The organism is Burkholderia sp. ZZQ-2, from assembly GCF_050768715.1.
GTDB lineage: Bacteria > Pseudomonadota > Gammaproteobacteria > Burkholderiales > Burkholderiaceae > Burkholderia > Burkholderia cepacia.
The window spans coordinates 1-56,089 of the sequence record NZ_LDVA01000173.1; the positions used below are offsets into that span (position 1 = coordinate 1).

General features: G+C 66.3%; 56 protein-coding genes and 1 pseudogene (1 of these 57 cut by a window edge). 28 read left to right on the forward strand and 29 right to left on the reverse strand.

Annotated elements, in window-relative coordinates; genetic code table 11:
- Positions 1–75 precede the first annotated feature (75 nt).
- From ABY44_RS10940 to ABY44_RS10965, 6 genes and pseudogenes are all read left to right on the forward strand, one after another.
- Positions 76–840, forward strand: coding sequence for a DUF899 domain-containing protein (locus tag ABY44_RS10940; protein ID WP_060170421.1), 765 nt, complete (start codon positions 76–78; stop codon positions 838–840).
- 37 nt (positions 841–877) lie between these two features.
- On the forward strand, positions 878–1,684 hold the full coding sequence (locus ABY44_RS10945; RefSeq protein WP_176097897.1) for a DUF2182 domain-containing protein: 807 nt from the start codon (positions 878–880) through the stop codon (positions 1,682–1,684).
- Positions 1,685–1,962: 278 nt separating this feature from the next.
- Positions 1,963–3,423, forward strand: a complete 1,461-nt coding sequence (gene guaB, locus ABY44_RS10950) for an IMP dehydrogenase (protein WP_027787106.1) — start codon at positions 1,963–1,965, stop codon at positions 3,421–3,423.
- A gap of 6 nt (positions 3,424–3,429) precedes the next feature.
- Positions 3,430–4,041, forward strand: coding sequence for a hypothetical protein (locus ABY44_RS10955; protein ID WP_060170419.1), 612 nt, complete (start codon positions 3,430–3,432; stop codon positions 4,039–4,041).
- A 116-nt stretch (positions 4,042–4,157) separates the two neighbouring features.
- Complete coding sequence (gene guaA, locus ABY44_RS10960; RefSeq protein ID WP_060170417.1) at positions 4,158–5,777, forward strand: glutamine-hydrolyzing GMP synthase; 1,620 nt, start codon at positions 4,158–4,160, stop codon at positions 5,775–5,777.
- A gap of 305 nt (positions 5,778–6,082) precedes the next feature.
- Positions 6,083–7,041 (forward strand): annotated as a pseudogene (locus ABY44_RS10965) (tyrosine-type recombinase/integrase); the annotation flags it as partial.
- Between the two features lie 8 nt (positions 7,042–7,049).
- Here ABY44_RS10965 and ABY44_RS10970 read toward each other — a convergent pair.
- Both ABY44_RS10970 and ABY44_RS10975 read right to left on the reverse strand, forming a co-directional pair.
- Positions 7,050–8,048: a hypothetical protein gene (locus ABY44_RS10970; protein WP_155637837.1), complete on the reverse strand. Its 999-nt coding sequence runs from the start codon at positions 8,046–8,048 to the stop codon at positions 7,050–7,052.
- Between the two features lie 221 nt (positions 8,049–8,269).
- Positions 8,270–8,710, reverse strand: coding sequence for a hypothetical protein (locus ABY44_RS10975; RefSeq protein ID WP_196488049.1), 441 nt, complete (start codon positions 8,708–8,710; stop codon positions 8,270–8,272).
- Positions 8,711–8,915: 205 nt separating this feature from the next.
- Between ABY44_RS10975 and ABY44_RS10980 the strand changes: the two genes are divergently transcribed.
- Positions 8,916–10,271 carry a glycosyl hydrolase family 18 protein gene (locus ABY44_RS10980; protein WP_081072809.1) on the forward strand — a complete coding sequence of 452 codons (1,356 nt, stop codon included), beginning with the start codon at positions 8,916–8,918 and terminating at the stop codon, positions 10,269–10,271.
- A gap of 205 nt (positions 10,272–10,476) precedes the next feature.
- Here the strand turns inward: ABY44_RS10980 and ABY44_RS10985 are convergent, their stop codons facing one another.
- Positions 10,477–11,094: a 3'-5' exonuclease gene (locus ABY44_RS10985; RefSeq protein WP_059494117.1), complete on the reverse strand. Its 618-nt coding sequence runs from the start codon at positions 11,092–11,094 to the stop codon at positions 10,477–10,479.
- Positions 11,095–11,329: 235 nt separating this feature from the next.
- On the reverse strand, positions 11,330–11,983 hold the full coding sequence (locus ABY44_RS10990) for a DJ-1/PfpI family protein (RefSeq protein ID WP_060170412.1): 654 nt from the start codon (positions 11,981–11,983) through the stop codon (positions 11,330–11,332).
- 96 nt (positions 11,984–12,079) lie between these two features.
- Here ABY44_RS10990 and ABY44_RS10995 point away from each other — a divergent pair, with 96 nt between their 5' ends.
- Positions 12,080–12,646 carry a TetR/AcrR family transcriptional regulator gene (locus tag ABY44_RS10995; RefSeq protein ID WP_196488047.1) on the forward strand — a complete coding sequence of 189 codons (567 nt, stop codon included), beginning with the start codon at positions 12,080–12,082 and terminating at the stop codon, positions 12,644–12,646.
- 131 nt (positions 12,647–12,777) lie between these two features.
- On the opposite strand, the gene ABY44_RS11000 is transcribed toward ABY44_RS10995, so the two are convergent.
- The 5 genes from ABY44_RS11000 to ABY44_RS11020 form a co-directional block, all read right to left on the reverse strand.
- Positions 12,778–13,242 (reverse strand): acetyltransferase, encoded by a 465-nt coding sequence (locus ABY44_RS11000; RefSeq protein ID WP_060170410.1) that lies wholly within the window; start codon positions 13,240–13,242, stop codon positions 12,778–12,780.
- Between the two features lie 103 nt (positions 13,243–13,345).
- A complete protein-coding gene (locus ABY44_RS11005; RefSeq protein WP_060170408.1) occupies positions 13,346–13,837 on the reverse strand; it encodes an NUDIX hydrolase in 492 nt (163 codons plus the stop codon).
- 46 nt (positions 13,838–13,883) lie between these two features.
- Positions 13,884–14,768: an NAD(P)-dependent oxidoreductase gene (locus ABY44_RS11010; protein ID WP_027787118.1), complete on the reverse strand. Its 885-nt coding sequence runs from the start codon at positions 14,766–14,768 to the stop codon at positions 13,884–13,886.
- Positions 14,769–14,865: 97 nt separating this feature from the next.
- Positions 14,866–15,180 (reverse strand): gamma-butyrobetaine hydroxylase-like domain-containing protein, encoded by a 315-nt coding sequence (locus ABY44_RS11015; protein WP_060170406.1) that lies wholly within the window; start codon positions 15,178–15,180, stop codon positions 14,866–14,868.
- Complete coding sequence (locus ABY44_RS11020) at positions 15,177–16,172, reverse strand: HEAT repeat domain-containing protein (protein WP_060170404.1); 996 nt, start codon at positions 16,170–16,172, stop codon at positions 15,177–15,179. Before ABY44_RS11020 ends, ABY44_RS11015 begins: the two co-directional genes overlap by 4 nt.
- 18 nt (positions 16,173–16,190) lie before the next feature.
- Between ABY44_RS11020 and ABY44_RS11025 the strand changes: the two genes are divergently transcribed.
- Positions 16,191–16,361: a hypothetical protein gene (locus ABY44_RS11025; RefSeq protein WP_155637836.1), complete on the forward strand. Its 171-nt coding sequence runs from the start codon at positions 16,191–16,193 to the stop codon at positions 16,359–16,361.
- Here the strand turns inward: ABY44_RS11025 and ABY44_RS11030 are convergent.
- The 3 genes from ABY44_RS11030 to ABY44_RS11040 are packed head-to-tail and all read right to left on the reverse strand — an operon-like array spanning position 16,330 to position 19,093.
- Complete coding sequence (locus tag ABY44_RS11030; protein ID WP_060170402.1) at positions 16,330–16,575, reverse strand: 4Fe-4S dicluster domain-containing protein; 246 nt, start codon at positions 16,573–16,575, stop codon at positions 16,330–16,332. The genes ABY44_RS11025 and ABY44_RS11030 overlap by 32 nt on opposite strands.
- A gap of 11 nt (positions 16,576–16,586) precedes the next feature.
- Entirely contained in the window at positions 16,587–18,326 is a 1,740-nt protein-coding gene (locus ABY44_RS11035) for a fumarate reductase/succinate dehydrogenase flavoprotein subunit (protein ID WP_027787121.1), read from the reverse strand.
- Positions 18,323–19,093, reverse strand: coding sequence for a GntR family transcriptional regulator (locus ABY44_RS11040; protein ID WP_059694668.1), 771 nt, complete (start codon positions 19,091–19,093; stop codon positions 18,323–18,325). The genes ABY44_RS11035 and ABY44_RS11040 overlap by 4 nt, the downstream gene beginning before the upstream one ends.
- A gap of 322 nt (positions 19,094–19,415) precedes the next feature.
- On the opposite strand from ABY44_RS11040, the gene ABY44_RS11045 reads away from it, so the two are divergent.
- The 11 genes from ABY44_RS11045 (at position 19,416) to ABY44_RS11095 (ending at position 29,610) form a co-directional block, all read left to right on the forward strand.
- Entirely contained in the window at positions 19,416–20,645 is a 1,230-nt protein-coding gene (locus ABY44_RS11045) for an MFS transporter (RefSeq protein WP_060170400.1), read from the forward strand.
- A gap of 277 nt (positions 20,646–20,922) precedes the next feature.
- Positions 20,923–21,324 carry a DnaJ family domain-containing protein gene (locus tag ABY44_RS11050; RefSeq protein WP_006478536.1) on the forward strand — a complete coding sequence of 134 codons (402 nt, stop codon included), beginning with the start codon at positions 20,923–20,925 and terminating at the stop codon, positions 21,322–21,324.
- Positions 21,321–21,917 (forward strand): tRNA adenosine(34) deaminase TadA, encoded by a 597-nt coding sequence (gene tadA, locus ABY44_RS11055; protein WP_021160355.1) that lies wholly within the window; start codon positions 21,321–21,323, stop codon positions 21,915–21,917. The genes ABY44_RS11050 and tadA overlap by 4 nt, the downstream gene beginning before the upstream one ends.
- A gap of 101 nt (positions 21,918–22,018) precedes the next feature.
- Positions 22,019–22,957, forward strand: coding sequence for a muramoyltetrapeptide carboxypeptidase (ldcA, locus tag ABY44_RS11060; RefSeq protein ID WP_027787124.1), 939 nt, complete (start codon positions 22,019–22,021; stop codon positions 22,955–22,957).
- 307 nt (positions 22,958–23,264) lie between these two features.
- Positions 23,265–23,969 carry a GntR family transcriptional regulator gene (locus tag ABY44_RS11065; RefSeq protein ID WP_059694660.1) on the forward strand — a complete coding sequence of 235 codons (705 nt, stop codon included), beginning with the start codon at positions 23,265–23,267 and terminating at the stop codon, positions 23,967–23,969.
- A 149-nt stretch (positions 23,970–24,118) separates the two neighbouring features.
- Entirely contained in the window at positions 24,119–25,603 is a 1,485-nt protein-coding gene (locus tag ABY44_RS11070; RefSeq protein WP_059694659.1) for an NCS1 family nucleobase:cation symporter-1, read from the forward strand.
- Between the two features lie 10 nt (positions 25,604–25,613).
- Positions 25,614–26,405 carry an aspartate/glutamate racemase family protein gene (locus tag ABY44_RS11075; RefSeq protein WP_059624046.1) on the forward strand — a complete coding sequence of 264 codons (792 nt, stop codon included), beginning with the start codon at positions 25,614–25,616 and terminating at the stop codon, positions 26,403–26,405.
- 148 nt (positions 26,406–26,553) lie between these two features.
- Complete coding sequence (gene puuE, locus ABY44_RS11080; RefSeq protein WP_060084308.1) at positions 26,554–27,507, forward strand: allantoinase PuuE; 954 nt, start codon at positions 26,554–26,556, stop codon at positions 27,505–27,507.
- Positions 27,504–28,025 (forward strand): 2-oxo-4-hydroxy-4-carboxy-5-ureidoimidazoline decarboxylase, encoded by a 522-nt coding sequence (uraD, locus tag ABY44_RS11085; protein WP_027787129.1) that lies wholly within the window; start codon positions 27,504–27,506, stop codon positions 28,023–28,025. The genes puuE and uraD overlap by 4 nt, the downstream gene beginning before the upstream one ends.
- A 62-nt stretch (positions 28,026–28,087) precedes the next feature.
- Complete coding sequence (alc, locus tag ABY44_RS11090; protein ID WP_431641193.1) at positions 28,088–29,101, forward strand: allantoicase; 1,014 nt, start codon at positions 28,088–28,090, stop codon at positions 29,099–29,101.
- A complete protein-coding gene (locus tag ABY44_RS11095) occupies positions 29,098–29,610 on the forward strand; it encodes an ureidoglycolate lyase (RefSeq protein WP_060170396.1) in 513 nt (170 codons plus the stop codon). The genes alc and ABY44_RS11095 overlap by 4 nt, the downstream gene beginning before the upstream one ends.
- 86 nt (positions 29,611–29,696) lie before the next feature.
- Here ABY44_RS11095 and ABY44_RS11100 read toward each other — a convergent pair whose 3' ends face one another.
- Positions 29,697–30,662 (reverse strand): LysR family transcriptional regulator, encoded by a 966-nt coding sequence (locus ABY44_RS11100; RefSeq protein WP_027787132.1) that lies wholly within the window; start codon positions 30,660–30,662, stop codon positions 29,697–29,699.
- Between the two features lie 152 nt (positions 30,663–30,814).
- Between ABY44_RS11100 and ABY44_RS11105 the strand changes: the two genes are divergently transcribed.
- Positions 30,815–31,219, forward strand: coding sequence for a RidA family protein (locus ABY44_RS11105; protein WP_060084307.1), 405 nt, complete (start codon positions 30,815–30,817; stop codon positions 31,217–31,219).
- Positions 31,220–31,245: 26 nt separating this feature from the next.
- Here ABY44_RS11105 and ABY44_RS11110 read toward each other — a convergent pair whose 3' ends face one another.
- Positions 31,246–32,061: an aminotransferase class IV family protein gene (locus ABY44_RS11110; protein ID WP_060170394.1), complete on the reverse strand. Its 816-nt coding sequence runs from the start codon at positions 32,059–32,061 to the stop codon at positions 31,246–31,248.
- Between the two features lie 134 nt (positions 32,062–32,195).
- Between ABY44_RS11110 and ABY44_RS11115 the strand changes: the two genes are divergently transcribed.
- Positions 32,196–33,116 (forward strand): LysR substrate-binding domain-containing protein, encoded by a 921-nt coding sequence (locus ABY44_RS11115; RefSeq protein WP_060170392.1) that lies wholly within the window; start codon positions 32,196–32,198, stop codon positions 33,114–33,116.
- A 75-nt stretch (positions 33,117–33,191) separates the two neighbouring features.
- Positions 33,192–33,602: an ACT domain-containing protein gene (locus tag ABY44_RS11120; protein ID WP_060084304.1), complete on the forward strand. Its 411-nt coding sequence runs from the start codon at positions 33,192–33,194 to the stop codon at positions 33,600–33,602.
- A 101-nt stretch (positions 33,603–33,703) separates the two neighbouring features.
- On the opposite strand, the gene ABY44_RS11125 is transcribed toward ABY44_RS11120, so the two are convergent.
- Both ABY44_RS11125 and uraH read right to left on the reverse strand, forming a co-directional pair.
- Positions 33,704–34,897: a urate hydroxylase PuuD gene (locus ABY44_RS11125; protein ID WP_021160368.1), complete on the reverse strand. Its 1,194-nt coding sequence runs from the start codon at positions 34,895–34,897 to the stop codon at positions 33,704–33,706.
- Positions 34,898–34,949: 52 nt separating this feature from the next.
- A complete protein-coding gene (gene uraH, locus ABY44_RS11130) occupies positions 34,950–35,303 on the reverse strand; it encodes a hydroxyisourate hydrolase (protein WP_059694643.1) in 354 nt (117 codons plus the stop codon).
- A gap of 519 nt (positions 35,304–35,822) precedes the next feature.
- On the opposite strand from uraH, the gene ABY44_RS11135 reads away from it, so the two are divergent.
- Entirely contained in the window at positions 35,823–37,235 is a 1,413-nt protein-coding gene (locus tag ABY44_RS11135; protein WP_060170390.1) for an 8-oxoguanine deaminase, read from the forward strand.
- A gap of 147 nt (positions 37,236–37,382) precedes the next feature.
- Here ABY44_RS11135 and ABY44_RS11140 read toward each other — a convergent pair whose 3' ends face one another.
- Together ABY44_RS11140 and ABY44_RS11145 are read right to left on the reverse strand one after the other, a co-directional pair.
- Positions 37,383–38,312, reverse strand: coding sequence for a LysR substrate-binding domain-containing protein (locus ABY44_RS11140; protein WP_006478550.1), 930 nt, complete (start codon positions 38,310–38,312; stop codon positions 37,383–37,385).
- Between the two features lie 219 nt (positions 38,313–38,531).
- Entirely contained in the window at positions 38,532–38,741 is a 210-nt protein-coding gene (locus tag ABY44_RS11145) for a dodecin (protein ID WP_021160372.1), read from the reverse strand.
- Positions 38,742–38,876: 135 nt separating this feature from the next.
- Here ABY44_RS11145 and ABY44_RS11150 point away from each other — a divergent pair, with 135 nt between their 5' ends.
- A complete protein-coding gene (locus ABY44_RS11150) occupies positions 38,877–39,770 on the forward strand; it encodes an NAD(P)-dependent oxidoreductase (protein WP_060170388.1) in 894 nt (297 codons plus the stop codon).
- Positions 39,771–39,836: 66 nt separating this feature from the next.
- Here ABY44_RS11150 and ABY44_RS11155 read toward each other — a convergent pair whose 3' ends face one another.
- The 4 genes from ABY44_RS11155 to ABY44_RS11170 all read right to left on the reverse strand — a co-directional run bounded on the left by ABY44_RS11155 (position 39,837) and on the right by ABY44_RS11170 (position 43,211).
- Positions 39,837–40,283 carry a hypothetical protein gene (locus ABY44_RS11155; RefSeq protein WP_027784713.1) on the reverse strand — a complete coding sequence of 149 codons (447 nt, stop codon included), beginning with the start codon at positions 40,281–40,283 and terminating at the stop codon, positions 39,837–39,839.
- 333 nt (positions 40,284–40,616) lie between these two features.
- Positions 40,617–41,048 carry a large conductance mechanosensitive channel protein MscL gene (mscL, locus tag ABY44_RS11160; RefSeq protein ID WP_006487991.1) on the reverse strand — a complete coding sequence of 144 codons (432 nt, stop codon included), beginning with the start codon at positions 41,046–41,048 and terminating at the stop codon, positions 40,617–40,619.
- A 231-nt stretch (positions 41,049–41,279) separates the two neighbouring features.
- Positions 41,280–42,440 (reverse strand): tetratricopeptide repeat protein, encoded by a 1,161-nt coding sequence (locus ABY44_RS11165; RefSeq protein WP_060170386.1) that lies wholly within the window; start codon positions 42,438–42,440, stop codon positions 41,280–41,282.
- Positions 42,441–42,530: 90 nt separating this feature from the next.
- Entirely contained in the window at positions 42,531–43,211 is a 681-nt protein-coding gene (locus ABY44_RS11170) for a PspA/IM30 family protein (RefSeq protein ID WP_021160377.1), read from the reverse strand.
- Between the two features lie 443 nt (positions 43,212–43,654).
- On the opposite strand from ABY44_RS11170, the gene ABY44_RS11175 reads away from it, so the two are divergent.
- Positions 43,655–46,171: a penicillin-binding protein 1A gene (locus ABY44_RS11175; protein WP_027787140.1), complete on the forward strand. Its 2,517-nt coding sequence runs from the start codon at positions 43,655–43,657 to the stop codon at positions 46,169–46,171.
- Between the two features lie 83 nt (positions 46,172–46,254).
- Here ABY44_RS11175 and ABY44_RS11180 read toward each other — a convergent pair whose 3' ends face one another.
- The 4 genes from ABY44_RS11180 to mfd form a co-directional block, all read right to left on the reverse strand.
- Positions 46,255–46,725: a DUF3574 domain-containing protein gene (locus tag ABY44_RS11180; protein ID WP_404824316.1), complete on the reverse strand. Its 471-nt coding sequence runs from the start codon at positions 46,723–46,725 to the stop codon at positions 46,255–46,257.
- 145 nt (positions 46,726–46,870) lie between these two features.
- Entirely contained in the window at positions 46,871–47,890 is a 1,020-nt protein-coding gene (locus ABY44_RS11185; protein WP_027787142.1) for a threonine/serine dehydratase, read from the reverse strand.
- Positions 47,891–47,950: 60 nt separating this feature from the next.
- Complete coding sequence (gene argE / locus ABY44_RS11190; RefSeq protein WP_060170382.1) at positions 47,951–49,171, reverse strand: acetylornithine deacetylase; 1,221 nt, start codon at positions 49,169–49,171, stop codon at positions 47,951–47,953.
- A gap of 115 nt (positions 49,172–49,286) precedes the next feature.
- Positions 49,287–52,757, reverse strand: a complete 3,471-nt coding sequence (gene mfd, locus ABY44_RS11195; RefSeq protein WP_027787144.1) for a transcription-repair coupling factor — start codon at positions 52,755–52,757, stop codon at positions 49,287–49,289.
- A 107-nt stretch (positions 52,758–52,864) separates the two neighbouring features.
- Here mfd and ispD point away from each other — a divergent pair, with 107 nt between their 5' ends.
- Both ispD and ispF read left to right on the forward strand, forming a co-directional pair.
- Positions 52,865–53,575 carry a 2-C-methyl-D-erythritol 4-phosphate cytidylyltransferase gene (gene ispD / locus ABY44_RS11200; RefSeq protein WP_059694632.1) on the forward strand — a complete coding sequence of 237 codons (711 nt, stop codon included), beginning with the start codon at positions 52,865–52,867 and terminating at the stop codon, positions 53,573–53,575.
- Positions 53,576–53,603: 28 nt separating this feature from the next.
- The gene (gene ispF, locus ABY44_RS11205; protein ID WP_060170379.1) at positions 53,604–54,089 is read left to right on the forward strand and encodes a 2-C-methyl-D-erythritol 2,4-cyclodiphosphate synthase; all 486 of its coding nucleotides are present in this window, start codon (positions 53,604–53,606) and stop codon (positions 54,087–54,089) included.
- Between the two features lie 132 nt (positions 54,090–54,221).
- Here the strand turns inward: ispF and ABY44_RS11210 are convergent, their stop codons facing one another.
- The 3 genes from ABY44_RS11210 to ABY44_RS11220 form a co-directional block, all read right to left on the reverse strand.
- A complete protein-coding gene (locus ABY44_RS11210) occupies positions 54,222–54,749 on the reverse strand; it encodes a carboxymuconolactone decarboxylase family protein (protein ID WP_011352388.1) in 528 nt (175 codons plus the stop codon).
- Positions 54,750–54,825: 76 nt separating this feature from the next.
- The gene (locus tag ABY44_RS11215; protein ID WP_006478563.1) at positions 54,826–55,374 is read right to left on the reverse strand and encodes a peroxiredoxin; all 549 of its coding nucleotides are present in this window, start codon (positions 55,372–55,374) and stop codon (positions 54,826–54,828) included.
- A 189-nt stretch (positions 55,375–55,563) separates the two neighbouring features.
- Positions 55,564–56,089, reverse strand: the final stretch of a protein-coding gene (locus ABY44_RS11220; RefSeq protein ID WP_027787146.1) for an ATP-binding protein. Its footprint extends 836 nt past the window's final position; only the last 526 of its 1,362 coding nucleotides appear in the window; its start codon lies beyond the right edge, outside the window; its stop codon occupies positions 55,564–55,566.

Genomic DNA, 56,089 nt, shown 5'->3' on the forward strand with positions numbered 1-56,089 from the left:
CCCGCCACTAATCTAGCACCACGCACACGGCACCGGACGCCGTGCCCGGCTACCCATCGGAAGGAGGAACCCGCAATGACGACCCATCTCACCGGAACACGCGACGAATGGCTGGCCGCGCGGCGCGCGCTGCTCGACGCGGAAAAGGCGCTGACGCGGCAAAGCGACGAACTCGCGCGGCGGCGCCAGGCGCTGCCCTGGGTACGCATCGACAAGACCTACCGGTTCGACACCGAAGACGGGCAGGCCACGCTCGGCGACCTGTTTCGCGGCCGTTCGCAACTGCTCGTCTATCACTTCATGTTCGGCCCCGACTACAAGGCAGGCTGCCCGTCGTGTTCGGCGCTCGCCGACGGTTTCGACGGCTTCGCCGTGCACCTGGCGAACCACGACGTGACGCTCGCCGCCGTGTCGCGTGCGCCGCTCGCGACACTCCTCGCTTACCGGCAGCGGATGGGGTGGCGCTTCCCGTGGGCGTCGTCGGTCGGCAGCGATTTCAACTTCGACTTCAATGTGTCGTTCACCGAAACGCAGCAGCGCGCGGGCGCCGTCGAATACAACTACGCGCTGGCCGGCCATGCGATGGACATGGATCCGCCGCCGGCACCCGTCGTGCAGTTCGCTGCGACGTGCGGCACCGACGCGCTCACGTATTCGCTCGACCGGCCGGGGATGAGCGCGTTCGTGCGCGAGGACGACGCCGTTTATCACACGTACTCCACCTATGCGCGCGGGCTCGACGGGCTGTGGGGGATGTACCAGTGGCTCGATCGCGCGCCGCGCGGACGCAACGAGGCCGGCCCGTGGTGGCGCCGTCATGACGAGTACGCACGCGGCTGAGTGCGCCGGCGACGGGCGGGGGCGGGCGGTGCGGACGATGGCGCGGCCGCCGGCCGGCGACGCGGGCCCCGATCCGCGAGCCTTCGGCACGGCGCTCGTGGCCGTGTTCGCCGTTGCCGTGCTCGCGACCGTGGCGCTGCATGCGTCGATGGCCGCGATGGGGCGCGAACCGATGGCCGGCGGCTGGATGGCTTCGGCCGCATGGCTGCAGCCGTGCGGCCGGGGCGCCGGACGCGCATTCGCGGCGTTCGCCGGAATGTGGGGCGCGATGACGGTGACGATGATGCTGCCGGTGCTGGCGCCGATGCTCTGGCGATACCGGCAGCGCATCGGCCCGATGGCGACGGCGCGTTCCGCCTGGCTCGTCGCAGTTGCGGGCGCCGGGTACTTCGCGGTGTGGATGGCGCTCGGGGCGCTCGTGTTTCCGGCTGGCATCGCGCTGACGGCCGCCGCCGCACGGCTGCCGGCGCTTGCCCGCGCGCTGCCGTTTGCGGCCGGCGCGGTCGTGTCGGTTGCGGGCATGCTGCAATTTTCCGCGTGGAAGGCCCGGCGGCTGGCGTGCTGCCGGCATGCGGCAGGCGACGCACACCGGTCGTCGGCAGTTGCCGGTGCGGCATGGTGGCACGGCGTGCGGGGCGCCATGCACTGCGGCGCCTGTTGCGGGAACCTGATGGCGATCGCGCTGGCGGCCGGCATGATGGACCTGCGCGTGATGGCCGCCGTGACGATCGCGCTCACCGCCGAGCGCCTCGCGCCGCCCGGCGGGCGTGTCGAGCGGATCGCCGGTTGCGTGGCGGTCGGCGGCGGCATCGCGATGATCGCGCGCGCGGCCGGGCTGCTATAACTCAGGGTAGGCAGGCCGATTCGACGCGTTGTCTGGCCTTGCTTCGCCGTGGCTGCTTCGGCTGCGTGGCCCGTTTGCAACAGGCCGATGGGCCATATTGCCGCCCGTTGCGCGAATGGCTCGATGCGGCGGTGAAACGAAAGACGATCGAAAACGAACCGAACGGCGAACCGAACGATTCGGCCCCCGAACGGCCGAAACCGGCTAAGCCGTTGTTCGTGTTGTGAAAATTCACGGCGCTTCGCGTATAATTCGCTTTTGCGCCCATAGGATTTGCCATGCGTCTGATCCAAAAAGCACTCACTTTCGATGACGTGCTCCTCGTTCCCGCCTTCTCCGACGTTCTCCCGCGCGACACCAGCCTCAAGACCAAGCTGACCCGCAACATCTCCCTGAACATGCCGCTCGTGTCCGCCGCGATGGACACGGTCACCGAAGGTCGCCTCGCGATCGCGATGGCCCAGCAGGGTGGCGTCGGTATCGTCCACAAGAACCTCACGCCGGCCGAGCAGGCCCGCGAAGTCGCGAAGGTCAAGCGTTTCGAGTCGGGCGTCGTCCGCGATCCGATCACGGTGCCGCCGCAAATGAAGGTGCGCGACGTGATCGCGCTGTCGCGCCAGCATGGCATCTCGGGCTTCCCGGTCGTCGAAGGCCCGCAGCTCGTCGGCATCGTCACGAACCGCGACCTGCGTTTCGAAACGCGCCTCGATGAGCCGGTCAAGTCGATCATGACGCCGCGCGAGCGCCTCGTCACGGTCAAGGAAGGCACGCCGCTCGCCGAAGCGAAGGCGCTGATGCACAGCCACCGCCTCGAGCGCGTGCTGGTCGTCAACGACGCGTTCGAACTGCGCGGCCTGATGACCGTCAAGGACATCACGAAGCAGACCGAGCACCCGGATGCGTGCAAGGACGAACACGGCAAGCTGCGCGCAGGCGCGGCGGTCGGCGTCGGCCCGGACAACGAAGAGCGCGTCGAGCTGCTGGTGCAGGCCGGCGTCGACGTGATCGTGGTCGATACCGCGCACGGCCACAGCAAGGGCGTGCTCGAGCGCGTTCGCTGGGTCAAGCAGAACTTCCCGCACGTCGAAGTGATCGGCGGCAACATCGCGACGGCCGCCGCCGCGAAGGCGCTCGTCGAATACGGCGCGGACGCGGTCAAGGTCGGTATCGGCCCGGGTTCGATCTGCACGACGCGGATCGTCGCCGGTGTCGGCGTGCCGCAGATCAGCGCGATCGCGAACGTCGCGGAAGCGCTGAAGGGCACGGGCGTGCCGTGCATCGCCGACGGCGGCGTGCGCTTCTCGGGCGACGTGTCGAAGGCCCTCGCGGCCGGCGCGAACGCGGTGATGATGGGCAGCATGCTCGCGGGCACCGAAGAGGCGCCGGGCGACGTGTTCCTGTATCAGGGCCGCCAGTACAAGTCGTATCGCGGCATGGGTTCGGTCGGTGCGATGAAGGACGGCGCGGCGGACCGCTACTTCCAGGACAACTCGGCGAACATCGACAAGCTCGTGCCGGAAGGCATCGAAGGCCGTGTCGCGTACAAGGGTTCGGTCAACGCGATCCTGTTCCAGCTGGTCGGCGGTGTGCGCGCCAGCATGGGCTACTGCGGCTGCCGCACGATCGACGAGCTGCACGACAAGGCCGAATTCGTCCAGATCACCGCGGCAGGCATGCGCGAGTCGCACGTGCACGACGTGCAGATCACGAAGGAAGCGCCGAACTACCACGTGGACTGATCGCCGATGAAACCGCTGCTGCGAGCCGTGCTGATCATCGATGCCGTGCTGCTGCTGGCGTTCGGCGTGCTGTTCGTGCTGACGCCCTGGCATTCGCTCTTCAACGCGCTGCAGCTCGCGAACGTCCAGCCGGCGATGCTCGGCCAGGCGTTCGGCATCGCGTTGCTCGGGCTCGCGTGGCTCGCGTTTCATGCAGCGTTCAACGGGGATCTCACCGCGCCCGTCGCGCGCGCGGTCGGCCATGTGTACTGGCTGACCGGCGCGCTGACGATCGTCTGGTCGATCGGCACCGGCAGCGGTCCCGCGCTCGCCGCCGCCGGCAGGGTGCTGTCGGCCGTGGCGGGTGTCGCACTGATCGTGCTCGGTCTCGGCGGCGTGCGGCTCGCATCGGCCGTGCGCCGGCGCGAAAAAGCGCAGGCGCTCGAGGCGCGCGCGCCGGCGTCGCGTCCGGACGAGCCTGCGATGGCGCAAGCGTCGTCGGCCGCGCCGCAGCGTGTCGAACCCGTCGTCAGCCGTCCCGCGGCGCCGTCGCCGGCCGCCGCATCGTCATCCGCCGCATCCGGCCAATCGTCGTCAGGCACCGTCGCACTCGACGAGCGCCCGCCGATGCAGGATTGACCGGCCATGCGTCGCGCGTGCTGCCTTCCGCCCGACGCCGCTGTCCATGCTTTTGACGCAGCGCATGATGCAAACGATGCGCTGCTTTTCTTATTCTCTTCATCCCGTCCGCAGCCATGCACGACAAAATCCTGATTCTCGACTTCGGTTCGCAAGTCACCCAACTGATCGCGCGCCGCGTGCGTGAAGCGCACGTCTACTGCGAAATCCATCCGAACGACGTGTCCGACGCCTTCGTCCGCGAATTCGCGCCGAAGGCGGTGATCCTGTCGGGCAGCCACGCGAGCACGTACGAAGACCACCAGCTGCGCGCGCCGCAGGCCGTGTGGGATCTCGGCGTGCCGGTGCTCGGCATCTGCTACGGCATGCAGACGATGGCCGTGCAGCTCGGCGGCAAGGTCGAGTGGAGCGACCACCGCGAATTCGGTTACGCGGAAATGCGCGCGCATGGCCATACGCGCCTGCTCGACGGCATCGAGGATTTCAAGACCGACGAAGGCCACGGGATGCTGAAGGTCTGGATGAGCCACGGCGACAAGGTTGCCGAGCTTCCGCCGGGCTTCGCGCTGATGGCGTCGACGCCGAGCTGCCCGATCGCCGGCATGGCCGACGAGGCACGCGGGTACTACGCGGTGCAGTTCCACCCGGAAGTCACGCATACGGTGAAGGGCCGCCAGATCATCGAGCGCTTCGTGCTGCAGATCGCCGGCGCGAAGCCCGACTGGATCATGAAGAATCACATCGAGGAAGCCGTCGCGAAGATCCGCGAGCAGGTCGGTGACGAGGAAGTGATTCTCGGCCTGTCGGGCGGTGTCGATTCGAGCGTCGCAGCCGCGCTGATCCATCGCGCGATCGGCGATCAGTTGACCTGCGTGTTCGTCGACCACGGCCTGCTGCGCCTTAACGAAGGCAAGATGGTGCTCGACATGTTCGAAGGCCGCCTGCATGCGAAGGTCGTGCACGTCGACGCATCCGAGCAGTTCCTCGGCCACCTGGCCGGCGTGACCGATCCGGAAGCGAAGCGCAAGATCATCGGCCGCGAGTTCGTCGAGGTGTTCCAGGCCGAGGCGAAGAAGCTGTCGAAGGCGAAGTGGCTCGCGCAGGGCACGATCTACCCGGACGTGGTCGAATCGGGCGGCACGAAGACGAAGAAGGCGACCACGATCAAGAGCCACCACAACGTCGGCGGTCTGCCGGAAACGCTCGGCCTGAAGCTGCTCGAGCCGCTGCGCGACCTGTTCAAGGACGAAGTGCGCGAGCTGGGTGTCGCACTCGGCCTGCCGCCGGAGATGGTGTACCGCCATCCGTTCCCGGGCCCGGGCCTCGGCGTGCGGATTCTCGGCGAAGTGAAGCGCGAATACGCGGACCTGCTGCGCCGCGCGGACGCGATCTTCATCGAGGAACTGCGCAACACGACCGCGACCGCGCAGGATGCGGCTGCCGGCCTGTGCGGCGAAGCCGATGTCGGCAAGACCTGGTACGACCTGACGAGCCAGGCGTTCGCGGTGTTTCTGCCGGTCAAGTCGGTGGGCGTGATGGGCGATGGCCGCACGTACGACTACGTGACGTCGCTGCGCGCCGTGCAGACGACCGACTTCATGACTGCACACTGGGCGCACCTGCCGTACGCGCTGCTCGGCCGCGCGTCGAACCGGATCATCAACGAGGTGCGCGGGATCAACCGGGTTGTGTACGACATCTCGGGCAAGCCGCCGGCGACGATCGAGTGGGAGTGAGCCCGCGTCTGGCAGTGGCTGGCACCAACGGGCACTGAAACAACGCAAAGCCCGCGATTTTGCGGGCTTTTTTTATTTTTTGAAGCAGCGCTGACTGGCATCTTCTGGCACGTCCAAGCAGACCTTTTTTCATGGCATTCGAATGGTGCTATGTGGCATCGATGCCATGATTAAGTTCGATACCATGCCATGAGGCTGCATATTGGCATGGTATTGAGATAACGTAAGTGATTGATCTATATTGAAAATACGGCAAAACGAGGGCCGTCTGAGCATGGTATCGGCGTCCGATTGGGACCGAGAATATGCTGACTGATACCAAGCTGCGCAGCCTGAAGGCGCAGGACAAGCTCTACAAGGTGAACAACCGCGATGGCCTCTATGTGGCCGTCACCCCGGCGGGGGCGATCTCCTTTCGCTACAACTACTCGATCAGGACGGCAGGAGACCATTACCTTCGGACGCTATGGCGTCGGAGGGATCACCCTGGCCGAAGCTCGCGAGCAACTGGCAGACGCCAAGAAGATGATCGCCGACGGCAAGTCGCCGGCGAAGGAGAACGCGCGAGACAGGGCCCGCGTCAAGGATGCTGAGACTTTTGGCGCGTGGGCCGAGAAATGGCTGCGCGGCTATCAGATGGCCGACTCCACCCGTGACATGCGCCGGGCGGTCTAAGAGCGTGAGCTGAAGCCGAAATTCGGCAACCGGCAACCAGAAGCTGGTCGAAATCACTCACGAGGACCTGCGTGCGTTGACCGATGCCATCGTGGAGCGCGGCGTACCGGCTACAGCCGTTCATTCCCGCGAGGTGGTGCTGCAGGTCTACCGCTGGGCCATTGAGCGCGGCCAGAAGGTCGAGAACCCGGCAGAGCTGGTGCGCCCGACCACCATTGCCAAGTTCGAGCCGCGCGACCGCGCGCTGACGCCGGATGAGATCGCGCTGATGTACCAGTACATCGAGCGCATTGGCACTACACCATCCATTCGGGCGGCGGCCAAGCTGCTGTTGCTGACGATGGTTCGCAAGAGCGAACTGACGAACGCCACTTGGAGCGAGATCAATTTCAGCGAAGCCTTGTGGACCATTCCCAAGGAACGGATGAAACGGCGCAACCCGCACCTGGTTTTCCTATCCCGGCAGGCGCTCGACATTTTCATTGTCCTGAAAACCTTTGCCGGCGGATCGGACTATGTGCTGCCGTCGCGGTATGACTCGGATACGCCAATGAGCAGCGCCACACTCAACCAGGTGCTGACGCTGTCCGGGGTGCTTTAATAGGGTACGTCGGGCTTTCCGTATAGGGCTTCATTTATGAGGCTCTCGTATCTGCCTTCTTCGTATTGCTTTTGAATTAGTGGCCAATCTTCGACTTCCTTAGTAACCTTGTCTCGGATGCACGCATAATCATCTGGATACCAGCCGACTTGGTGGATTTTTCTTAAAACTCCCGAGGGCATGGCTTTGCAGGAACGTAGCGTTTCGATATCTTCGTCGGGAATTTCGTAGCCGGAATAAGAAATCAAACGATGGGCTTGATCACAGAAGGTGATGAGGAGTTTTAGCTGCTCGCGGCATCGCCAGTAGTTCCAGCGTTCAAATTCCCAAACTTCGTAGGTGGTAAAGCTTACCCCGTCATCTGTCGTTCGATATAGACGAACAATAACGCCAATGGGTTCTGGATCGGCTTTGCCGGAGTCGTTATCTGCTCGCGCTTTCGCGAAGTCGGCGCGCTCGCGTCGGAGAAACATGACGTGTGGCTTCCATCCCATTTCGGCATATTTGAGTAGCTTCTTCCCGGCGGTATAAACGTTTTTGTACCACCGAACATCTACGCCAAGCTCAATCACGGAATCTCGGGCGCCGCTGATCCATTCGGGGCGAATGGAAAAGGTTTGCGATAAATGCTGAATGGCTTTTTGATCAAGCAAGTCGAGAAGGCGTGATGGATTGTCGAGTGCCGAGAGCGTAAAGCCATGCCCTTTCATTACGCTCACGATGCCAGGTAAATCAAGCTGATGAGACTCAAAAAGGTAGAAGAATCGTTCCCGAATTGTGCGTAGCGTACCCGACGTACTATCTACAGTCATCTCGGAAACGCCGTCGAGAATCATCGATATAAGGCTCTGCACCGATGTATTCAGTGCGAGCGCCTGGCAATCTAGAAAATGCTTGGTCGCAGGCTTAAGACGGATTGAGGTAGGCGGCGGAGTATTCGAGTCCGGCAAAGTTGTTCGGGCAGTTTCCGAGCCTTTGACGATGAGTCGTTGCAAGAGCGACTCGAGCGATATTTTCATGGCTACATTTATGTAGTTGATATGGATACATTGTCGTAGCTATTATGAATCTTGTCAAGCTGATGCTCGACGGGGTTGCGTGCCCGCCCGCGACGCTGAAAAGTGCTGGCCTCGCCGACATAGTTTGGCGATGAGCCGCCTATGCACAAGCTGTCTCTGCTGGCAGCCTGCTATTCGCCAGGGCACCGCAGTACGCGCTACCTGCTTTCATCGTCAAGGCTGTCGCCTTTGTCGGCACGCAGATCGAGGACGAACGCTACATCGACAGCCGCGACATTACCGGCAAGCTGGCCGATGTCTTTCAGCAGACACTGGGCTTCATCATCGCCAACACCCGCGCCGCGCAGGGCGAGCAAGGATTCAACTCCCCGGGCCTGCCTGAGATTCCCCGCATCGTTTGGGAAGAGCTGGTCGCCAACGCCCTCATTCACCGCGATTACTTCATCAGCGCTCCGGTACCCGCCATGGAAAAACAACGACAGAAGCGGCACGGCGCCGTGGCGAAGACCTTTGGTGAATGTGTCGCCCGCTGGCGTAATGGAGCCAGAATGGCGGATCCGAAAGTGCATTTTTTTCGAGATAGGAATTTTACCTTCGATTGTTTTTCCAATGTAATCAATATTTCTTCCTGAACGCAATCCGGAAGGTTTTGTCTTCCGCCATTTCCTATACTGATTTTCGGCAACGTGGAACGCCTCAGTGCATTGCGTGGCCGTGTCGTCCCCAGGCGTGACCGCATTGCCGATGCGCCATGGTCAATTGGCCGTGGTATTTGGTGGCCTTCTACTGTAGTTGCAGCGTCGCGCGCCACCGCCAAAAAACGCTACGTCACAGGAAAGAAAAATGGCAAACCTACAAAACGGCATCAATGCGTGGATTTTCTTGAACGAAGACGAACCGCCACAAACCAACTACAACAGTCCAGAAAGTTGCTATCAATCGCTGATCGATTGCAAGGTTTACGACAGTGCAAATTTTCTTGGTATTGCTTTTTTCGAGGTCGTTCCCGCCGCACAGGGTTCCACGATCCAGATCGGCAACGCGTCGCATTCGGGTGGGCTGACCAATCAGGACTATTTGAATTTTGTACTCCGTGATGCGCGTCAGGTGAATCCTGGAATTAAATTTCTGGCCACGATGGTGTATTCCGGCGCCAATACATTGGCGGCGGTTTTCTCGGGAGGAGGAGATCCGCAAACACAGGCGGCCAACTTTGCGAATAATCTGGTGACATATCTCCAGAATAATGGAATGAATGGCCTGGATATCGATTGGGAAGGCGATGTTTCCGATAAAATGACGCGAGCGCAGTTTCAGATTTTGTTCTCTGCAATTCGCGCCGAATTCGATCGGCAGCCAGTGAAATATTATCTGTCATTCACGCCCGCATGGCCCACCAGTTCGATTGATTACGCTACGGTCAATAGCCAGTTCGATTTTGTCTCTCCGCAATTCTACGACGGCACGCCGCTATCGGATTTTCTTGATGCCGGCATATCGCCGTCCAGGATTGGCTATGGCGCTCAGTTCGAGCCAGGAAATTCCGCCCCCAATGCCAGTGCGCAACAGGTCTGGAGCATGGTTTCGGAAGGTTTTTCTTCCGGGGGTACGCGGTACGATTATCAGGATATTTTTGTCTGGCGCTTCAATTCGGGAAACTTCCAGTTCGAGCAGGCGCAGTTCATGATTCTCGATCAACTCGGAAATCCGCCCACCAGCAACACCTTCGACGACACACCGATTATCAGCGCCGCAGGTAATCCCAACCTAACCCGAGTGACGATCCGGTCAGGCGACGTACTCAACGCGGTTCAGGCCGTCAATACCGGGACGGGGCCATATAACACCGGCACCCAGGGAACGGGAACCGGAATATTCACCTTGTTGCAACACGGCGGAAACAGCGGGACTGCCCAGGTCATCAATATTCCGCTTGACGATCCGATCGTGTCCATTTCCGGCTACACGGGCGTGTGGTACGGCTGGCAATGTGTTTTGCAACTCACGTTGACCGGGAAAAGCGGAGCCACTTATGGCCCGTTCGGCAGTATGGCCGGCTCAACCGCCCGGAATGGTTTCGTACAGTCTGCTCCGGCCGGACAAAGCGTGGTCGGCTTCAGTGGATCTACGGTGACGGTTCCGTTGGCAGGGGGCAGCCAGACCGCAATTCTTGCAACGCTGAATGCCGTTTTCGCCTGAGGCACCTGATAACGATTTTTCAGTACCTGCGGCAATAGTTGACCAAGGCCATGCGACTGCATGGCCTTTTTTCAATTCGTGTCGGGAGATTCCCAAGCCGTTTTGCGCTCACATGCTGCCCGAGTCATGAAACGTCGCGTGGCACGCGTGATGCGGCGATCCGTCATGTGCCCGACAGCGATCGCCTGCGGCCGTCGACCGATTCTCACGCATGCGCGCCCGCGAGCGAGCGCAGGTACATCGGCACTTTCGCCTTCGCCGTTGCCTGGACACGCGTCATGAGCGCGTGATCGATACGATCCAGCCCGTAAGTCCGGGCAATGTCCTGCTGCAGCCTGCACCACAGGTGGCTGGCCATTTCGGCATCGACCATCGCCCGGTGCGCCCGTCCCGATTTCGGCAATCGCAGCATGTCCGCGAGGCTCGACAGGCGATGACTCAGCGCGTCCGGGTAAATGCGCCGCGCCACGAGCATCGTGCAGGCAAAGGCATGCTCGGCCGTCATGCCAAGCAGCCCGAGTTCCGCCTGCCAGAACCGTTTGTCGAAACCGGCGTTGTGGGCCACGACCGCGTGTTTGCCGACGAACGCAGCCGCTTCCTTCATGACTTTCGATGCCGGCGGCGCCGATGCGATCATCTCGTTCGTGATGCCGGTCAGCGCGACGACGTCCGACGGTATGCGTCTGCCTGCATTCATCAGGCTCTGGAAACGATCGACGACTTGTCCGTCGCGGAGGAGGATGACGGCGATTTCGGTCGCACGATCACCCAGGTTCGGCGAAAGTCCGGTTGTTTCGAAGTCCAGTACCGCAACGGTTTGCATGGTCGAATCCTGTTGCTTCACGCGGTGTCGTTCAGAGAGGCCGAGAGGTTAGCATTTCCCGGCCCACGACGGACTCGTTCAGCCCGGCAAACAACCATCCGTGCGGCGCAAGCCGATCCGATCGATGCCTGGGATCGCCCGCGAATGCGTCCCGATTCGCCGTTGGCCTGGCAGGACGCATGAGGCGCGACGATGCAGAAGGGTGCCGGCTAGCGGCAGACCATCGACCTGCGCGTCATGCCGCAATCCCGTTTCCGCCTTCGACGATCCGGATCGGGCCCGTGGCGCGTCCCGCACCCTGCCCGAGACTGAACTCGATCAGCGCTTCGAAAATCTCCCGTTGCCCGGCTGGCAGCACGGGCAGCAGCGTCTCGCGCCGCTTGTCCGCATCGAACATCGATTCCACCAGCCATCCCGTCAGATAGAGCGACGCAAGGCATCCGCCCGCGGTCGCGACGTTGCCGTGACACACCAGCGGCTGGTCCATCACTTGCAGCCCGACTGCCTGCAAACCCTGCCGCGCTTCGGGGTGCGTCGTGGCGCGGCGCTGGGGCAGCAGCCCGAGCCGTTCGAGAATGAAGGCGCCGCCGCAGATCGACCCGACAAGCTGGCGTTCGGGATCGAGATCGAACGACGGCAGGAAATCAGGATCGGCGAGCGCGGCCGGTACACCTTCCTTGCCGCTCGAAAACAGGACCGCGTCGGCGCGATTGGCGTCGGCGAGCGGGCCGTGCGTCGGGATCGCCAGACCCTGGGCGGAACGCAGCACCGGCTGCGCACCCAGGATCCGGACGCGCCAGTCCTTGCTGTTGCGACCGAGAATGTCCCACATCAGGAACAGGTCGATATCGGTGAACCGGTCGAATGCGATGAGCGCGATGTCTTTCAAGGCGGACTCCTTACGTAATGGCGCGCTGCCGGAAGCGGCGGCGGCCGTGATAGAGTTCGCAGCCTATCTGTCCATGCCGCACCATACACAGCCTGTATGGCGATGACGATGAGCACACTGACGCGAAACGACTGGATTGCCGCGGGCTTCGACGCCCTCGACGGAGAGGGGTACGTGGGGATTTCGGCCGAGAGCCTCGCGCGTCGGCTGAACGTGACGCGCGGATCGTTCTATCACCACTTCCGCAATCGCGAGGACTTCGTCAGGACCCTGCTGACCGCGTGGGAGGACGACTACACCGCGCGCATGCTGGCGTATGCGGCGGAGGGCCACGGTGCCGGGGACACGCTGTTGCGCTACCTGCGCATTGCCGCCGAGAAACGGCCAGGGCGTGAAATTGCGATCCGTGCCTGGGCATTGCACGATCCGCTGGTCGCGGAATGCCAGCAGCGTGTCGACGCGGCGCGGCTCGCGTTTGCGATCGACACGTCGCGCCGGCTGGTGCGCACGCCGGGCGAGGCCGAGATCGTCGGGCAGGCCGTGCACTTGTGCCTGATCGGTGGGCAGCAGTCAGGGCTGCGGCGCGACGCCGACCGGTTCAACGGCTTCATGCAGCGCGCTTTTTCAATGGTCGAACGCGTGCTGCCGATGCGTCGCGCATGATGCTTCACCTGGCACGCGTACCGGTGCACGCGCGGCATGCGGGGCGCGGACTCGGTAGTACGCAGCCGCGTTCGCATGTGCCGTGCGTGTGACGTAGAGGGCGGCGCGATCTCCCGCGCCGGCCAGACGGGTCATGCGTGCCGTGGCGACGAGGGCGATGCCGCGCGATGGCGCAGGTGGATCAGCGGATACGGCCGTCCTTGTCCATCGAGCGCCGAGCGCCCGCAGCGCTCGAAGCCGAGCCGCTCATAGAATCGCGCTGCCGATTCGTTCTGCTCGTTGACGTCGGTCGACAGGTCGGGATGACGCGTGAGTGCGTCTTCCACGAGCAGGCGTCCGACGCCTGCCCCATGGTGCGCGGGATCGACGAACAAGGCTTCCATGTGACTGCCGTCGAGCAGCATGAAGCCGATCGCATGGTCGGCCTCGTCGACGGCGAGATCGAGCGGCGCACCGGGCAGGAACCCGACCACTTCGGATTCGATCGCGCGACGATCGTCGTCGCTCAGGAAGTGATGCGTGGCGTCGACCGCGTTGCGCCAGATATCCAGCACGCGTGCGCCGTCGGCCTCGGTGGACTTGCGAATTCTGATCATGGTTTGACCTGTCTTGATTTGTAGTTTGAAGGTCGGCGGCCCGCCGACACCGTCATGGCCGCGATCAGGCCGCTCGCAAGGGATGCGGGCAGACGGCGCTGTTTCAGGGAATGGCCGGACGCCGTGCGTCGCCGAGGCTCGCGGCACGCTCGATCGCTCGTCGCGCGACGTCGCGAACGCCCGCACTCATCGGCAAATCGTCGCGGTCGAGCTCGGCGAGATCGAACCAGCGCGCGTCGAGCGCATCGTCGCCGGCAGCAGGTGTGCCGCGTAACCAGTTGCACAGCACCGCGACCATGACGAAATGCTGGTGCACGTTGCCGCCGGCATCGTAATCGAAGGCATCCAGCGCGGTAAAGACGTCGAGTGCCTCGACGTCGACGGTCGTCTCTTCCACGATCTCGCGCACGATCGCGCTCGTAATCGATTCGCCTGCTTCGATCTTGCCGCCAGGAAAGCCCCAGCAGCCCGCATCGGGCGGATTGGCGCGGCGCACCAGCAGCACGTCGCGTTCCCGCAGGACGATGCCGATCACGGCGGGAGCGGGGCGTATGGAGGCGATGACGCCGGTCGGGGAGCGGGGCGAGTCGGACATGACGGATCGATGCGTGCGCGTGGTCGAGGGGGCGGCCGGTGACGATTCACCGCGCGTCGTGCGTGCGCTGCTCGATCGCGCGGATCACGGCGACCATGTCGTCCGCGCCATGTCCGGCCCGCTCGGTCTCGCCGTAAAGCGCGTGGCAGATGTCGAGCAGCGGCGACGCGATGTTGGCGCCGCGCGCGGATTCCGCGACGAGGCGCGCATTTTTCAGCACGTCGGTGATCGCGGCCTGCACCGAGAAATCCGCCGCGACGAGTTTGCCGAGTTTCACGCGCGACACGTCGCTCGCCATCGGTCCCGCGTTCAGCACGTCGGCGAAGCGGGCGAGATCGATACCGTGGCTTTGCGCGAAATGCGTGGCTTCGGTCAGGCCGGTGACCATCGTGATGAGGAACAGGTTCACGGCGAGCTTCATCGTCAGCGCCGACGGTACGTCGCCGCACACGAAGCTGTCGCGGCACAGCGGCTTCACGAGCGCGCGGACGGCGTCGACGTCGTCCGGCGCGCCGGCGAGCATCACGACGAGTTGGCCGGCTTCGGCCGGCTTGCGCGAACCCGACACCGGCGCTTCGACGTAACGGCCCGACGCGGCGGCGATTTCATCGGCCAGCGCGCGCGAATAACCGGGTGCGTTCGTGCCCATGTTCACGATGGTGTGCCCGCCGACACGGGTAGCGAAACCCGGCGTGCCGCGCGCGAGAACGGCGTCGATCGCCGCGTCGTTCGCGAGCATCAGGATCACGGTGGAGCAGGCGGCGAACACGTCGTCGGCGTGCTCGGCCACGCGTGCGCCGGCGTCGCGCAACGCATCGTCGCTGCCGTGCGACCGGCTCCATACGACGAGCGGCGTGCCGGCCCGCGCGAGATTGAGCGCCATCGGCGTGCCCATCACGCCGAGGCCGATGAATCCGACTGCGGTTTGCATGTTCTGACTCCCACGGTGGGTGGAGACGATCGTGGGCGTCAGTATCGCAGCGTTTCCGCACGTCTGCCATGTCGTCCGCGCACCCGCGGGAGCCACGTCACGGCCGCGCCGTCGTGTCCGCCCTGTCAGCCATGTCGGCCATGTCGGCCAAAAACGGCCACGGATAGATGCCGCGGGCATGGCCGTCGCCGAAGAGGGCGCGGATGCCGTAGCCGGCTGCTTCGAGGCCGGCCAGCGTCAGGTCGGGCCGCGCATCGACACGACCGCCGTCGAGCCGGATCCTTCGACATTCCGCACACGGGCAATCGCGGCGCAGCCGCGCATAGCCGATGCGCTGCGTGCGACCGTCCGGCCAGCGGAGCGTCAACGTGCGTGCAGCGTGATCGAGCGCGATTTCGGTCGGCGCGATCATCGCGACGCCTCGTCGATTTGCCGGATCGCGATTCGCACGGCTTTGCGCACTTCCGGATCGTGATCCTCCAGCGCGTGGGTGAGCGCGGGCAACGTCGCGCGGTCGCGCAATTCACCGAGCGCAAGCGCGGCTTCCTTGCGCAGGTTGCTGATCGCATGGGACAGCAGTGCGACGACGGCCGGCGCCGCCGCAGCATCGCGCAGTTGCCCGAGCGCACGCGCGGCACGCAAGCGCACCTGCCAGTAGTCGTCGTCGAGCGCGGCGGCGAGCGGGTCGCGCGCGGCCGCGACACGCAACTTGCCGAGCGTCGTGGCCGCTTCCTCGCGCACCTGCCATTCGCGGTCGCGCAGCGCGGCGAGCAGTGCGTCGATGGTGGCCGCATCGCCGGGTGCCGCGAACCCGATCGCGCCGACCGCGGCGCGTCGCACGTCCGCTGCGGCATCGGTGGTCGCGATGCACGCGAGCGACGGCAGCGCACGCGGATCCCTGAGCCAGCCGAGCACCGCGACGGCTTCGGCGCGCACGGCGGCGTGTTCGGCATCGAGTGCGCGCAGCGCGGGCGCGAACGCGCCGGGGTCGCGCAACTCGCGCAATCCGCGCAGCACGGCGCGGCGCACGAACGACTCGGGCCGGTCGGCCCATCTGCACAGCACGGCACCCGATGCCGCGTCCTTCAGTTCGGACAGGCTCTGCGCGGCGGTGGCGCGTACACCTTCGTCCGGATCGAGCAATGCGCCGCACAGTGCGTCGACGACGTCGGGCTGTTCCCATGCGCCGAGCACGCGCGCAGCCTCGCCGCGTACGTCGGCCGACGGATCGTCGCACAGCGCCGCAACGAATGACGGTACCAGATCGGATTCCTCGAGATCGGCAAGCTCGATCAGTGCGATGCGGCGCACGGATGCGTCGGGCGCGGCGAGGCGGAGGGCGAGTGCGGCACGATCCGGATCGTGCGTGCCGGGCAGCGAGGCGGTGGAAGAGAAAGCGGTCATGGGCAAAGGATCGGTTCGGTGAAAAAGCCGCTGCTCGCGCAGCGCGATGCACGGGCGGCGCGGCATGGCGACGCGAACCTGGCGAACGCCGGCCCGGCCGTCACGTCGTCGATGCACGGCCCGCGCGGGCGGCACGACGACGACCGGCCGCGCGCGCTCAGCGCAGCAGGTAAGGGATGTCGACCTTGACCGCGCCGGTCGGGCAGTCGCGCTCGCACGGCATGCAGTACCAGCATTCGTCGAACTGCATGTAGGCCTTGCCCTCGGTCACGTCGATCGCGAGCAGGTCGAGCGGGCACACGTCGACGCAGACGGTGCAGCCCTTGTCGGCAATGCAGCGTTCCTCGTCGATCGTCACGGGCGCGCTGCTGCGCAGGAAGATGTCGTGCGGGGTATGGGGCACGGTAGGGCTCCTCAGAGGGCGGCCGCGAGCGCGGCCGGTTCGCGGATGCGCAGATTCGTGTAGGCGCCGCGATCGTCGTCGGCGAGCGGCACGACGTACGGTTCGACCGGGCGCTTCTCGCTGCGCATCGCGCCGTCGGCGTCCTTGCGCAGCCAGGTGTGGCAGAACCATTCGGCGTCGTTGCGATGCGGAAAGTCGACGCGATGGTGGTACAGCCCCCAGCGGCTCTCGGTGCGGAACAGCGACGCGCGCGCGGCCATTTCCGCGCAGTCGCGGATCGCGCGCACCTCGGCGGCGCGCATCAGTTCGTGCGGATGGCTTGCCTTTATCTCTTCGATATCCTCGGTAATGGCATCGAAGCGCTGCAGCCCGATTTCCATTTTGCGTGTCACTTTCGGTGGTTGCAGATAGTCGTTCACCATGCGGCGCAGCTTGTATTCGACCTGCGCCGGTGCCAGGCCGCGCTCGCGCAGCAGCGGGGCAAGCACGCGCTTGCGTTCGGCGGCGACCTGTTCGTCGTTCACCGGCGCATGCTCGCGGCCGGCCACGTAATCGGCCGCGTTCTGCCCGGCAAACCAGCCGTACGTAAATGCGCCGAGCATGTAGTTGTGCGGGACGGCCGCCATGTCGCCGGCCGCGTAGAGGCCGGGCACGGTCGTCTCCGCGCGTGCGTTCACGTACACGCCGGACGCGCTGTGGCCGCTGCAGAAACCGATCTCGGAGATGTGCATCTCGACCATCTGGCTACGGTAGTCGGTGCCGCGCCCCGCATGGAAGCGGCCGCGGCTCGGCCGCTCGTTCGTATGCAGGATCTGCTCGATGGTCTGGATCGTTTCCTCCGCGAGATGGTCGAGCTTGAGGAACACGGGGCCGTTGCCGCTTTGCAGTTCCTGGTAGAACTCCCACATCATCTGGCCGCTCCAGTAGTCGCATTCGATGAAGCGTTCGCCCTTGCCGTTCGCGGTGAAACCGCCGAGCGGGCCCGTCACGTACGCGCATGCGGGGCCGTTGTAGTCCTTGATCAGCGGATTGATCTGGAAGCATTCGAGATTCGCGAGCGCGGCACCGGCGTGATAGGCCATTGCGTAGCCGTCGCCCGCGTTGGTCGGGTTCTCGTACGTACCCATCAGGTAGCCCGAGGCCGGCAGGCCGAGGCGGCCGGCCGCGCCGCAGCAGAGAATCACGGCCTTCGCGCGGATCACGTGGAACTCGGCCGTGCGGCAGTCGAAGCCGAGTACGCCGCTCGCGCGACCCTGTGCGTCGGTCAGCACGCGCGTCGCGACGATCCGGTTCGTGATCGCGATGCGCGCGCGCTTCAGTTGCCGGTACAGCACCTTCTTGATGTCGTGTCCTTCCGGCATCGGCAGCACGTACGAACCCATGTGATGGACCTTCTTCACCGCGTAGTCGCCGGTGCCGTCCTTCTCGAACTTCACGCCCCAGCGGTCGAGCTGCTCGATCGTCGCGAAGCTGTGTGTCGCATACGCGTACACGGCTTCCTGGTCGACGATCCCGTCGTTGGCGATCGTGATCTCGCGCGTGTATTGCTCGGGCGTCGCATGCCCGGGAATCACCGCGTTGTTCAGGCCGTCCATCCCCATCGAGATCGCGCCGCTGCGTTTCACGTTGGCTTTTTCGAGCAGCAGCACGCGCAGGGACGGGTCGCGCTCCTTCGCCTTGATCGCCGCCATCGGGCCGGCCGTGCCGCCGCCGACCACGACGATGTCGTATTCGAGCACATGGGTAGTCATCGTTGTTTCCTTGCAGGTTTGCGCGGTTTTTGCCGGTCGATGCGCAGCCGGTACTGGAAGGCATCGCCGCGGAAGTACAGGTATTCGTAGTCGATCGGTGCGCCCGACGCATCATGCGTGAGGCGCTCGATGCGCAGCACGGGGCTGCTTTCCTCGACGTGCAGCGCATCGACGATCTCGTCGTCGGCGAGGATCGCGTCGATCGACACGTCGGCATGGCCGAGCGGAATGCCGCAGTCGTTTTCCAGCACGAGGAAGATGTCGCGGGTCGCGAGATCGGCACCCGCGAGGCGCTTGCCGAGCGCCTCGGGCACCCAGGTCTGTTCGAGCGACACGGGCTCGCGGTTCAGCAGCCGCACGCGGTGAATCTCGACGAGCGGCGCGCCTTCCGGCACGTTCAGCTTCGTTGCGAGATGGCGGTCGGCCTTGACGGTGCGGACACTGCGCACCTGGTTGACGATCTCGTAGCCCATCGACGACATCGCCTCGGCGAAGCCCTGCAGCGACGTCACGTTCTGGAATGCCTTCGGTTTCGACACGAAGGTGCCCTTGCCGTGCAGCTTGAACAGCAGTCCTTCCTTCTGCAGATCGCCGAGCGCCTGACGCACCGTGATCCGGCTGACACCGAACGCCGCGCAGAGTTCGTGCTCGGAAGGCATCCGGCTGTGCGGCGCATAGGTGCCGTCGAGGATGCGTGCGCGCAGCGTGTCCTTGATCTGCACGTAGAGCGGGGCCGCGGACAGCGGCACGACGTTGGGTGAGGTCATCGATCAACTTGTTATGACAAGATCGCTCGAGTGTAGTCAGCGTGATCGCGCGTCCCAACCAACGATTTCTGATTTCGACTTTCCGATTCCGGAAAAGCACGGCGGCAGGGGCGGACCGGACGGACGATCCGGCGTGAGGTGTCGATCCGATCCACCCATGACGGGCGAAGTGGAGCGGCGGACAATCAGGAAATTCGCGGGCGCATGTGCGCGCGTGTCGATTTCCCGATGCGTCGCCCGTCGTATCCATGTCGACCGGGCATTGCACCTTGCGGGTAGCGCCCGGGTACCGAGGAGTGCCGTAACGAAAAGGAGACCTCCCGTGCCGGATTCCCGATACCGCTGGGTCATCGTCGCCGCGGGCGGCTTGATGGGCTGCATCGCCATCGGCGCGATGTTTTCGCTGCCCGTTTTCCTGCGCGCGATCGCGCGCGACACCGGCTGGTCGATGACCGGCATTTCCGGCGCGATGACGCTCGGCTTTATCGCGATGGCCTTCGCGAGCATGGGGTGGGGCAGCCTGTCGGACCGCGTCGGCACGCGCCCGGTCGTCATGACGGGTGCCGTCCTGCTGTCGGCAAGCCTGGCGCTGGCGAGCCGCGCGCCGTCGCTGCTCGCGTTCCAGCTGACTTTCGGCCTCGCCGTCGGCGGTGCGACGGCCGCGATATTCGCGCCGATGATGGCATGCGTGACGGGCTGGTTCGACACGCACCGCAGCCTGGCGGTGTCGCTCGTGTCGGCCGGCATGGGGATGGCGCCGATGACGATGGCCCCGCTGGCCGCGTGGCTCGTGTTGGTGCGCGACTGGCGCACGTCGATGCTGCTGATTGCGGCGCTGGCGGCCGTCGTGATGATTCCGGTGTCGCTGCTGGTGCGCCGGGCGCCCGCGCTCGACGGCGCGCATGCGGCCCCGGCGGCCTCCGCGGCTCCTGCGCCGGCCGGCGACCCCGCAGCGATGTCGGTCGCGCACGCGCTGCGTTCGCCGCAGTTCATCGTGCTGCTGCTGACCAACTTCTTCTGTTGCGCGACGCATTCCGGCCCGATCTTCCATACGGTCAGCTACGCGGTGACTTGCGGGATTCCGTTGATCGTCGCGGTGTCGATCTACAGCGTCGAAGGGCTTGCCGGCATGGGCGGCCGGATCGCGTTCGGGATCCTGGGCGACCGCATCGGCGCGAAGCGCACGCTGGTGGCCGGGCTGTTTGCGCAGGCGCTCGGCGCGCTCGGGTACGACTTCGTGCGCACGCTCGACGGGTTCTACGCGGTCGCGACCTTGTTCGGCTTCATCTATGCGGGCGTGATGCCGCTGTATTCGGTGCTCGCGCGCGAGAACTTCCCGCTGCGGATGATGGGCACCGTGATCGGCGGCTGCGCGATGGCCGGCAGCCTCGGGATGGCCGCGGGCCCCGTGGCCGGCGGCCTGATCGTCGATACGTTCGGCAGCTATGGCTGGTTGTACGTCGGTTCGTTCGCGATCGGTGTCGGCGCGTTCCTGATGGCGATGACGTTCCGCCCGTTCGCGAAAGCGCGGCCGGAAACGGTGGCCGCGTGACCCGGCGGCGGAAACGCAGGGCCTGAATTTCACCGTATCGGCGCGGCTCGGCCCGAGCTGCCACTGACAAAAAACAGGGCCTGCATTGCGTCCGTTCGCGGGTATCTGGACAGCCCGCAGCCCGCTGCGGCGCAGCAGCGCGGCAAATGATGCCGATCGGCACGCATGCGCGGCGATTCGGCCCCTAAAAACGCAATGTCGAGCATATATTCGAAGGGCCTGTCATACCCGCGTCACCCTGCTAGAATTCGGCCTGCCGCATTGTTCCGATTGACTGATGAGATTGCTTGACGCCCTGGTCGAACAACGTATTGCCGCCGCCGCCGCGCGGGGCGAGTTCGACGATTTGCCGGGTACCGGCGCGCCGCAGGCGCTGGATGACGACCTGCTCGTGCCCGAGGAGGTGCGGGTGGCCAACCGTATCCTGAAGAATGCGGGCTTCGTGCCGCCGGCCGTCGAGCAATTGCGCGCGCTGCGCAACCTGCACGACGAAGTGCAGGCGGTCAGCGACCGTGCCGCGCGGTGCCGGCTCCAGGCGAAGATCCTCGCGCTCGACATGGCGCTCGAATCGCTGCGCGGCGGCCCGATGGTGATGCCGCGCGATTACTGCCGGCGCATCGCGGAGCGCCTGTGCGAGCGCGGGCTCGACGAAGCGTCCGCCGAAGCGGGGCCGATGTGACGTCCGACGCGCTGCACGACGCAGCCCGCCCGGCAGACACCCCGGCGGCCGAACCCGCCGCCGATTCCCCCGTTCCCGAAGCTGCGCCCGTATCGGCGCGCGACCTGCATTTCATGCGTCTCGCGCAGGCCGCCGCCGAAGAGGCGCGCGCGGCCGGCGAAGTGCCGGTCGGTGCGGTGCTCGTGCGCGGTGATGAAGTGATCGCGCGCGGCTTCAACCATCCGATCGGCGGGCACGACCCGTCGGCCCATGCGGAAATGGCCGCGCTGCGCATGGCCGCGCAGCATCTGCAGAATTACCGGATGCCCGGCTGCGAGCTGTACGTGACGCTCGAACCGTGCCTGATGTGCGCGGGCGCGATCATGCATGCGCGTATCGCGCGAGTCGTCTACGGCGCCGCCGATCCGAAGACGGGCGCCTGCGGCAGCGTGATCGACGCGTTCGCGAATCCGCAGCTGAACCACCATACCGAAGTGACCGGCGGTGTGCTCGCCGACGAGTGCGGCGCCGCGCTGAAGTCGTTCTTCGCCGAGCGCCGTCGCGCGCTGCGTGAAGCGCGGCTGGCCCGCGACGCCGAATCCGGCGCGTCATAGGCGCGCCCGCCGCCCCGACCCAAGCCGGGGCATGCACGGCTTCGTGAACCGGAGACGGTTCAGACCCTCTAAGCAGGTTTGACGACCCGACACCTTTCGCCATGTCCTTCCAGCCCGCCGCGTCCTACACCATCCGGCTGCTTGCGCCGTCCGGCTATCCGCACGACCCCGACGCGATCAACCGCGCGCTCGAGCGCCTCAGTACCGCACAGCACCGCATCGAGAACATCGAGGCGACGCAGCGGCGCTTCCAGCGGTTCGGCGGCACCGACGGCGAGCGGGCAGGCGACCTGAACCGTCTTGCCGATCCCGAACGGCCGCTGCCGGACATCGCGCTGGCGGTGCGCGGCGGCTACGGCGCCGCGCGCATCCTGCACGGGCTCGACTATCGCGGGCTCGAACGCAGGCTGCGCGACCAGCCGGTCGCGCTCGTCGGCCACAGCGACTTCACGGCACTCCAGCTCGCGCTGTATGCGAAGGCACGCATCAAGACGTTCGGCGGGCCGATGCTGTCCGCCGATTTCGGCGCGGAAACGCCGAGCGACTTCACGATGCAGCACTTCTGGCAGACGCTGACGCAGCCGAGCACGACGATCGTCGCCGACGCGCCGCAGGTGCAGAGCGTGAACGTGACGGGCACGCTGTGGGGCGGCAACCTCGCGATCCTCTCGTCGCTCGTCGGCACGCCGTACATGCCCGACATCGAAGGCGGCATTCTGTTCATCGAGGACGTCAACGAGCAGCCGTTCCGGATCGAACGGATGATCTATCAACTGCACCTGTCGGGGCTGCTCGCACGCCAGCAGGCGCTGGTGCTTGGCCAGTTCACCGGTGCGCGGCCGTTCGAGTACGACAACGGCTACGACATGCAGGCGATGATCGAGCAGGTGCGCGCGGTGGTCGGGATTCCGGTCGTCACGGGGCTCCAGTTCGGCCACGTGCCCGACCTGCTGACGCTGCCGTTCGGCGCGCACGCACAGCTGGTCGCGAATGCGCACGGTTTCCGGCTCACGCTGTCCGACTACCCGCACCTCGGCTGAGATGGGCGCGATCGATCGAAAGGCGGGTTTCCCGCCTTTTTCTTTAGGTAAGCGCGCAACTAACGATCAAGTTTTTTCGTCGACATCCGCAGCACGGTCGCCGAATTTTGCACCAGTTTTGTCAACAAAAAGGCCGGGAGGGTATACGACGAGAAGGGCCTTTGTCGTACGTCTCGGCCTTGTCGTGCATGGATTCGACGCATCATGCACCGAACGGGGTCGCGTCGATGCACGCCGATTGTGCGCAATACCGGAAAAGAATTGTTGACAATATTTATGTCCGCCCTAGGATGAGGATCATCACACGATGCCGATCATGAACGAGCCCGAAGCCCACCTGTCCGGTGCAGTCAGCCCCGAAGCGATCGCCGAGCGGATCCGCACGGCGATCCTCGAGCATCGGCTCGCGCCTGGTTCGAAGCTGACGGAGGCGCAGCTCTGCGACGTATTCGGCGTGAAGCGCGGGACGATCCGCCAGGCGCTTGCGCAGCTCGCGACCGACAAGCTTGTCGAGCTCGAGCCGAACCGCGGCGCGTTCGTCGCGAGCCCGACGCTGCAGGACGTGCACGAGGTGTTCGAGATGCGCCGGATCATCGAGCTCGCCGTGGTCGAGCGGCTCGCGACCGGGCCCGGCGCGAAGCGGCTGAAGGGCGTCGCCGCGCTGATCGACAAGGAACGCAAGGCGTTCGAGCGGCACGACTTCGCGGCGTGGATCCGGCTGTCGGGCGAATTCCACACGGCGCTCGCCACGCTGATGGGCAATGCGACGCTCAGCGAGTGCCTCGAAGGGCTCGTCGCACGCTCGACGCTGATGTCGGCGCTGTACGAATCGCACGGGCGCAGCCCGTGCTCGTGCGACGACCACGAAGAGATCCTCGCCGCGCTGGAGGCGGGCGATCCGAAGCGGGCGGTGACGCTGATGGCGCACCACCTGCAGCATGTCGAACTGAAGATGCTGGACCGGCCCGCACAAGGGCAGGTCGATTTGCGCGAAGTGTTCGGCGGCGCCTGAGCGGCGACGCGAACCCGGCCGCGCGCCACATAACGAGCGAAATGCAGGCCCGCGGTATTTGCCGCGGGCCGCTGGTCCGACTCCGGGCGTCGATCCGGAGCGATATCGATGACGGTGGAGCGGCCATCCGGTCGCGTCAAGGAGAAGTCATGGCTCAGTTCAGTGTGGCGCACGATAGCGCTTATCCGGCGGAAGAAGGCGGCGAGGGCGGCGACCCGACGCTGCCGAAGGGTTACAGCGAACGTCTGTATAACGAAGATTTGGCACCCCTGAAAAACCAGACATGGGGTTCGTACAATATCTTCGCGTTCTGGATGTCGGATGTGCACAGCGTGGGCGGCTACGTGTTCGCGGGCAGCCTGTTCGCGCTCGGGCTGACGAGCTGGCAGGTGCTGATCGCGCTGATCGTCGGGATCAGCCTCGTGAACGTGCTGTGCAACCTGATCGCACGGCCGAGCCAGCAGATCGGCGTGCCGTACCCGGTCGCGTGCCGCGCGACGTTCGGCGTGCTCGGCGCGAACGTGCCGGCCGTGATTCGCGGGCTGATCGCGATCGCGTGGTACGGCATCCAGACCTATCTCGCGTCGAGCGCGCTCGTGATCGTCGTGCTGAAATTCTTCCCGCAATGGCTGCCTTACGCGGACGTGCATCGCTACGGCTTCCTCGGGCTGTCGGCGGTGGGCTGGGCCGGCTTCATGCTGCTGTGGGTGCTTCAGGCGTTCGTGTTCTGGAACGGGATGGAGACGATCAAGAAGTTCATCGACTTCGCGGGGCCGGCCGTCTACGTCGTGATGTTCATCCTCGCCGGCTACATGGTGTGGCGCGCGGGCTGGCGCAACATCGGCATCAACCTCGGCGGCGTCAAGTATCACGGCGCGGAAGTGATTCCGGTGATGATCACGGCCGTGTCGCTTGTCGTGTCGTACTTCTCCGGGCCGATGCTGAACTTCGGCGATTTCTCGCGCTACTGCCGCTCGTTCGGCGACGTGAAGCGCGGCAATTTCTGGGGGCTGCCGGTCAACTTCCTCGCGTTCTCGCTCGTCACGGTGATCACGACGGCAGCGACCTTGCCCGTGTTCGGCGAACTCATCACCGACCCGGTCGAGACGGTCGGCCGCATCGACCATCCGACCGCGGTGATCCTCGGCGCGCTGACGTTCACGATCGCGACGATCGGCATCAACATCGTCGCGAACTTCGTGTCGCCCGCGTTCGACTTCTCGAACGTCGCGCCGCGCCTGATCAGCTGGCGCGCGGGCGGGATGCTCGCGGCCGTCGCGTCGATCTTCATCACGCCGTGGAACCTGTTCAACAACCCGGCCGTGATCCACTACACGCTCGACGTGCTCGGCGCGTTCATCGGCCCGCTGTACGGCGTGCTGATTGCGGACTTCTACCTCGTCAAGCGCGGCCGGCTCGTGCGCGACGACCTGTACACGATGTCGGAAAGCGGGACGTACTGGTACACGGGCGGCGTGAACCGTCGCGCGCTCGTCGCGCTGTTGCCGGCCGCGGTGATCGCGATCGTGTGCGTGATGGTGCCGGGCTGGCAGGGCGTCGCGAACTTCTCGTGGTTCATCGGCGCGGGGCTCGGCTTCGTGTTCTACCGGCTGCTCGTGAACACGAAGGCCTGAGGAGCGTGCGATGAAGATCCGGCTGATCAATCCGAATACGACGCAGCGGATGACCGACGCGATGGGCCGCTGCGCGCGCGAGGTCGCGGCCGCCGGCACGGAGATCGTGGCGGTGAGCCCGCCGATGGGGCCGCCGTCGATCGAAGGGTATTACGACGAGGCGCTCGCGACACCGGGGCTGCTTGCCGAGATCGCGCAAGGCGAGCGCGACGGCTGCGACGCATACGTGATCGCGTGCTTCGGCGATCCGGGCCTGTACGCGGCGCGCGAACTCGCGCGCGGGCCGGTGATCGGCATTGCCGAGGCCGCGATGCATGCGGCGAGCGTGCTCGCGCCCGGCTTCTCGGTCGTCACGACGCTCGCGCGCACCTGCGGGATGGCGTGGCACCTCGCGGAGCGCTACGGAATGAAGCGGTTCTGCCGCAACGTGCGCGCGACCGACGTCGCCGTGCTCGAGCTCGACCGGCCGGGCTCGGCCGCGCGGCGGATCATCGTCGACGAATGCCGGCGCGCGCTCGACGAGGACGGTGCCGACGCGATCGTGCTCGGCTGCGCGGGGATGGCCGAGTTCGCGCACGAAATCGAGCAGCAGATCGGCGCGCCGGTGGTCGAGGGCGTCACGGCGGCGGTCAAGTGGGCCGAGGCGCTCGTCGCGCTGCGCCTCGCGACGGCGAAGCGCGGCGATTACGCGCGGCCGCTGCCCAAGCGCTACGACGGCGCGTTCGCCCGCTTCAGCCCGCCGGACGGGGATGTGGCAGAGCCGGCCCCGAATTTGCCGCAACCGCACATACACACCGTCTGACACGCACTATCTGCGCCGCTGTATGGGCGCGTATGGGCGTTTTCGCTACACTGGGCCGTCATCGCATCGGCTTGCGCAGCCGGCCTCCGGCACCCGCGCGGTCGATGCGAACCCATTATTTCAGCGAGCTTTTGCCGCACCTCGAACCATGTCACTCGATCCCAACTATCCTCGCGACCTGATCGGCTACGGCCGCCATCCCGTGCAGGCGAACTGGCCGGGGCGCGCCCGCGTCGCCGTGCAATTCGTGCTGAACTACGAAGAGGGCGGCGAGAACTGCGTGCTGCACGGCGATCCGGGCTCCGAGCAGTTCCTGTCCGAAATCGTCGGCGCGGCCGCGTATCCCGACCGCCACATGAGCATGGAGTCGATCTACGAATACGGTTCGCGGGCCGGCGTGTGGCGCATCCTGCGCGAATTCGAGAAGCGCGGGATGCCGCTGACGGTATTCGGCGTCGGCATGGCGATCGAACGCCACCCGGAGCTCGCGCGCGCGTTCGTCGAACTGGGCCATGAAATCGCGTGCCACGGCTGGCGCTGGATCCACTACCAGGGCATGACGCCGGAACTCGAGGCCGAGCACATGCGCCTCGGGATGGAAGCGATCGAGCGCGTGACGGGCGAGCGCCCGCTCGGCTGGTACACCGGCCGCGACAGCCCCAACACGCACCGTCTCGTCGCGGAATACGGCGGTTTCCTGTACGACTCCGACAACTACGGCGACGATCTTCCGTTCTGGATGGACGTCGAAGTGTCGGGCGGCAAGACGTCGCCGCAGCTGATCGTGCCGTACACGCTCGACACGAACGACATGCGCTTCGCGACGCCGCAGGGCTTCAACACCGGCGATCATTTCTTCGACTACCTGCGCGACGCGTTCGACGTGCTGTACGCGGAGGGCGACGAAGCGCCGAAGATGCTGTCGATCGGCATGCACTGCCGGCTGCTCGGCCGGCCGGGTCGTTTCCGCGGGCTGCAGCGTTTCCTCGATCACATCGAGAAGCACGATCGCGTATGGGTGACGCGCCGTGTCGATATCGCGCGTCACTGGCGTGAACATCATCCGTATCAGCCCAATCATCGAAACGAAGGGAAAGCATGAAGGCGATGCGCTACACGTTGGATCAACTGAACACGATGGCGCCGAGCGCATTTGTCGCGGCGCTGTCGGGGATCTTCGAACATTCGCCGTGGGTGGCCGAAGTCGCCGCCGGCGAGCGGCCGTTCGCGAGCATCGACGCGCTGCACAAGACGATGTCGGGTGCCGTGGAATCGGGCGGCGAAGCGCGCCAGCTCGCGCTGATCAACGCCCACCCGGAACTGGCTGGCAAGGCCGCCGTGCGCGGCGAGCTGACGGCCGAGTCGACGCGCGAGCAGAGCGGCGCGGGCCTCGACCAGTGCACGCAGGAAGAGTTCGACAAGCTGCTGACGCTGAACCGCACGTATCGCGAGAAGTTCGGCTTCCCGTTCATTCTCGCGGTGCGCGGTTATGACCGGCACGGCATCATCGCGAACTTCGAGTCGCGCGTGAATCATTCGCGCACCGAGGAACTGCGCGCGAGCCTCGACCAGATCTACCGGATCGCGCGCTTTCGCCTCGACGACCTGATCGACGCCTGACACCGCAGTACGGCCCGCTGCGTCGCAGCGGCCGGATCGCCTCACTGAAACAAGGAAACATCATGGCTGTTCCGCTTCTCGATCCCAACGCACCCGAATTCACGCGGCGCTACGTGAATTTTGCCGACCCGCGTCTCGGTGCGCAGGCGCTCGAGGCCAGCGACGATTTCTTCGCGCCGAAGGACCGGATGCTGAACCCCGAGCCGGCCGTTTTCATTCCCGGCAAGTACGACGACCACGGCAAGTGGATGGACGGCTGGGAAACGCGCCGCAAGCGCACGACGGGCTACGACTGGTGCATCGTCAAGCTCGCGCGCCCGGGCGTGATCAAGGGCTTCGACATCGACACGAGCCACTTCACCGGCAACTTCCCGCCGGCCGCGTCGATCGAGGCCGCGTTCGTGACCGACGGCGCGCCGACGCAGGCGACCGAGTGGGTCGAGATCGTGCCGTCGACGACGCTGCAGGGCAACAGCCATCACTATGTCGACGCGAGCGACGCGCGTGCGTTCACGCACCTGCGCGTGAACATCTACCCGGACGGCGGCATTGCACGCCTGCGCGTATACGGCCAGCCGCAGCTCGACTGGGCCGGCGCGAGCGCGGCCGAGCAGTTCGATCTCGCGGCGATGGAAAACGGCGGTTACGTGGTGGCCGCGAACAACCAGCACTTCGGCGTCGCGTCGAACCTGCTGCTGCCGGGTCGCGGCGTGAACATGGGCGACGGCTGGGAAACCCGCCGCCGCCGCGAACCGGGCAACGACTGGGCGATCATCGCGCTCGCGCAGCCGGGCGTGATCCGCAAGATCGAAGTCGATACCGCGTTCTTCAAGGGCAATTATCCGGATCGCTGCTCGATCCAGGCCGCGTACGTGTCGGGCGGAACGGACAGCTCGCTGATCACGCAGTCGATGTTCTGGCCGGTGCTGCTCGGCGAACAGAAGCTGCAGATGGACAAGCAGCACTACTTCGAACAAGACATCGCGTCGCTCGGCCCCGTCACGCACGTGCGACTGAACATCATTCCGGACGGCGGCGTGTCGCGCCTGCGTCTGTGGGGGACGCTCGACAAATGAAGACGCTTGTCATCGAACCGCTGACCAGGGAAGCGTTCGCGCCGTTCGGCGAAGTGATCGAAACGGAAGGGGCAAAGCAGATCCCGATCAACCTCGGCACGACGATCCGCTTCCACGATCTCGCGAAAGTCGACGTGACCGATGAAGACGGCCGCACGCTCGTCAACCTGTTCCGCGGCCAGCCGCGCACGCTGCCGTTCGAAGTGAAGATGCTCGAACGGCACCCGCTCGGCAGCCAGGCGTTCGTGCCGCTGAACGACCAGCCGTATCTCGTCGTCGTGGCGCCCGCGGGCGATCTCGATCCGGCGAAGATCCGCGCGTTCGTGACGAGCGGGTGGCAGGGCGTCAACTATGCGAAGGGCGTGTGGCATCACCCGCTGATCGCGCTCGGCGGCGTCAGCGACTTCATCGTCGTCGATCGCGGCGGCGACGGCCTGAACCTGAACGAGCAGGACCTGCAGGAATCGCTGTGGCTCACCGACGAGGCGCTGCACGCGCTGACGGCCTGAGTCGTCGCTGGCGGTTCCGCCATGGCCGGTCGAAAACCCGCGCACGTTGCGCGGGTTTTTTCATGGTGCCGCCGTTTCGACGCGATTCAGGTCGCCGCGGTCTTGCGCGCGTCGCGCGAACCGTGGGCACCGCGGCGCCGGTCCGCGACCGGCGCATGCTCGGCGATCAGCCCGGCGGCCCAGTCGATGAAGACGCGCAGCTTCGCGCTGACGTGACGGTTCGGCGGGAACGCGACGTACATCGGCATCGGTTCGAGCTGCCATCGCTCGAACAGCGGCACCAGTTCGCCGCGGGCGCGATGCGCGCCGGCCATGTAGTCGGGTAGCCACAGAATGCCCAGCCCGGCGAGGCCGGCCTCGAGGTACGCATTGCCGTCGTCGACCGCGAGCACGTAGCGTCCGCGCACGGTGATCCGCTCACCGTCGCATGCCATCGCAAACGGCAACGCCTTGCCGGTGCGCGCCCACAGGAACCCGACGATCCGGTGATGCGAGTCCTCCAGCTCGTCCGGATGAGCCGGCGTGCCGGCACGCGCGAGATAGGCCGGCGACGCGTACACGCCGAGCCGCAGGTCGCCGACATGCCGCGCGACCAGCGAGCGGTCGGTCGGCTCGCCGCCGCGCACGACGCAGTCGACGTTCTCGCCGATCACGTCCACCACGCGGTCGCTCACGCCCATGTCGAGCTGGATGTCCGGATAGCGCGCATGGAACGCGGGCAGCGCGGGGATCAGGATCAGGCGCGCGAACGGGCTCGGCACGTCCACGCGCAGCCGCCCGCGGGGCGTCGCGGACGCCGCGGACAGGCTGGTTTCGGCATCGTCCATGTCGGCCAGCAGCCGCACGACGCGGTCGTAGTACGCGGCGCCGTCCGCGGTGACGACGACCTTGCGCGTCGTGCGGTTGAACAGCTTCACGCGCAGCCGTGCCTCGAGCTGCTGCACGAGTTGCGTGACGGTGGTGCGGCTCATGTGCAGTGTCTCGGCGGCCTTCGTGAAGCTGCCGGCTTCCACCACGCGGGCGAACGCCTGCATTGCGTCGAATCGGTCCATCGGGTCAGGGCTCCGCGTCGGTCGGGAATTGTTTGGGGGGCGCAAACAGTGTTGGACAGGGTTGCCGGTTTATTCGCCGTGCCACCGTCCTTAAAGTGCCTTCATCGTTGATGCCGGGGCGGTTTCGCCCCACAAACCGAAGGAGGTGCTGAATGGTAAAGCGTAGCGTGGTTTTTCCGCCCGGTCGGCAGGCACTGTACGAGCGCAACCGTTATTCGCCGGCGCTGCGCTCGAACGGCTTCCTGTTCGTGTCCGGGCAGGTCGGCAGCCGCGAGGACGGCTCGCCCGAACCGGAACTCGGCGCGCAGGTCCGCCGCGCGTTCGACAACCTGAACGCGGTACTGCGCGCGGCCGGCTGCACGTTCGACGACGTCGTCGACGTGACGGTGTTCCTCGTCGATCCCGAAGCGACGTTCGAGCGGATCTGGGAGATCGTCCCCGAGTACTGGGGCGACGCGCCTTATCCGACGCTGACCGCCGTCGGCGTGACCTGGCTGTACGGCTTCCAGTTCGAGATCAAGGCGATCGCGCGGCTGCCGGAGACGGTCGACGGGTGAGCCATGCCCGACACGCGGCCCGCGCGTCACGGCGCGACGGGCACCTCCTGTTCGTACGCGCGATGCAGCAGGGCGACGAACGACGACGCGTCCGGCAGCGTCGCCGTGCCGAAGCGGTGCACGGCGACACCGGGCGTCCACGAGTTCATCACGACGGCGCCGGCCATCGACGGCAGGTCGGCCGGCGTCAGTTCGCGATCGTGCTGCGCGACGCCGAGGCGCGCCAGCTGCCGGCGCACGATGCGCATCGTGACTCCGCCGAGCATGCCGGCTACCGGCCACACGACCGCGTCGCCCGTCCAGAATGCCAGGTTCCAGATCGAGCCTTCGCTGATGCGTCCGTGGCGATCGACGAATGCCGCATCGTCGAAACCCTGCGCGATCGCGCGGCGCAGGAAGTGCGTCTTGGCGACTTCGCCGACGTGCTTAATCTCCGGCAGCACGCGCTCGTGGTCGAACAACGCGAGATCGAGCGGGCCCGCCGGCCCCGACGACGGCGCTGCGGTGCGCACCAGCACGTCGAGCGCTTCGTCGTCGCGCGGCGCGACGAATTCCCCCATCGTCGTATGCACGGTCGCCGTCAGCGACAGCGCCGACGGCGCGCGCTCGAGCGCAGCGCGCAGGAGCGCGCGAATCCGGGTGTCGGGCAACGCCTGGCCGAACAGTGTGTTCGACGCATCGCGCAGCCGCGCGAGATGCAGGTCGAGGCCGCGTACGCGGCCGTCGCACACCTGCATCGCGGTGAAATGCGCGTGGCCCGCGAATGCGAGCGGCGCGAGCGCGTCCGGGGTGGCGGCACCGCCGTTGAGCTGAACGACGGACGGGAACGGGGCAACGGTCATCGGCGGATCTCCGGGTTCGGTCGCGAGCGCGGGGCGGCTCGCGGCATCGTCAAGAAAGCCTATTGTTTGCGGATTGATGGCATCTTGAAAAACGAGTAGTTTTGGAACGGTCATCAAATCCGGTTTGAAGATCGATGGAACGCATGTGGCCCGGTACACGCGCGCTGAGGACGTTCGATGCGGCGGCGCGGCACCTGAATTTCTCGCGGGCGGCCGACGAGGTCGGGCTGACGCCGGCGGCGGTCAGTCATCAGATCAAGGAAATCGAGGCGCAGCTCGACGTCGTACTGTTCGTCCGCACGAGCCGCAGCATCCGGCTGACGCCGGCTGGTGCCGTGCTGGCCGCCGCGGCCGCCGATGCGCTGGCGGGCCTGCAGCGCGCGACGGCCCGGGCGCGGCGCATCGCGCGGGAGCAGACGGAGTTGCGCGTGTCGGTCGGCGCGCGTTTCGCGACGCACTGGCTGCTGCCGCGCCTGCCGCGCTTCAGGGCCGCGCATCCGGCGTTCGAGCTGACGTTCGACATCACCGACCGGTTGCGCGATTTCGACGATGACGATGTCGATGTCGCGATCCGCTTCGGCACCGGGCGTTATCGCGACGCGTGCGCGCAGCGCCTGTTCGATACGTCGGTCGTCGCGGTCTGCGGCCCGGCACTGCTGTCGGCCGGGCCGCCGTTGCGCAAGCCGCGCGATCTGCTGCGCCATACGCTCTGCCAGGTCGATTGCGAAGTCGACGGCGTGACCTGGCCGCGCTGGTCGGCGTGGATGGCCGCGGCCGGCGTCGACGGTTTCGACGACAGCCGCTGCGTGTCGTTTCCGGATTCGAGCCACGTCGTGCAGGCCGTGACGGACGGCACGGCGGTCGGTCTTGCGGAACCGCACATGATCGCGCGCGATCTCGCGGAAGGGCGCGTCGTGCAGCTGTTCGACGTGAGCGTCGGGGTGGCGCCGGGCCTTGCTTATCACGTCGTGTATCCCGAACGCACGCAGGACGATCCGCGCATCGTCGCACTGCGCGGCTGGCTCGCGGACGAAGTCGCGACGATGCGCGCGTAGCGGTAGCAGCGGCGGCGCATGCTATCGTGCCCGCATCTCCACCGCACGATGCCCGGTTCCGGGCGTGTTCTTCCGATGAGCCAACCTGAAAACGACCTCGCGGTCCTGCTGCGCACGATGCAGCCCGAACTGCATCCGGGTGCGTTCGCCTTCGTGTCGCTGCCGGCCGATGCAGACGTATCGTTATCCGAAGTCATTGCGACGTTCCGCGAAGCGGAAGGGCTGACGGTCGTGGTCGACGAGGAAACGGCTGCACGTCGCGGCTGGCCGGTGCTGTTCCGCTCAGCCTGGATCACGCTGACCGTGCATTCCGACCTGGCGGCCGTCGGCCTCACGGCGGCGTTCGCGCGGGCACTCGGCGCGGCCGGCATCAGCTGTAACGTGATGGCGGCCGCGTATCACGATCACATCTTCGTGCCGTTCGACGACGGGCCGCGCGCGCTCGATGCGCTCGTCGCGCTCCAGCGCGACGCGACGCGCGGCTGACGCGCGAAGGGCATCCGGGACGCGCCAAAAAGAACGGGCCCGTCACCGGGCCCGAGAACGGAGAGGATTGCACCGGGCACTCACACCCGGCGCACGGTGGCTTACTTGTTCGCGCCACCCTCGAACCAGGCGGCGAGCTTCGTCCGCTCGTCGTCGGTCATGTGCGTGACGTTGCCGATCGGCATCGCCTTCAGGCGCACCGCCTGTTCGTAGATGCGCTGTGCGTTCTTCGACACTTCGTCCGGCGTGTCGAACATCACGCCCGCGGGCGCGCTGCCCATCAGCGTCGGCTTCGACGAGTGGCACTCGACGCAGCGTTGCTGCAGGATCGGCATGATGTCGTTGATCACGATCTTCGGTGCGTTGGCCGCCTGCGCTTCCGGCGCGACCGGCTTCGGCATCGTCCAGACCAGCGCGCCCGACAGCAGTGCGACGCCGCCGATCGGCAGGTACCACAGCTGCTTGCCGCGGTGACGCATCACGAAGAACTGGCGGATCAGCGCGCCGGCCAGCATGATCAGCACGAGCACGACCCAGTTGAACTTGTTCGTGTAGGTCATCGCGTAGTGGTTCGACAGCATCGCGAACACGACCGGCAGCGTGAAGTACGTGTTGTGCACCGAGCGCTGCTTGCCGCGCTTGCCGTAGATCGGGTTCGGCTCTTCGCCCTTGAGCATCTTGTCGACCATCTTGCGCTGGCCGGGGATGATCACGAAGAACACGTTCGCCGACATGATCGTGGCGAGCATCGCGCCGACGATCAGGTAGGCGGCACGGCCCGCGAAGATATGGCACGCGAGGTAGGCGGCGGCGACCACGTAGATGCCGACGCAGATGCCGAGCACGCGGTCGTTGGTGCCGAGGATGCGGCACAGCGAGTCGTAGACGATCCAGCCGGCCGCGAGGAAGCCGAGTGCGGACGCGACGGCGACCACCGGGCCCATGTCGAGCACGCTCTTGTCAATCAGGTAGGTGTTCGGTGCGAGCAGGTACAGCACGAAGAACAGCGAGAAGCCCGACAGCCAGGTCGTGTACGACGGCCACTTCGACCAGTGCAGGTCATCCGGCATTTCCGGCGGGGCGACCGTGTACTTCTGCATGTTGTAGAAACCGCCGCCGTGGACATGCCACAGCTCGCCGAACACGCCGCGCTTGCGCTGGTTCGGGTCGGTCGGCGGTTTCAGGCTGTTGTCGAGCGCGACGAAATAGAACGACTCGCCGATCCACGCAATGGCGACGATGACGTGCAGCCATCGCAGCGCGAGGTTCAGCCAGTCGGTGATGAAGCCTTCCATGAAACTCCTCCAGACTCAAATCGTTTGTTTGATGCGGGCGCTGATTCGAATGTCAGCTGCCGCGATAGGTGCTGTACGACCACGGCGACACGAGCAGCGGCACGTGGTAGTGCGAAGCGGTGTCGGCGATGCCGAAGCGCAGCACGACGCGGTCGACGAAGCGGGGTTCGGGCACCTTCACGCCGAGCGACGCGAAGTAGTCGCCGGCGTGGAACACGAGTTCGTATTCGCCGGCGGCGAGCGCGGCGCCTTCGAGCAGGGGTTCGTCGCAGCGGCCGTCGCTATTGGTGAGCACGGTCTTGAGCGCGCGGCGCGATTCGCCGTCCAGCGCGTAGAGGTCCACCTTGATTGCCGCGCCGGGACGGCCGTGCGCCGTATCGAGTACGTGGGTAGTGAGCTTTCCCATTCGTTGTGTCCTTATGTGAATGCGGGGTTCGGCGGCGACTCGATCCATTGACTGTGCGGCGGATCGAGGCTCCACGTCACGTGGCTACATACCCGTCGGCGAGATTGAAGCGAGCGCCGTGCAGGCATTGTAAAAAGGTTCCCCGCGCAAATACGGGCGCGATATCAAAGATAATGCGCCGCGCATGAGCGGCTGTCGACGGTATGCCGGATACCGCTTCCGGCGGGCTTTTCGGGTGTTTCCGGCCTTTCGCCGGGCGGTGCGCGGCGTACCATATCGAAACCGTGAAGCGCGGTATTCCGGATCGCGCATTGTGTGCGGCGCGTGCTTGGGCGATCCTCCCGCCGTGCGCGTCGGCCTGTGGCCCGCGCGTACCCCGAAGACGGCGAGCACGCCGGGTAACCGGGCCAGGGCGTTCGAACGGACGCAGGCACCGGAGCGTGCCGCGATTCAGCGTTCGAACGGCTGTGTGACCGCCTCCAGGATCAACGCCTGGAGGCAGACCGACGCGGAGAACGCATGAACCTCGAGCAGCACGCTGGCGCACGCGCGCCGAACCCTTCCTCATCCCGCCCGAAAACCCTGCTGGTCAAGCACGCCGACGTGCTCGTGACCATGGACGACACGCGCCGCGAGCTGCGCGACGCCGGGCTTTACATCGAAGACAACCGGATCGTCGCGGTCGGCCCGAGCGCCGAGCTGCCCGACACGGCCGACGAAGTGCTCGACCTGCGCGGCCACCTCGTGATCCCGGGGCTCGTGAACACGCACCACCACATGTACCAGAGCCTGACGCGCGCGGTGCCGGCCGCGCAGAATGCCGAACTGTTCGGCTGGCTCACGAACCTGTACCAGATCTGGGCGCACCTGACGCCCGAGATGATCGAGGTGTCGACGCTCACCGCGATGGCCGAGCTGCTGCAGTCGGGCTGCACAACGTCGAGCGACCACCTGTACATCTACCCGAACGGCAGCCGCCTCGACGACAGCATCGGCGCCGCGCAGCGGATCGGCATGCGCTTTCACGCGAGCCGCGGCTCGATGAGCGTCGGCCAGCGCGACGGCGGGCTGCCGCCCGATTCGGTCGTCGAGCGCGAGCCCGAGATCCTGCGCGACACGCAGCGCCTGATCGAGACCTATCACGACGAAGGCCGCTACGCGATGCTGCGCGTGGTGGTCGCGCCGTGCTCGCCGTTCTCGGTGAGCCGCGAGCTGATGCGCGACGCGGCCGTGCTGGCGCGCGAATACGGCGTGTCGCTGCACACGCACCTCGCGGAGAACGTCAACGATATCGCGTACAGCCGCGAGAAGTTCGGGATGACGCCGGCCGAATATGCGGAAGATCTCGGCTGGGTCGGCCACGACGTGTGGCATGCGCACTGCGTCCAGCTCGACGATGCGGGCATCGGCCTGTTCGCGCGCACAGGCACGGGCGTCGCGCACTGTCCGTGCTCGAACATGCGGCTCGCGTCGGGCATCGCGCCGGTGAAGAAGATGCGTCTCGCGGGCGTGCCGGTCGGCCTTGGCGTCGACGGCTCCGCGTCGAACGACGGCGCGCAGATGGTCGCGGAAGTGCGGCAGGCGCTGCTGTTGCAACGGGTCGGTTTCGGGCCCGATGCAATGACCGCGCGCGAGGCGCTCGAGATCGCGACGCTCGGCGGCGCGAAGGTGCTGAACCGCGACGATATCGGCGCGCTGAAGCCCGGCATGGCCGCCGACTTCGCCGCATTCGACCTGCGCCAGCCGCTGTTCGCGGGGGCGCTGCACGATCCGGTCGCGGCGCTCGTATTCTGCGCGCCGTCGCAGACGGCGTACACGGTGGTGAACGGGAAGGTGGTGGTGCGGGAGGGGCGGCTGGCGACGCTCGATCTGCCGCCTGTCATCGCGCGGCATAACGCGCTGGCGCAGGCACTCGTGGAGGCGTCGCGCTGATGCACTGAACTGGAGAGTGCGCCGCGCGCTGCACGTCGGGCGCGTGGCGGCCGGGGCCGGGATCCGTCACGCCCGGCCGCACGAGGCCGCTTCGGGCGACGCCGGGCCACTCCGCAGCGGCGTGGCCGGCGCGCGCGTCGTGCGCGCTTACGCTTCGATCAGCGTGCGGGTGGCTTCGGCGACGAGGCTGCGCAGCCAGCGCACTTCGTCGGAGTAGTGGCAGCGCTCGTGCCACAGCTGGTAGTACTGCATCGGCGGGAAGTCGAGCGGCGCCGGCACGACCGACAGCGGCAGGAACTTCGCGTAGTGATCGGCGAACAGGCGCGTCGTCGTGAAGATCAGGTCGGACTTCACGAGCACGTACGGCGCGAGGTTGAAGTACGGCAGCGTGACGACCACGTGGCGCTTGAGCCGTTCGCGCGCGAGATGCACGTCGATCGCGCCGCGCTGGCCGACCGAGTACGGCGTCGGCGCGAGATGCGGCGCGTTCAGGTACTGGTCGAGCGTGAGCCCGCCACGCTTCGCGAACGGGTGCGTGTTGCTCATCAGGCAGACGATTTCGTCGACGAACAGGTTCGACAGGTGCAGTTGCTCGGGCGGTTCGGGCCAGTTGCCGACGACGATGTCGAGCTTGCCGTCCTCCAGCGCGAGCTCGTAGTCGAATGCGGGGCCGAGCGAATGGAACTCGAGCGTCGCGTTCGGCGCGGCCAGGCGAAAGCGCTCGACGACGGTCGGCACGAACAGCACGTTCAGGTAGTCGGGGCAGCCGATCCGGTAGCAGCGGATCGACGTGGCCGGGTCGAAGTTGTGCTGCTGGAACTTGATCCGCTCGATTTCACGCAGCGCGTTCTGCACGGGCTCGAGCAGGCGCAGCCCGTATTCGGTCGGCACCATGCCGGATTTGCCGCGCACCAGCAGCGGATCGCCGGTGATGTCGCGCAGGCGCCGCAGCGCGGCGCTGATTGCCGGTTGCGACTGGTTCAGTTTGACGGCCGCGCGCGTGACGCTGCGCTCCATCAACAAGGTGTGCAAGACGCGCAAGAGGTACGTGTCGATCGCCTCGCGTTGCTGACTCATGATTTCTCCGGGTTATATGGCTGGGCTGATCGAGGGGTACTGTGGGTATATCGTTTTTAATATGAACGAAAATCAGCGTCAAGAGATGGATACCCGCAGGCACCCGCCGGCCGGGCCGCGACAAGGGGCCTGAACGGGGCTGCAAGTGGGCGCGCCGCGCCGTGCGGAGGCACGTGTCGTGCGACTCCGGATCGCGGCGCGGCGTGGGATACGGGCGCGTCAGTCGTCGATGCGCATGCCGACCTTCAGCGTCACCTGCCAGTGAACCACCTGGTCGCCTTCGATGTGGCCGCGCGTTTCGGTCACCTGGAACCAGTGCAGGTTGTGCAGTGTCTTGCCGGCTTTCGAGATCGCGTTGCGGATGGCGTCATCGCTCGATTGCTGTGACGAACCGGTCAGTTCGATCATCTTGTACACGTGGTCGCTCATGATGCGCTCCCTGGGATATCGGCATATATCGCCGGTGCAGGTCGCGTTCCCGAAGCGGCGCCGCGCGTGCCCGGCTTCTTGAGTGATAGGTATGATGGGCGGCAAGTGCAACCCATATCGGAGACGAGGAACATCGTGGAAGTCGGATTTTGCGGACCGGGATTGATGGGCGCGCCGATGATTCGGCATTTGCTGGCGGCCGGGCATCGGGTCAGCGTGTGGAATCGTTCGCGCGACAAGGCCGAGGCGCTCGTGAAGGACGGCGCGCAAGTGGCCGGCACGCCGCGTGAACTGGCGGAGCGCGTCGATACGGTATTCATGTGCGTGCTCGACGGCCGCGCGGTGGGCGACGTCGTGTTCGGCGAGCACGGGTTGCTGGCCGGCGATGCTGCCGCGCGTCGCCTGCAACGCATCGTCGATCATTCGAGCATCCCGCCCGCCGCGACGCGCGATTACGCGGCGCGCGCGGCCGCACTCGGCGTCGGCTGGATCGATGCGCCGGTATCGGGCGGCGTGCCCGGCGCGCAGGCCGGCACGCTCGCGGTGATGGCCGGCGGCCGCGCGGCCGATCTCGACACGGTGCGGCCGCTGATCGACACGTACGCGTCGCGCATCACGCACATGGGCGACGCGGGTGCGGGGCAGACGGCGAAACTGTGCAACCAGGCCATCGTCACCGCGACGGTGACCGCGATTGCCGAGGCCGTCGGTCTCGCGCAGGCGAGCGGCATCGATGCCGCCCGGCTGGCCGAAGCGCTGGCCGGCGGCTGGGCCGATTCGGTGCTGCTGCAGACGTTCGTGCCGCGCATGACGTCGGGCGGTCATGCACCGATCGGCGCGCTCGGCACGTTCCAGAAGGATGTCGATGCGATCGCCGACGCGGCGCGTGACACGGGTGCGGTGATGCCGGTGTCGGCCACCGTGCAGCAGGTGCTGCGGCTGGGCGCCGCGCAAGGGCTCGCCGGCGCCGATTTCGCCGCGTTCATCGACATCGTGCGGCCCGGCAACGGGCGTCGGCAGGCGTCGTGACGGGCAAGCGGGGCGGGTGAATGGCAGATGGGCCGCCCGGAGGCGGCCCATCGAATGGCAGGCGGATCAGCCGAGGGAGCGGGGTGTCGTGTCGCCGGCGTTCTGGCGGCCGAGTCCGCCGCGCAGGCTCGCTTTCGTGCCTGCACCAAACTCGGGCAGGATGCGCGCACGCGCACGGCTGGCGAACACGAGGAAACCGAAGCCGTTCGCTTCGTACCAGTAACCACCGTTCTCGAGGCCGTCGAGCGGCTGCTCGAGCGCGTTGGCGATCGATTCGATGCAACGCTTGCGCAGCTCGGCGATGGCGGGATAGGGCGGCTGGGCGCCGCGCACGCTGCACAGGAGCACGTCGAGACCGGGCAGCACGTGGGCGTACAGGACGGGTTCGTCCTGTGCACGGGCGCGGGCAATCTTGGTGTCGAGCTGGGCAAACGGTTTCGAGTGGCGCAATACCGCGAGGAATGACTCCTGGCCATCCTGCTGGGCACGCCGACGTTTTTTCGGGAAGGACATAAACACTCGCCTCAAAAACAATTGCAAGAAATGCGGCATTTTCATGCGACCCACTCCCGGCTATGTACGCCGCATGTCGATCCTTTATAGCACACGAAAATGCTGCCTTCGTGCAGTACGACGATCAATGTCTCCCGTCGACCTGCTCGCCATGATCGACACAGTCAGCGTCTTGGCGCCCGTACTGTCGTTTAGTCTCCATCATAGACCTGCTTTTCCCGCGCGTGCATTCGCCCGTCACAAAAAAGTGAGATAGGCCGCATGCGGCGGTGCATCGCGCGCGCAATAAAAAGGCCCGCACGGGGCGGGCCTGGCAGGCGGGGTGCTCGGCGATCAGCGCTGCTTCAGCGAATCGCGGATCTCGCGCAGCAGCACCGTGTCTTCCGGCGTCGCGGCCGGTGCGGCTTCTTCCGGCTTGCGCAGCTTGTTGATGAATTTCACCATCAGGAAAATGATGAATGCGAGGATGACGAAATTGATCGCCACGGTGATGAACGAGCCGTAGCCGAACGCGGCGACACCCGCGGCCTGCAGGTCCTTGAACGAATCGGGATTACCCTTGAACGTCGGGGGGATGGTGCCGAGCAGAACGAACTTGTTCGAGAAATCCAGACCGCCCGTCAGCACGCCGATCACCGGCATGATGAGGTCTTTCACGACCGAGTCGACGATCTTCGAGAACGCGCCGCCGATGATCACGCCGACGGCGAGATCCATTACGTTGCCCTTGACGGCGAACTCCTTGAATTCCTTGATGATGCTCATGAGCGGCTTTCTCCTGTTGGGGCGAGGGGAGGCGTGCCGCGACGCGCAGGGATGCAGAGCGTCGAATGAGGGTCGGTGGCACGCCGATGGCCGCATGATAGCGAACGCTCCCCATTGCCGGTAGTCCATCTTGAAATGATTGACAAATCCGCGCGTCGGCGCGGCCGGCGCTGAAGGGGAGCGTGGCGTGCGTTGCAGTGCGCCGCGGGTGTGTCGACGCGCTGCGCGGCGTCAGGTGTTGTCGTCGGTCCAGCCGTCGTCGTTGCTGCCGAGGTCCATGCCGCCGCCGCCGTTGCCGTCGCTCCAGTTCGACGCATCGCCGCGGCCGAGGTCGAAGCCCGGATCGTTGTCCTGCCGGTGGCGTTCGCCGTCGACGATCACGTCGCGTTCGACCACGCGCTCGCGGCCGCCCGACATCGCCTCGCCGAGCAATACGCCCGTCAGCAGCCCGCCCATGCCGCCGCCGAAACCGCCGCCGCCTTGCTGGATCACGACAGGCGGCTGCTGTTGCGGGTAGGGTTGCGGATACGGCTGGCCCTGCGCGCCCGTCATGCGATCGGCTTCCTGCGCATACACGGAGCCGCTGCCGTTCGCCGGTGCAGCAGGTTGCGCGGCCGGGTCGGGACGCCCTTCGACGCGTGCCTTCACGCTCGCATGGCGCTGTTCGAGTTCATCGACGCGATAGGGCGGTACCGGATTCTTGCCGTTGGACAGCGTTTCGACGAGCGTGCGCGCGTCGGTCTCGATCGCTTCGAGCTCGCCCGTGAGCGCCGCGGCCCCCGGCGCCGTCGACAGCTTCGCGTCGAGCTTCAGCGGGCGGATGTCGTTCAGCACGTCGGTGGCGCGCTTGAGCTGCGTGCGGCGTTCGTCGTCGGCGCGGCCGTCGTCGGCCGTGCGCGCGCGCCGCAACGTCCAGCGCAGCACCAGCGCGATCACCGCGACGATCAGCCCGAGGCCGATCCACATGCCGGTCGACGGGCCGTGTTTTTCGGCCGGCGCGGCAGCGGGCGCGAGCGACGATTGCAGCGTGCCGGCCTGCGTCGCCGACGGCGCGTTGCCGCTCACGCGCGCGGCGTCGGCGCGAATGCGCGACTCCGTCTGGGCAAAGCGCGACGCATCGGTGAACTTCAGTTGCGGATCGAGCGACTTCGCGCGCTGCAGCTGCACGAGCGCATCGGACGCGCGGCCCTCGCGGTCCAGCACCTGCGCATACAGGTAGCGCGCGTGCGCATTGTTCGGATGGGCGTCGATGACTTGCGACAGCTGCGTGTCGGCTTGCTGCCAGTTGCGTTGCGCGATCGACTGCTCGACCTGCTGCAGCGACGGGACCGCAAACGCGGCGGACGACAGCAACATCAGCGAGAGGCCGAGTGCGGCGAGAGATTTCTTCATGGTCGAACCGGGCGCAGGCGCCCGTCTCCTGACGATCGGTTCGCGCCGCGCGCCCGGGGCGGGCGGCGGCGCGGTTGCCCGCAGTTGCCGTTACTGCGCGGGCGTGTCCAGCTGCTTCTTCAGCGCGGCGAGGCGATCCTCGACCGACGGGCCCTTGTTCAGCGCGGCGAGCTTGTCGTCGAGTGCCTTGCCGCTCGACGTGTCGGCGGAATTGAGACGCGCGTCCGAGCGGGCGTTCTGCAGCGCGACCTTGTCCTCGAGCTTCTGGAAGTCTTCGGACAGGTTCTTGCCGCCGATGCCGCCCAGCGCGCTTGCCGCGACGTCCTTCGCCTGCGCGATTTCCTGCTTTGCCTGCAGGATGTTCGAGCGTGCATTCAGGTCGTTGCGGCGCTGACGCATGTCGGCGATCTGCCCCTTCAGCTTGTCGACCGACGGCTCGAGCGTCGACAGCTCGGCCGCGAGCGCGTCACGCTCGGCTTCCGCGTTCGACTGCGCGCCGAGCGCCTCGCGTGCGAGTGCCTCGTCGCCGGCCTGCAGCGCGCGCTTCGCGCCGTCCTCGTACTTCTTCACCTTGTCGTCGGCCGCATCGCGCTTGCTGCGCTGGGTCGCGACCTGTGCCTCGATCTCGATCAGCGAATTCTCGGCACGGCCGATGCTGTCGTCGAGCTCCCGCACGATCTGCCGTGCGTCGCGCGACGGATCCTGTACCGAATCGGCCGCATCGTTCAGCAGGCCTTTGATCGTGCGCGAAACAGAGTCGAAAAGCGACATGAAATCCTCCGTGGTTGAAAGGCGCCGCGTAGCCGCGGCAGTGCCCGTAGCGAGCCGGTTCCGACCCGCATGAGCCGGCGGATATTACACCACCGGTTCACTTAAATACGGCTTAAACGCGCGAGTTCAAGCGGCGCGCGCATCAGGATGTCGAACCTTTCGCGGTTGAAAGAAAATCGACCGTGCGCACCATATTGCGTGTCCATGATAGGCAGAGGATGCCGACAATACGTTCCTCAAATCACGGCATTGCGGGAATTTTTACAAAAAATCGCGAAGGCCCCCGGTCGATTTCATTAAAATGCGCTGTCACGTCGCGGGAACGGATCGCCGCGCGGCGGGGTCTGTCGACGTGACAGCCGCATCACGCTGTACCCGCTCTGATTCATCCGCTTGCATTTCCGCATGCGTCCGAGGGTGCCACGTACGCCCGCCATTCCGACATGCCAATTATCAAACGACCGCCTTCTTCTTCCGACAGGAACGAACCCCACTACACGCTGCGCCGTTCGCCGTCCGGAGCCTATTACCCCGATGACGACGATCGCGACGACGACCGCCGCACCCAGCGCAGCGGCGGCGGAGGGCGCCGTCGCTCGTTCGGCTCGCGCGTCGCGCTGTGGTTCGCCGGTCTGTTCGCGACGCTGGCGATCGTCGGCGCGCTGATCGTCGGCTACGCGCTGGTCGTGATGGCGCCGCAACTGCCGTCGCTCGATGCGCTGACCAACTACCAGCCGAAGGTGCCGCTGCGCGTGTTCACGGCCGATCACGTGCTGATCGGCGAGTTCGGCGAGGAGCGCCGCAGTCTCGTGCGGTTCCAGGACATTCCCGACGTGATGAAGAAGGCCGTGCTCGCGATCGAGGACTACCGCTTCTACGAGCACGGCGGTGTCGACTTCGTCGGCATCCTGCGCGCGGGCGTCGCCGACCTGATGCACGGCGGCGCGCGCCAGGGCGCGAGCACGATCACGATGCAGGTCGCGCGCAACTTCTTCCTGTCGAGCGAGAAGACCTACACGCGCAAGATTTACGAAATGCTGCTCGCGTACAAGATCGAGAAGGCCCTGACGAAGGACCAGATCCTCGAGCTGTACATGAACCAGATCTATCTCGGCCAGCGCTCGTACGGTTTCGCGGCCGCCGCGCGCGTGTATTTCGGCAAGGACCTGAAGGACATCACGCTCGCGGAAGCGGCGATGCTCGCGGGGCTGCCGAAGGCGCCGTCCGCCTATAACCCGGTCGTCAATCCGAAGCGCGCGAAGGTGCGCCAGGAATACATCCTGAAGCGCATGCTCGAGGTCGGCTACATCACGCAGCCGCAGTACGACGAGGCCGTGAAGGAAGAGATCCACGTGCGCACGCCGGGCAACCAGTACGCGGTGCACGGCGAGTACGTCGCCGAGATGGTGCGGCAGATGATGTACCAGCAGTACAAGGACGAAACCTATACGCGCGGGCTGACCGTCACGACGACGATCAATTCGGCCGACCAGGAAGCCGCGTACCAGGCCGTGCGTCGCGGCATTCTCGACTACGAGCGCCGCCACGGCTATCGCGGGCCGGAAGCGTCGATCCAGCTGCCCGCGGCCGGCGACGACCGCGACGAGGCGATCGACGACGCGCTCGCCGATCATCCGGACAACGGCGACCTTCAGTCGGCGGTCGTGCTGTCGGCGTCGCCGAACGCGGTCGAGGTGCAGTTCGTCGGCGGTGCGACCACGACGATCGGGCCGGCCGGGCTGCGCTTTGTGTCGGCCGCATTGAGCCCGCGCGCGAACGATACGCTGCGCATCAAGCCGGGCTCGGTCGTGCGCGTGCTGAAGGACGGCAAGACGGGCTGGCAGGTCGTGCAGCTGCCGCAGGTCGAAGGCGCGCTCGTCGCGATCGCGCCGCAGGATGGCGCGATCCGCTCGCTCGTCGGCGGCTTCGACTTCAACAAGAGCAAGTTCAACCACGTGACGCAGGCGTGGCGGCAGCCGGGCTCGTCGTTCAAGCCGTTCATCTACTCGGCGTCGCTCGACAAGGGCATGGGGCCGGCGACGATGATCAACGACGCGCCGCTGTACTTCCCGCCGAGCGTGCCGGGCGGCACCGCCTGGGAGCCGAAGGACGACGACCAGCCGGACGGCCCGATGACGATGCGTACCGGCCTGCAGCGTTCGAAGAACCTCGTGTCGATCCGGATCCTCGCGTCGATCGGCACGCAGTATGCGCAGCAGTACGTGACGCAGCGCTTCGGCTTCGATCCCGCGAAGACGCCGCCTTACCTGCCGATGGCGCTCGGCGCGGGCCTCGTGACGCCGCTGCAGCTCGCGACGGGTTATGCGGTGTTCGCGAACGGCGGCTACAAGGTCGATCCGTACCTGATCGCCGAGGTCGACGACGCGCGCGGCCAGCCGCTGCAGAAGTCGCAGCCGGTGCTCGCGGGCAGCACGGCGCCGCGCACGATCGAAGGCCGCAACGCATACGTGATGAACAGCCTGCTGCATTCGGTCGCGACGGCCGGCACGGGCGCGGGCACCAACGCACTGGGCCGCAGCGACCTGCAGGGCAAGACCGGTACGACGAACGACGCGAAGGACGGCTGGTTCGCCGGCTACCAGCAATCGCTCGTCGCGGTTGCATGGATGGGCTTCGACCAGCCGAAGAGCCTCGGCAGCCGCGAGTTCGGCGCGCAGCTCGCGTTGCCGATCTGGGTGAACTACATGCGCACCGCGCTGAACGGCGTGCCCGAGCAGCAGATGCCGATGCCGGACGGCCTGACCTCGATCGACGGCGAGCTGTACTACGCCGATCGCACGCCGGGCAACGGCTTCGTCGCGAACGTCGACATCAACCCGGCCGAGAACGCGATCAGCGCGAACGACGCGCTGGGTTCGGCCGGTGCGGCCGGGCTGGCGCCGCCGCCCGTCACGCCGCAGGAGAAGCAGCAGATCATGGACATGTTCGAGAACAAGTAAGCGGGATACCGCTGTTCATGCATGCGACGGGCGCCTTCGGGCGCCCGTTTTTTTGTGCGTCGAGGTAAGCGGGAGCGGCTGAGTCAGAACGACGCGCAGGCAGGCACCACCGTCATGCCGACCGATTCCTGATGAAACCGCTGCATATAGGCCTTGCGGATCGCGGCGAGCCGCACGCGCGTGTCGGGCGTATCGCCGGCGATGATACGGATCACGAAGCTGTCCTCGCGCGTGATGCCGCCCGTCGTGCGGTCGCGCCATTGGCCGTGTGTGTCCCAGTAGGTCAGGCCGTCGGGAAAACGCGGCGTGACCGTGTCGGCGAGAAACGCCGCGCGCTCCGCATCGGTGACGGAGCCGTGTCCCGCGATGTCGCGCCCGAACAGCAGGTCGGCCTGCAGCATGCGGCTCTCGCCCGGCTGGGTGCAGGCCGGCGCCGTGCCGGCGACGGGCGGGGGCGGTGCCGCGCAACCGGCGAGCAGTGCGATCGCGACGCCGCCGATCATGGGCGCCGCGCGGTGCCACCAGGCAGCGGGGCAGGCGGCTGAAGGCCGCATCTGCCCAATTCGTGTCGATCGACCTCCGCGCGCGCAAAACGCTGCGCGCTCAACCACTTGCGTGCTTGTCCGGCGGGTTATCAACAGGGCTGTCAACATAATCTGGGGATAACCCTAGGTTGGTTCGCTGACGCCCGGCGCGCGATCAGTGCTGGAGTTTCGCGTGCGCGAGATGCATGCCGAGCGTACCCGGGTCGGTATTCGTGCCCGACAGCAGCACGCCGACGCGCTTGCCCTGCAGCGTTTCACGCAGCGGGCCGAGCAGCGCGGCGAGGGCGGCCGCGCATGCCGGTTCGACCGACAGCTTCAGTTGCGAGAACAGGAACAGCATCGCGGCACGCAGCGCGTCGTCGGACACGGTGACGATGCGGTCGACGTGGCGCCGGCACAGCTGGTAGCTGTATTCCTCGGTATGCGGCGCCATCAGCGAATCGGCGATCGTCTGCATCGCGCTCATCTTGATCGTGTGATTGGCCGCGAAGCTGCGGCTCATCGCGTCGGCGCCTTCCGGCTCGACGCCGTACACGTGCACGCGCGGATTCGCGAGCCGCAGCGCGGTCGCCATGCCGGCCGCGAGCCCGCCGCCGCCGATCGGTACGATCACCGCGTCGAGGTCGGGGGTCTGCGTCGCCCATTCGTAGCCGAGCGTCGCGGTGCCGAGGATCGTGTGATAGCCGTTGAACGGATGGATGAAGAAGCGGCCTTCCTCGGCCTCGATCCGGCGCACCAGATCGAACGCCTGCGATGCGCTGCCCGCCAGCACGACTTCCGCGCGGTACTGCTTGCACTGCGCGATGCGCGTCGGGCTCGCGGTGTGGAACATCACGACCTTGGCGCTGCTGCCGAGCCGCATGGCCGCATACGCGACGGCCGCCGCGTGGTTGCCGGCCGACACGCAGGTGACGCCGGCGTTCTTGCGCGCCTCGTCGAGCGCGAGCAGGTGCGTGAACGCGCCGCGCGCCTTGAAGCTGCCGCTCACCTGCAGCAGCTCGAACTTGAAGTTGACGTGCGTGCCCTCGAGGGAAGGCAGGTCGGCGCGTTCGAACACGGGCGTGCGCGCGACCCAGGGCGACAGCGCGAAATGCTGCGCGGCGATTTCGTCGAGCGTCGGGATCGGCTCGCCGTCGATCGTCGTATGGGCCGTGCCCTGTTGTTCAGTCGACATGACGTGGCGGGTGGCGGAGTGGGCCGGCCCGCACACGCGGGCCGGCGTGGCGGGAGGCAGTCAGTGCGCGTCGACCGACATGCTGCGGATGAACTTGCGCAGGAACTGCTCGCAGCCGGCGAGCTGCGCGAGCTCGACATATTCGTTCGGCTTGTGCGCCTGCTCGATGTTGCCGGGCCCGCATACGACGCTCGGGATGCCCGCGCGTTCGAACAGGCCGGCCTCGGTGCCGTATGCGACCTTGCGCTTGTCCTGGTCCGCCGTCAGCGCGCGCACGAGTTGCGTGATCGCGGCCTGTTCGGTTGCGTCGAGGCCGGGCGCCGCGGCGATCTTCGAAAATTCGATCGCGGCATTCGGATGCTCACGAAGCATCTGCGGCAGCAGCGTTTCCCGTGCATACGCTTCGATGCGCGTGAAGATCTGCTCGGGATCGAGCGTCGGCAGGTTGCGGAATTCGAAGTCGAAACGGCACTCGGCCGGCACCGTGTTGATCGCGTTGCCGCCCTGGATCGTGCTCGTCTGCGCGGTCGTGAACGGCACGTCGTACAGCGCGTCGAACGGGCCTTCGGCGCGGAAGCGGTCGGCGATGTCGCGGATGTGGCAGATGAGGCGCGCCGCATACTCGATCGCGTTCAGCCCCTTCGGCGTCAGCGACGAGTGCGCCGCGTGGCCGCGCACGCAGCAGCGGTATGCGTTGATGCCCTTGTGCGCGATGATCGGCCGCATGCTGGTCGGCTCGCCGACGATGCAGCCCGACGGTTGCACGCCGCGCTTGACGAGGTCGGCGATCATCAGCGGCGCGCCGGCGCAGCCGATTTCCTCGTCGTAGGACAGCGCGAAATGGATCGGCTTCGCGAGCTTCGTCGCCTGCATCTCGGGCAGCAGCGCGAGCGCGGTGCCGATGAAACCCTTCATGTCGCAGGTGCCGCGGCCGTACAGGCGGCCGTCGCGGATTTCCGGCGCGAACGGGTTGCTGTCCCATTGCTGGCCGTCGACCGGCACGACGTCGGTATGCCCCGACAGCACGATGCCGCCGTTCGTCGAGCCGTCGTGCGCGGGCACGGTCGCGAACAGGTTCGCCCAGCCTTCGCGTGGATCGTGCGTAATCGTCGAGGCGATGCCTTTCGCGGCGAGCGCGTCGCGCACCGTTTCGATCAGGCCGAGGTTCGGCACGCGGCTCGTCGTGTCCATCGACACCAGTTGCTTGATCCAGGGCAGGCTGACGAGCGACGCGTCGCCTTGGGTGTCGGTGGACGGCGCCGTGGCGTCGAGAGTGGACATGGCAAAACTCCGTCTGATGAATGCGAAAATCATACTCAAAAACGCGCCGGCCCGCCCGCGCCGCGCGCAGTGCGGTGCAGCATCGGCGCGGCCGTCAGGATCGCGTCACGACCCGTCAGCGCGCCGCGGCCACCGCGCCCTGCCTCGGGGCGAGCGCGCGCAGCGTTTCCTTGATCGTCGACACGCGGATCGCGAGGTCGGGCGAGCGCGTCTCGATCCGCAGCTTGTCCTGGCCCGCGAGCTTGATGTGCCGGTGCTTCTGCACCATCTCGATGATCCGCATCGGATCGATCGGCGGATTCGGTTCGAACTGCAGCCCGATCGCGGCCTCGCTCGCGTCGATCTTCACGATGCCGAGCGGCTTCGCGGCGATCCGCAGCCGGTGCGTCTCGACGAGCGCGTGCGCCTGCGGCGGCAGCTTGCCGAAGCGGTCGATCAGTTCTTCCTGGATACCGTCGATCGCGTCGCCGTGCTCGCAGTTCGCGAGCCGCTTGTACAGCGACAGCCGCTCCTGCACGTCCGCGCAGTAGTCGGCCGGCAGGATCGCCGGCGCATGCAGGTTGATTTCCGTCGTCGCGGCGAGCGGGGCGGTGAGGTCGGGCTCCTTGCCGTTCTTCAGCGCCTTCACCGCGTCGTTCAGCATGTCCGTATAGAGCTGGAAGCCGATCTCGTGGATCTCGCCCGACTGCTTGTCGCCGAGGACCTCGCCGGTGCCGCGGATCTCGAGGTCGTGCATCGCGAGATAGAAGCCCGAACCGAGTTCCTCCATCTGCTGGATCGCTTCCAGCCGGCGCTGGGCCTGCTTGGTCAGCGCCTGCGGATCGTGCACGAGCAGGTACGCGTACGCCTGGTGGTGCGAGCGGCCGACGCGGCCGCGCAACTGGTGGAGCTGCGCGAGACCGAACTTGTCCGCGCGATGCATGATGATCGTGTTCGCGCTCGGCACGTCGATGCCGGTCTCGATGATGGTCGTGCACAGCAGCACGTTCGCGCGCTGCGCGACGAAATCGCGCATCACCCGTTCGAGCTCGCGTTCGTGCATCTGGCCGTGCGCGATCACGATGCGTGCCTCGGGCACGAGCGCCTCCAGCATCGCCTTGCGGTTCTCGATCGTCTCGACCTCGTTGTGCAGGAAGTACACCTGGCCGCCGCGCTTCAGCTCGCGCAGCATCGCCTCGCGAATCACGCTTTCTTCCTCGCGGCGCACGAAGGTCTTGATCGCGAGGCGCTTCTGCGGCGCGGTCGCGATGACCGAGAAGTCGCGCAGCCCCTCGAGCGCCATCCCGAGCGTGCGCGGGATCGGCGTCGCGGTGAGCGTCAGCACGTCGACCTCCGCGCGCAGCGCTTTCAGCGCTTCCTTCTGGCGCACGCCGAAGCGGTGTTCCTCGTCGATGATCACGAGGCCGAGGCGCTTGAACTGCACGTCCGACGACAGCAGCTTGTGCGTGCCGATCACGATGTCGACGCTGCCTTCGTTGATCTGCGCGATCGCCGCGTTCACTTCCTTCGTCGTCTTGAAGCGCGACAGCTCGACGATCCGCACCGGCCAGTCCGCGAAGCGGTCGGCGAAGGTCTGCGTGTGCTGCTCGGCGAGCAGCGTGGTCGGCGACAGCAGCGCGACCTGCTTGCCGCCCAGCACCGCGATGAACGCGGCGCGCAGCGCGACCTCGGTCTTGCCGAAGCCGACGTCGCCGCACACGAGGCGGTCCATCGGCTTGCCGCTCGTCATGTCGCCGATCACGGCCGCGATGGCTGCCGCCTGGTCGGGCGTTTCCTCGAAGCCGAAGCTCTCGGCGAACTTCACGTAGTCGCGCGGATCGAGCGAGAACGCGTGGCCTTCGCGGGCCGCGCGGCGCGCATACAGGTTCAGCAGCTCGGCGGCCGTATCGCGGATCTGCTGCGCGGCCTTGCGTTTCGCGCGCTCCCACTGGCCGGAGCCGAGCGCGTGCAGCGGCGCGCTGTCGGGATCGGCGCCGCTGTAGCGCGAGATCACGTGCAATTGCGCGACCGGCACGTAGAGCTTGCTGTCGCCCGAGTATTCGAGATGCAGGAATTCGGTCTCGCCTTCGCCGAGGTCCATCGACACGAGGCCCATGTAGCGGCCGATGCCGTGCTGCGCGTGGACGACCGGGTCGCCGACCTTCAGTTCCGACAGGTCGCGCACCATCGCGTCGACGTTGCTCGCCTGTTCCTGTCGGCGGCGGCCCGCGCGGCGGCCGAGCGCGCCGTACAGCTCGGTCTCGGTGACCACCGCGTAGCCTTCGCCCGGCACCGCGAAGCCGTTCGCGAGCGGCGCGACGCCGAGCGCGAAGCGTTCGTCGCTCTCGAGCCAGCCCGCGAAGTGGTCGTTCGACGCGGGGCGCAGATGGTGTTCGGCGAGCAGTTGCAGGATCGTCTCTCGACGGCCGGCCGATTCGACGGTCAGCAGGACGCGCTTGCCGGACGATTCGACGAACGTGCGCAGCGACGCGAGCGGATCGTCGGCATGGCGATCGACGGAGAGCTGGGGCAGCGCCGTCGCCCAGCCGCCGGCCGGCTGCGCGGGCAGCACGACGCGTGCGAACGGCTTCGCGAACGCGAAGAAATCCTCGTCGGACAGGAACAGGCGCTGCGGTTCGAGGATCGGCCGCTCGCGATCGTGCGCGAGGAACGCGTGACGCTGCTTCGTGTCGGCCGTGAAGCGGCGGATCGACGCCTCGAGATCGCCGGCGAACACGAGGTGCGCATCCTGCGGCAGGTAGTGGAACAGCGTGGCGGTTTCGTCGAAGAACAGCGGCAGGTAATACTCGATGCCGGCCGACGGCACGCCGTTACCGATGTCCTTGTAGATCGGCGCGCGGCTCGGGTCGCCTTCGAACGTCTCGCGCCAGCGGCTGCGGAAGGCCGTGCGCGCGGCTTCGTCGAACGGAAACTCGCGGCCGGGCAGCAGGCGCACGTCGCGCACCGGGTAGAGGCTGCGCTGCGTGTCGGGGTCGAACGCGCGGATCGAGTCGACCTGGTCGTCGAACAGGTCGATCCGGTACGGCAGCGGCGAGCCCATCGGGTACAGGTCGATCAGCGAGCCGCGTACGCAGTATTCGCCGGGCCGCACGACCTGGCTCACGTGCTCGTAGCCGGCCAGCGTGAGCTGCGCCTTCAGCTTCGCCTCGTCGAGCCGCTCGCCCTGCGCGAATGCGAACGTGTACGCGGCCATGAACGACGCGGGCGGCATCCGGTACAGCGCGGTGGTCGCGGGCACGAGCAGGATGTCGCAGCGGCCCTCGCCGAGATCGTGCAGCGTCGCGAGACGCTCCGATACGAGGTCCTGGTGCGGCGAGAACGTGTCGTACGGCAGCGTTTCCCAGTCGGGCAGCAGGCGCACGCGGGCGTCGGGCGAGAAGTAGCGGATTTCCTGCGAGAGCCGCTGCGCATCGACCGCGTTCGCGCAGATCACCGCGAGGAGCGGCACGTCCTGGCGGTTGTCGGCGAGATAACGGGCGATGGCGAGCGCGTCGGCGGAACCATGCGCGCCGTCGAAGGCGAAACGCTGGCCGGACTTGACGCGGGCAATGGGCGAGGCGGACGGGGTGGAAGCGTTATCTGGCATAGGGACGACAGGGGTGGCGTGCACGGGCGCATCGCGGTGCGCCGGTCGAGACGAAAGACCTATTATAAAATCCGCTTCTCGATTTCATCTTTCCGGCGTTTCCCTTCGTGACTCCCCGACTTTTCGCCCTGATTCCCTGTGCCGGCACGGGCAGCCGTTCCGGTTCGGCCGTGCCGAAGCAATACCGCACGCTGGCCGGCCGCGCGCTGCTGCACTACACGCTCGCCGCGTTCGACGCGTGCAGCGAATTCGCGCAGACGCTCGTCGTCCTCGCGCCCGACGATTCCCATTTCGACGCGCGCCGCTTCGCGGGCCTGCGCTTCGCGGTGCGCCGCTGCGGCGGCGGCTCGCGCCAGGCGTCGGTGCTGAACGGGCTGCTCGGGCTGGCCGAATTCGGCGCGACCGACCAGGACTGGGTGCTGGTGCACGACGCCGCGCGCCCGGGCATCACGCCGGAGCTGATCCGCACGCTCGTCGCGACGCTGAAGGACGATCCGGTCGGCGGCATCGTCGCGCTGCCGGTTGCCGATACGCTCAAGCGCGTGCCGGCCGGCGGCGACGCGATCGCGCGCACCGAGTCGCGCGACGCGCTGTGGCAGGCGCAGACGCCGCAGATGTTCCGCATCGGCATGCTGCGCGAGGCGATCCTGCGCGCGCAGCGCGAAGGGCACGACCTGACCGACGAAGCGAGCGCGATCGAATGGGCCGGCCATACGCCGCGCGTCGTGCAGGGCAGCCTGCGCAATTTCAAGGTCACGTACCCGGAGGATTTCGCGCTCGCGGAAGCGATCCTCGCGCGCCCCGCGAACGCCTCCTGACTTTCACCCCCTCTCAATCGGAACACGCATGGATTTCAGAATCGGACAAGGCTACGACGTGCACCAGCTCGTCGAGGGGCGCCCCCTCATCATCGGCGGCGTGACGATTCCGTACGAACGCGGCCTGCTCGGCCACTCGGACGCGGACGTGCTGCTGCACGCGATCACCGACGCGCTGTTCGGCGCGGCGGCGCTCGGCGACATCGGCCGCCATTTCTCCGACACGGACGCGGCATTCAAGGGCGCCGACAGCCGCGTGCTGCTGCGCGAGTGCGCGGCCCGCATCAAGGCGGCCGGCTTCACGATCCAGAACGTCGACAGCACCGTGATCGCCCAGGCACCGAAGCTGGCACCGCATATCGACGGGATGCGCACGAACATCGCGGCCGATCTCGGGCTGCCGCTCGATCGCGTGAACGTGAAGGCGAAGACGAACGAAAAGCTCGGTTATCTCGGCCGCGGCGAAGGGATCGAGGCGCAGGCCGCCGCGCTGCTGGTGAAGCAGGGCGGCTGACGGGGGCCGGCGGCATCGCGCGGTTCGCCCCGCGCGATGCCGCGGCAATGAAAAATGCCACGCGTCGGCGTGGCATTTTCGTTTGAAGCCGGCGCCGCGCCCGGCATTGCTGCCGGCGCGGAACGCAACCGCTTATTCGCCTTCGGCGGCGATCACCTGCGCGGCGGCGTTGATCACCGATGCGATACGGCCGACGTCGCGCAGCTGCGTGACGGTCATCCCTTGCTCGTTCTTCAGCAACGCATAGTGCGACTTCACGCAGAAGTGGCACTTGCCGACGATCGACGCGGCGAGCGCGTACATCTCGAACTTGCGCTTGTCGACGCCGCCGTGCGTCGCGTACGCGCCCATCCGCAGTTCGGCACGTTGCGTCTTCAGGTCGGCGTCGTCGGCCATCTCGACATACGGATACCAGGTGTTGTTCATCCCCATCAGCGCGGCCGCCGTCAGCACGGCATTCGTCTCTTCGGGCGACAGGACGCCGGCTTCGCGGATCGTCTTGATGAGTACCGTGCTCTTCGCCGCGATCGCCGCCGCCAGCGCGACACCGACCGCGTCGGTGCCTTCGAGCGACGAGCGCGAGATCGTGCCGTCGAGGTTCAGGCGAATGTCCTTCGCGTAGTCGGGAATACGTGCCTTAATCGAATCGATGAATTCCATTGATATCTCCTATGGGTTGGCCGTTAAAAAAGCCCGCAGGCAGGACGTGCGCCGCGGGCTTCGTGCATCGATGCGCTTACAGCGTTGCGCCGCCGACTGCACGGTTGCACGGGCAGAGTTCGTCCGTTTGCAGGCCGTCCAGAATCCGCAGGACTTCTTCCGGGCTGCGGCCGACGTTCAGGTTGTTCACCGAAACGTGCTGGATCGTGTTGTCCGGATCGACGATGAACGTTGCACGCAGGGCCACGCCGGCTTCCTTGTCGCGCACGCCGAGCTGGTCGATCAGCTCGCCCTTGACGTCGCCGAACGAGTAGTGGTTCAGCTTGTCGAGGTCCTTGTGCTCACGGCGCCATGCGAGCTTGACGAATTCGTTGTCCGAGCTGCCGCCCAGCAGGACGGCATCGCGCTCTTCGAACTGCTTCGTGAGCTTCGCGAATTCGACGATTTCCGTCGGGCACACGAACGTGAAGTCCTTCGGGTAGAAGTAGATGATCTTCCACTTGCCCGGGAACGACGCTTCGGTGACGGTCTCGAATGCCGACTGGCCGTTTTCTTCGTGGTTGTTGAAGCCCGGCTTCGCGGCCACGACGGTGAAAGCTTCGAGTTTATCGCCAACGGTTTTCATGCGGATACTCCTGTATGAGTTGGGAAGAAGACTGAGTCAAGCTACCTCGGTGCTGCAACGATGGTGTGACAGCATGGGCGAGACTGTAACACTATTAGTAAGGCGCTTCAATAGATTTTGACTAACGCCATCCATAGTTTTTTTCAACCGGATCGATAGTGTGAAGGGCGGCAGGCGTACGCGAGCGCGTCACGCCGTCGCACGTGCCTTGCCGGCGCCGGGGAATTCGAGCGTGACTTCGAGGCCCGCGTCGGGGCTGCGGTTGCGCAGGCGCAGCGCACCGCGATAGCGGCCGACGAGGCGCAGCACGATCGCCATCCCGAGCCCCGTGCCGTCCGCCTTGGTGCGCGCCGTGTCGACGCGATAGAACGGCCGCATCACGAGCGGCAGCTGGTCCTCGGGGATGCCGGGGCCCTCGTCGCTCACCGACAGCTCGACGCGCGCGTGCGTCACGCGCGTCTCGAGCGTGATGCGCGACACGCCGTCGTCGCGGCTCTGACCGTATTTGCGCGCGTTTTCGACGAGGTTGCCGATCACGCGGCGCATGTCGGTCTCGTCAGCTTCGATCACGGCGTTCGGCGCGAGCCGCGTGCGGATCTCGACGCCGTCCTCGCCCGACACACGCGCGGCGACTTCGTGCGCGATCGAGGAGAGGTCGACCGGCTCCGGCTTGCGCTGGGTCGGACGCGCGTAGTCGATGAAGGCCGCGATGATG

Coding starts and splice junctions, on each gene's coding strand:
- ABY44_RS11115 (WP_060170392.1), top strand. CDS start 32,196: ATGGAACGCATGTGGCCCGGTACACGCGCGCTGAGGACGTTCGATGCG.
- ABY44_RS11120 (WP_060084304.1), top strand. CDS start 33,192: ATGAGCCAACCTGAAAACGACCTCGCGGTCCTGCTGCGCACGATGCAG.
- ABY44_RS11065 (WP_059694660.1), top strand. CDS start 23,265: ATGCCGATCATGAACGAGCCCGAAGCCCACCTGTCCGGTGCAGTCAGC.
- ABY44_RS11070 (WP_059694659.1), top strand. CDS start 24,119: ATGGCTCAGTTCAGTGTGGCGCACGATAGCGCTTATCCGGCGGAAGAA.
- ABY44_RS11095 (WP_060170396.1), top strand. CDS start 29,098: ATGAAGACGCTTGTCATCGAACCGCTGACCAGGGAAGCGTTCGCGCCG.
- ABY44_RS11040 (WP_059694668.1), bottom strand. CDS start 19,093: ATGACCTCACCCAACGTCGTGCCGCTGTCCGCGGCCCCGCTCTACGTG.
- ABY44_RS11015 (WP_060170406.1), bottom strand. CDS start 15,180: ATGATCGCGCCGACCGAAATCGCGCTCGATCACGCTGCACGCACGTTG.
- ABY44_RS11110 (WP_060170394.1), bottom strand. CDS start 32,061: ATGACCGTTGCCCCGTTCCCGTCCGTCGTTCAGCTCAACGGCGGTGCC.
- guaA (WP_060170417.1), top strand. CDS start 4,158: ATGCACGACAAAATCCTGATTCTCGACTTCGGTTCGCAAGTCACCCAA.
- ABY44_RS11000 (WP_060170410.1), bottom strand. CDS start 13,242: ATGATCAGAATTCGCAAGTCCACCGAGGCCGACGGCGCACGCGTGCTG.
- ABY44_RS10980 (WP_081072809.1), top strand. CDS start 8,916: ATGGCAAACCTACAAAACGGCATCAATGCGTGGATTTTCTTGAACGAA.
- ABY44_RS11145 (WP_021160372.1), bottom strand. CDS start 38,741: ATGAGCGACCACGTGTACAAGATGATCGAACTGACCGGTTCGTCACAG.
- mfd (WP_027787144.1), bottom strand. CDS start 52,757: ATGCCAGATAACGCTTCCACCCCGTCCGCCTCGCCCATTGCCCGCGTC.
- ABY44_RS11010 (WP_027787118.1), bottom strand. CDS start 14,768: ATGCAAACCGCAGTCGGATTCATCGGCCTCGGCGTGATGGGCACGCCG.
- ABY44_RS11050 (WP_006478536.1), top strand. CDS start 20,923: ATGAGATTGCTTGACGCCCTGGTCGAACAACGTATTGCCGCCGCCGCC.
- ABY44_RS11005 (WP_060170408.1), bottom strand. CDS start 13,837: ATGTCCGACTCGCCCCGCTCCCCGACCGGCGTCATCGCCTCCATACGC.
- ABY44_RS10985 (WP_059494117.1), bottom strand. CDS start 11,094: ATGCAAACCGTTGCGGTACTGGACTTCGAAACAACCGGACTTTCGCCG.
- ABY44_RS11170 (WP_021160377.1), bottom strand. CDS start 43,211: ATGTCGCTTTTCGACTCTGTTTCGCGCACGATCAAAGGCCTGCTGAAC.
- alc (WP_431641193.1), top strand. CDS start 28,088: ATGGCTGTTCCGCTTCTCGATCCCAACGCACCCGAATTCACGCGGCGC.
- ABY44_RS11175 (WP_027787140.1), top strand. CDS start 43,655: ATGCCAATTATCAAACGACCGCCTTCTTCTTCCGACAGGAACGAACCC.
- ispF (WP_060170379.1), top strand. CDS start 53,604: ATGGATTTCAGAATCGGACAAGGCTACGACGTGCACCAGCTCGTCGAG.
- ABY44_RS11075 (WP_059624046.1), top strand. CDS start 25,614: ATGAAGATCCGGCTGATCAATCCGAATACGACGCAGCGGATGACCGAC.
- ABY44_RS11100 (WP_027787132.1), bottom strand. CDS start 30,662: ATGGACCGATTCGACGCAATGCAGGCGTTCGCCCGCGTGGTGGAAGCC.
- guaB (WP_027787106.1), top strand. CDS start 1,963: ATGCGTCTGATCCAAAAAGCACTCACTTTCGATGACGTGCTCCTCGTT.
- ABY44_RS11165 (WP_060170386.1), bottom strand. CDS start 42,440: ATGAAGAAATCTCTCGCCGCACTCGGCCTCTCGCTGATGTTGCTGTCG.
- ABY44_RS11125 (WP_021160368.1), bottom strand. CDS start 34,897: ATGGAAGGCTTCATCACCGACTGGCTGAACCTCGCGCTGCGATGGCTG.
- ABY44_RS11135 (WP_060170390.1), top strand. CDS start 35,823: ATGAACCTCGAGCAGCACGCTGGCGCACGCGCGCCGAACCCTTCCTCA.
- ABY44_RS11180 (WP_404824316.1), bottom strand. CDS start 46,725: ATGCGGCCTTCAGCCGCCTGCCCCGCTGCCTGGTGGCACCGCGCGGCG.
- ABY44_RS11140 (WP_006478550.1), bottom strand. CDS start 38,312: ATGAGTCAGCAACGCGAGGCGATCGACACGTACCTCTTGCGCGTCTTG.
- mscL (WP_006487991.1), bottom strand. CDS start 41,048: ATGAGCATCATCAAGGAATTCAAGGAGTTCGCCGTCAAGGGCAACGTA.
- uraH (WP_059694643.1), bottom strand. CDS start 35,303: ATGGGAAAGCTCACTACCCACGTACTCGATACGGCGCACGGCCGTCCC.
- ldcA (WP_027787124.1), top strand. CDS start 22,019: ATGTCCTTCCAGCCCGCCGCGTCCTACACCATCCGGCTGCTTGCGCCG.
- puuE (WP_060084308.1), top strand. CDS start 26,554: ATGTCACTCGATCCCAACTATCCTCGCGACCTGATCGGCTACGGCCGC.
- ABY44_RS10955 (WP_060170419.1), top strand. CDS start 3,430: ATGAAACCGCTGCTGCGAGCCGTGCTGATCATCGATGCCGTGCTGCTG.
- ABY44_RS11215 (WP_006478563.1), bottom strand. CDS start 55,374: ATGAAAACCGTTGGCGATAAACTCGAAGCTTTCACCGTCGTGGCCGCG.
- ABY44_RS10940 (WP_060170421.1), top strand. CDS start 76: ATGACGACCCATCTCACCGGAACACGCGACGAATGGCTGGCCGCGCGG.
- ABY44_RS11155 (WP_027784713.1), bottom strand. CDS start 40,283: ATGTCCTTCCCGAAAAAACGTCGGCGTGCCCAGCAGGATGGCCAGGAG.
- argE (WP_060170382.1), bottom strand. CDS start 49,171: ATGTCCACTCTCGACGCCACGGCGCCGTCCACCGACACCCAAGGCGAC.
- ABY44_RS11020 (WP_060170404.1), bottom strand. CDS start 16,172: ATGACCGCTTTCTCTTCCACCGCCTCGCTGCCCGGCACGCACGATCCG.
- uraD (WP_027787129.1), top strand. CDS start 27,504: ATGAAGGCGATGCGCTACACGTTGGATCAACTGAACACGATGGCGCCG.
- ABY44_RS11210 (WP_011352388.1), bottom strand. CDS start 54,749: ATGGAATTCATCGATTCGATTAAGGCACGTATTCCCGACTACGCGAAG.
- ABY44_RS11105 (WP_060084307.1), top strand. CDS start 30,815: ATGGTAAAGCGTAGCGTGGTTTTTCCGCCCGGTCGGCAGGCACTGTAC.
- ABY44_RS11185 (WP_027787142.1), bottom strand. CDS start 47,890: ATGTCGACTGAACAACAGGGCACGGCCCATACGACGATCGACGGCGAG.
- ABY44_RS11035 (WP_027787121.1), bottom strand. CDS start 18,326: ATGACTACCCATGTGCTCGAATACGACATCGTCGTGGTCGGCGGCGGC.
- ABY44_RS10945 (WP_176097897.1), top strand. CDS start 878: ATGGCGCGGCCGCCGGCCGGCGACGCGGGCCCCGATCCGCGAGCCTTC.
- ABY44_RS10995 (WP_196488047.1), top strand. CDS start 12,080: ATGGCGATGACGATGAGCACACTGACGCGAAACGACTGGATTGCCGCG.